Below are 43,567 nucleotides of genomic sequence, written 5' to 3'. Positions count from 1 at the left end.
GGAGGGACAGGGAGGGGGAGCGTAGCGGCTCGATCCGGCTTCCCCCCTCCCAGCCTCCCCCCTCCAGGGGGAGGTGCGCGTTCTCACCGATAAAACACCGTAGCAGGCGGGGGCGGGGGCTAATGAGTGCTACCATCGGGGCAGGGACGACGTGCGGTCGCAGACCCCGCAAGGACGCCGGCATGAAGAACACAAAGCTGTTCCAGTCGCTGTTTCTGATCAACTTCGCCACCAGCCTCGGCTTCGGCATCGCCGACGCCTTCTTTGCCACCTACCTTTTTTCCCTCGGGGGACGCGGCCTTCTGCTGGGGCTGCCTCTGCTGCTTTTCTCCTTGTCCAAGATCGTTTTCAGCCCGGTCATGGGGGGCTGCGTCGACCGGTTCGGGCCGAGGGCGGCCGTAACCTTCAGCCTCGCCCTCTACCTCCTGGTGTCCCTTGGTTACCTTCTCAGTTCCGACCTGATGGTCATTATGTCGCTGCGCCTGGTTCAAGGGGTGGCCTGCGCCATGTTTCGCCCGGTGATGCTCTCCCTGCTCGGAAGGGCGAGCGGCACGGACGGAGAGGGGCGCGCGGCTGGGACCTTCGACATTTCCTTCTACCTTGCCATCGGGATTGGGCCGGTCCTGGGGGGAGTGCTGCATGACCTGTGGGGGTTCTACGGCATCTTCGCGAGCCTTACCCTTTTGTGCCTGCTGGCGCTCGCTGTAGCGCTGCGGTGCATCCCCTCCGCCCTTTGCGGCGGGGCACCGTCCGGAAAAGACAAGGTCTCACTGACGCTTCCCGCCGCTCTCGAGGTGGCGCGCCACGGCGCCATGGGAGGGCTTCTCGTCTTCATTTTCGGAAGGGGGTGCGGTATTTCCCTTCTGGCGGGATTCTTCCCCATCCTCTTGAACGCGCGGCTGGGGCTTACCGGCACCCAGACCGGCCTGGTGCTCGCCTCCAGCACCCTGGTCATCACGACGCTGTTGCGTCCGGTCGGCAGGCTGTCCGATTGCCGTTCGCGAAAATCCCTGGTGCTGCTGGGTGGGATCTCGGTGTCGTTGCTCTATTTCCTGATTCCCGCGGCACAGGGGTTCCACCAGGTGCTCGTGCTGGGTGGGGGGATAGGGCTCTGCAGCGTGCTTTCGCAGCCGGCCAGCACCGCGCTTCTTCTCGAGCAGGGGGAGCGTCACGGGACGGGGCTTGCCGTCGGTATTTTCAATGCGGCGCTGAACCTCGGTTTCCTGGTGGGGCCGCTCTTCGGGGGATGGCTGCAGAGCCGGTTCGGGCTTACCTCAGTCTTTTACGCCGCCGGCTGGATCGGTCTTGCAGCGGCGGTACTTTTCGCCGCGAGCACCCTTGAGAAGGAGGGGACAGGCTCCGCCAGGTGCCTGTCCCCTTAGGGGGGATTTTCCCTGGTTCCCAAGCTCCAGCTTGGGAACCCCATATGGCGCAAAGCTCCAGCTTTGCATCCGAGGGAAGTTGGCGCTTCGAAGAGGCTTTGCGTTCCCAAGGTGGACCTTGGGAACGGGATCAACCAAAAGCAAATCTCCCTAAATCCCCCTTCGCAAAGGGGGACTTTTACCAGCGGAAGCTTGTCACTTATCGGGGTCCTTGATGTTCTTGTCGATCCCCGCGCGGCCGTCGTCACATTCCTCCTCGGGCTCGCTGGGGCGGCTGTAGCGCGGGTCGCTGGTCGCGCTGACGCAGACCGGCGCCGGTTCCTCGGTCGCTCCCGCGGCGGCGGGGACACGGTCGTGCTTTCTCCCCCCCTCCTTAGGTACGTCCCCCTTGGTCGGTTGCCAGTCCGCCATGTCGCGGAACATGCGGAACCGCTCCACCGCCTCCTGCTCCATCTGCTCGCGCAGTTGCCGCGCCACCTCGGGATTCTGCTTTTCCAGCGATTGAAAGCGCACCTCGCCCGAGAGGAACTCGGCCATGCTGCCGTCGGGCTTTTTTGACTCCAGGATGAACGGGTTCTTCCCGTCCCGCTTCAGGAGCGGGTTGTACCGGTACAACGGCCAATAGCCACACTTGACCGCCAACTGACTTTCCTCGATCGATTTCCCCATCCCTTTCCTTAGCCCCTGGTTGATGCAGGTTGAATAGGCGATGATGAGCGACGGACCGGGATAGGCCTCCGCCTCGGTGATCGCCTTGAGGGTCTGGTTCTTGTCGGCGCCGATGGCGATGGAGGCGACGTAGACGTAGCCGTAGGTCATGGCCATGCGTCCCAGGTCCTTCTTGGAGGTCCGCTTGCCGGAGGCGGCGAAACGGGCGATGGCCCCCAATTGGGTGGCCTTGGAACACTGGCCGCCGGTGTTGGAGTAGAGCTCGGTGTCCATAACCAGGAGATTCACGTCCTCGCCGGTGGAGATGACGTGGTCCAGGCCGCCGAAGCCGATGTCGTAGGCCCAGCCGTCGCCGCCGTAGATCCAGATGGATTTTTTGGTGAACAGGTCGGCCGATGCCGCGATCTGCTGCAGCAGCTCGTTGTCACCCGCCTTCCCGAGCAGCTCCTTCAACCGGTCGCCGTGGCGCCGGGACAGTTCCGGGTCCATCATCCCGGCCAGCCACCCTTCCAGTTCACCCCTGAGATCTCCTTCCGGCAGGCTGTGCACCGCGCGGCGCACCTGGTCCGCCAGCAGGTGCCTGCGCTGCGACACCGCCATGTGGTAGCCGAAGCCGAACTCGGCGGCGTCCTCGAAGAGCGAGTTGTTCCAGGCCGGGCCGTGGCCCTCGGCATTGGCGCAGTAGGGGGAGACCGGCGCGGAGGCGCCCCAGATGGAGCTGCAGCCGGTGGCGTTGGCGATCATCATGCGTTCGCCGAAGAGCTGGGTGACGATCCTGGCGTACGGGGTCTCGCCGCAGCCGGAGCAGGCGCCTGAGAACTCGAGGAGCGGCTGCTGGAACTGGCTGCCGATCACCGTGGTCCGTTTCACCAGGTGCCCTTTCGGCGCGAGGGTCTCGGCGAACTTGCGGTTCTCCTCCTGCACCGCGGACTGGGTGTCGATCGGCTTCATCACCAGCGCCGGGACCTTGGCGGGGCAGATGTCGGCGCAGTTGCCGCACCCCATGCAGTCCAGGGTGTAGACCTGGATTCGGAAGCCCATCCCCTTGAGTTCCTTGGCGTTGACCGGGATAGTCTGATAAGTCTCTGGTGCGTTGGCCAGTTCGCTGTCGGTGGCAACGAAGGGGCGGATGGTGGCGTGCGGGCAGATGTAGGCGCACTGGTTGCACTGGATGCAGTTTTCCTTGATCCACTCGGGGACGTTGATGGCGACGCCCCTTTTTTCGTAGCGCGCGGTGGAGAAGGGGAAGACCCCGTCCGGGGTGAAGGAGGAGACCGGCAGGTCGTCGCCCTTCTGGCGCAGGATCGGGAAGACCATGTCGCGCATGTAGTCGGGCATCGGCTGCTTGAGGCGGAAGTCGGTGCCGCGCTCGTCGTCGGCGTCGCGCCAGGAGTCGGGATAGGAGATCTCGACCAGGCTCTGCACGGCGAGATCGACCGCGGCCAGGTTCATCTCGACCACCTGGTCACCTTTCCGGCCGTACTCCTTGCGGATCGAGTCCTTCAAGAGCTCCACGGCCCGCTCGAAGGGGAGCACGCCGGAGAGCTTGAAGAAGGCGGTCTGCATGATCATGTTGATGCGCCCGCCGAGCCCTGCGGACTGGGCGATGCTGATGGCGTCCACGTTGTAGAGGCGCACCTTCTTCTGGGCGATGGCGCGGCGCATGGCGGCCGGCAGGTTCGCCTCCATGGCGTCCACCGTGTTCCAGGGGGAGTTGAGCAGGAAGGTGCCGCCGTCCTTTATCCCTTCCAGCAGGTCGTAGATCTGCACGTAGGGCGCCTTTTGGCAGGAGATGAAATCGGCGGCGTCGACCAGGTAGGTGGACTGGATGGGGCTCTCGCCGAAGCGCAGGTGCGACACGGTGATGCCGCCGGACTTCTTGGAATCGTAGGAGAAGTAGGCCTGCGCGTAGAGGTCGGTGTTGTCGCCGATGATCTTGATGGCGGCCTTGTTGGCCCCGACCGTGCCGTCGGCGCCCATGCCCCAGAAGCGGCACTGGATGGTCCCCTCGGGCGTAGTGGAGAGGGTCCCCTCGACCGGGAGCGACGTGTCGCTCACGTCGTCGGTGATGCCGACCGTGAAGTGGCGCTTGCCGGGGCGGCCCGCCATGTTGTCGAAGATGCTCTTCACGTGTACGGGTCGGAATTCCTTGGAGCCCAGGCCGTAGCGCCCGGCGTAGAGTTCCGGCATCTCGCCGCCCCGCTCCAGAAGTGCCGTGCAGACGTCCTGGTAGAGCGGTTCGCCCAGCGACCCCGGCTCCTTGGTACGGTCGAGCACCGTGATCTTCGCCGCGGTGGGGGGGATGACGGACAGCAGGGCGTCGGCGTCGAAGGGGCGGTACAGGCGCACCTTGACCAGCCCCACCTTCTCGCCCTGCCCGTTCAGGTACTGCACCACCTCTTCGCAGGTCTCGCAGGACGAGCCCATGGTGATGATGACCCGATCCGCCTCGGCGTGTCCGATGTAGTCGAAGAGGCGGTAATGCCGCCCGGTCAGCTGTCCCACCCGCTCCATGGTCTCGGTCACCACCTGCGGCAGCGCCTGGTAGAACGGATTGGCGCGCTCGCGCCCCTGGAAGTAGATGTCGGGATTCTGGGCGGTGCCGCGCAGTTCGGGGTGCTCCGGGTTCATGGCCTTTCTGCGGAAGGCGGCCAGCTTTTCGTGGTTCACCAGCCGGGCCATCTCCTCGTAGTCGATCACCTCGATCTTCTGCACTTCGTGCGAGGTCCGGAAGCCGTCGAAGAAGTGCAGGAAGGGGATGCTGGCCTCCAGGGCGGCCAGGTGGGCCACCAGGGCGAGGTCCATCACCTCCTGGACCGAGGACGCGCAGAGCATGGCGAAGCCGGTGGGGCGTGCCGCCATGACGTCCTGGTGGTCGCCGAAGATGGAGAGAGCGTGGGTGGCGATGGCGCGGGCCGAGACGTGGAACACGCCGGGGAGCTGCTCGCCGGCGATCTTGTACATGTTGGGGAGCATGAGCAACAGCCCCTGCGATGCGGTGAAGGTGGTGGTGAGCGCCCCCGCCACCAGGGAACCGTGCACCGCACCGGCGGCCCCGGCCTCGGATTGCAGCTCCTTGATGTTCAGTACCTGGCCGAAGACGTTCTTGCGTCCCTCCGCCGCCCACTCGTCGGCTACTTCCCCCATAGTCGAGGATGGGGTAATCGGGTAGATGGCCGCGGTCTCGCTGAGCGCGTAGGCGACATGAGCCGCCGCGGTATTGCCGTCCATGGTTTTCCTGGTTCCACTCATGTGAACAGTCCCCCTTGTCCAGAGATGGCTGCACCCGCCCAGTGGGCTTCCCCGCAATAATGGGGACGCAGAGAGGGTGGAGATAATGAAGTTTAATATGCTACCACTAATTTTTGTGAAGGGAAGAAAGGAGCGGGCATGGCGGTGCGGAGTAGGGGGTGAACAGGGCGGAGGGGGTGAGGCAGCCGGCGCGAGGTCAGCGCGGTATCAGTTCGGATGGCGGGGCGAGCGAGAACCTGTGGAAGATCCCCTCGATGAGGTCGAACAGGGTCGGGTCGAGGCTGCGGTTCTTCTCCAGGACCAGGCGCCGCGGCCGGGACGGGGCGAACCCCTCGACGTGGTGGCTGACCAGCGAACCTTCGGCCAGGGAGGAAGCCACCACGCTGCGGGAGATGAAGGTGACCCCTTCTCCGGCCTTGACTGCCTTGATGATGAAGGGGATGTCGTCGAAGTAGACGGTGTTGCGGAACTCGGCGGCGTCGCGGCCGATGGCAAGCATGCTCTTTTCCAAAAAGCGCCGCGCACAGCAGCCGGATTTCTTGCAGTACAGGCGCTGGTCGAGCATGGTCTCGACGCCGACCATCCTGCTGTCGATGAAGCCGGGCCTGCTCACGAAGACCATCTCGTCGTCAGGCAGGGGGTACACCGCGAACTCGTCGAGGTTCAGGTCCTCGCAGAACTCGATCAGGACCAGGTCGTACAGCTTTTCCTTGAGCCCCTTCAGGGCCCCTTCAGGCATGTCGAAGACGAAGCTCAGGTCGCTGTTCTGGGAGTTGCGCGACATGAAACGCGTGAAGATATCGGGGAGGAAGGAGATGCCGAAGGGAGCGGTGCAGCAGAAGGAGATCTTGCGTCTGCGCGCCAATAGTTGAAGGTCGTGGAGAAACTCCTGCTCCATCTGCAGCACCTGCCGCGCCTTCTCTATCAGGAGCTGCCCGGCCGCCGTCGGCTTGAGCGTAATCCCCGAGCGGTCCAAAAGGAGCTGCCCGTAGTGGTCCTCGAGGATCTTTATCCGGCGCGAAACGGCAGACTGCGTCACGCAGAGGATTTCGGCCGCCTTGGAGAAGCTGCCGCATTCGATCGAAACTACGAGGGTTTTTAGGTTGGTGAAATCCATCTATCTGGTCTCGACGCTGCCGGCCATGCGAAACTCGCATAGGTTGTGTGAGAATATGTCGTTTGTGCATATTGCAAAATTCTTATATGAATTGCAACACTGAATGTGGCCAAAAGCTGCCGACTCAGAAAGTAATGTAAGATTTATTTAATTACTATGCGTGTTACGCATGACGGCATGAAAAACTTTCACTTGAGTAGTTCGCCCTATTCTGCGAAGAAGCGACAGTACCTTTGTGAGCCGTCCTTCTTGCGAAGTTCTCGCCAAAAGCAGTAATAAGTCAGTACTTTGCACCAGAGCTGTTGGATCAGTTATTTTGACATGGCGACCTTTGACATTACTTTTGTCGATTTCTCAGCACGTTAACTTGTCTTAGCTATATTCTTGACAGAAAACGAAATTATTTTAACTTTTGCAGGTGTAGTCTTTGACTGTGCTAATAAAGGAGAAAGGAGGACCGGAACTCTAAGATCTGTTGGAAGCCATATTTCACCCAATCCAAAGGAGGTTGTATGTCGGAGAAGATGATGCAAAAGAGCAGATTACTGCTGTTCTCGCTGCTCGGTCTGGTGGCCGTAGCGGCTCTCAGCATCTGGGGGTGCGGTAATACGAGCTACGACAGCCCCGCCAAGGGCATTACCACGACCAAAACTGCAACCGCACTGATCGAACCCGCGGACCTGAACCAGTGGATCACGGAGGGCAAGGTAAACAAGGCCGGTGGCTATGACCGGGTGGTGATCCTCCAAGTCGACGGCACGGCAACCAACTACGATCTCGGGCACATCGCCGGCTCCCAGAGCGTCGGCCTCACCACCGAGCTCGCGCAAACCCGCGTCGAAGGGCCGATGTACACCGGTTCCATGGTTCCCGACGGGACCACCATGGACACCTTGATCCAGCGTACCGGCATCGACGCCAACACCACCATCGTCTTTACCACCTCCGAGGCCGAGAGCGGCTCCCCCTGGAACCTGACCCGCGGCTACACCGTGTTCCGTTACTGGGGCTTCCCCAAGGAAAGGCTCAAGGTGCTCAACGGCGGCAACAAGGCCTGGAAGGCGGCCGGCCTGCCGCTGGTCTTCGACAAGCCCACCGTCGCCAGGTCGAGCTACGTGGCAACCCCCAACGGCATCAATCGTGTCAGGCCTGACCTGAGGGCTTCCCTCTCCGACATGATCGCCGCGGTCACCGCGGGCACCGCCGGCAACGATTTCATCGACGGCAGGAGCACCGACGTGCCCGCCGGCCCCACCTCCGACCTCATCGACACCTCGACCCCGACCAAGTACGTGGTCTTCGAGGGTGCCGTGCACGGTGGCCGCAACAAGGCACACACCCTCCTGCACACCGCCGGCAAGTTCAAATCGATCGACGACGTGAAGACGGCGCTGGCCATTCCGGCCGGTCGCACCTCGGTCTATACCATCTGCCGCGCCGGCAACATCGCCTCCGTTCTCTTCTTCGCCATCGACGGCTATGCCTACTACAACGAGACCAACGCCGGAACCATGAAGGCAATCTGGTACGACGGCTCCTGGGGGCAGTGGGGACTCATGGCCAGCTCCGACAAGGTCGGCACCACCCTCGCCAACGCAGGCGGCAAGCTCGCGGTAGGCTCCATCTGGGATACCACCGCCCTGACCGATTCGCGCACCTACAACATCGACGCCGGGCGCGCCATAGTCACCTACAACACGCGTCTTTTGAGCCCCGAGCCGACCTATGCGACCGGCAACCAGATCGAAGATACGGATGCGGCCTACCATAGCCCGGTCACTACCAGCAGCGGCAGTGGCACCTCCGGCGGCGGAGGCGGCTGCTAAGGTCACAGGCAGCTTTCGGATCATCAATCGACCACATAGGGAGTAGACGACCATGATCAATATCAACAAGACCGTCTGTGCTGCCCTGCTCGGGGTAGCTCTGGCCAGCACAACCGCATTTGCAGGACCCAAAATGACCTTCGGCCCCAATGACGAGGGGGCGCTGCAGCTGGACTACAAGGGCCAGTTCCAGATGACCTTCCGCGACATCGGTTCGGGCGACAACAACGAGGACACCACGGCCAACTTCAACTTCCGCCGCAACCGCCTGGCCCTCATGGGCAAGTACGGCGACATGATGTCCATCTACGTGCAGACCGAGTACACCGACGACCAGAACCTGACCCCGCTCGACGTGGCGTCACAGAACCAGGGCTCGAACTTCCAGCTCCTGGATGCGGTGGTCCGCTTCAAGATCGACAACGCGTTCCGCGTCAACGTCGGCAAGTTCAAGTACAACCTCTCGCGTGAGAACCTGGAGGCGTGCGAGGCCCCGCTGACCCTGGACCGCTCGCTCTTCATCCGCGCACCCTACGTGACCACGCGCGACACCGGCGTGGCGGTATGGGGCAACCTCTTCAAGGACATGTTCCAGTACCGCCTCGACGCCATGGAAGGACGCAAGGCAGTTTCCGGCGACACCGCCCCCGCCTCGAACTTCCGCTACTCGGCGCGCGCCCACGTGACGCTGCTCGACCCGGAAAACGATTACGGCTACAAGGGGACCTACCTGGGCAAGAAGAAGGTCGCCACCTTCGGCGCGGCGTACCAGTTCGAGCCGGACGTCGCCTACGGCGACACGGTTCTGAGAACCGGGAAGAAGGACTACAAGGCCTGGACCTTCGACGGTTTCGTCGAGTATCCCGTCGAGGCCGTAGGCACCTTCACCGTGTCCGGCGCCTACGAAAAGATCGACCTCGACAAGGCCTATCTTGGCGACAACCCCGACCCGAACGTGGTCGGCATCAACGGGGAGAAGAACGGCTACTACGTCAAGGCCGGCTACATGCTTCCCAACATCCCGCTGCAGCTCTTCGTGCGTCACGAGGACTGGAAATTCGCCAACCTGAACGGCATCTACAATCAGCGCGTTTTCTGGACCGGCGGCGGCGTGAACTACTACCTGCGCGACCAGAACCTGAAGCTCACCTTCGAGGCCAACTCCACCGGCTTCCGTAACGGCAGCGGCACCACGGCCGACGGGACCGAGGACTTCATGACCTACGTGACCCAGCTCCAGGTGATCTTCTAACCACAGACAGCCCGCAGGGGACTGGCTCCGCCAGGTGCCAGTCCCCCTCGGGCAAGAGGAGGAAAAGCGATGTTTGCTAAAGCGATGAGGATAGCGGCGACAACCCTGGCCATGCTGAGCCTGGCGGCCACGGCCTTTGCGGCAGGACCGGCCAAAGGGAAGGTAACCAAAGTGGATGGCGAGCAGGTCACGGTGACCCTGGAGGCTGCTCCCCCGGCCTTCGTGAAGAAAGGGGCCACCGTCTCGGCTGCCGGCGGCTCGCCCAAGGTGCTTGCCGTGCAGGGCAACGAGGTGACGCTCAAGTTCGGCAAGGCCAAGGCTGAGAAGATGAAGGTCGACTCCCCGGTGTCGCTCACGGAGTGCGAAGGGGATGAGCTTCAGGGTTGCTAGGGTTGCTGAGGAAAAGGGCGCCCCGCGCAAGCGGGGCGCCCGCACTCGCACATCATCGGTTGAACGGGAGCAGCCATGAACAGAATGATCTTTCAGGGAGGCCTTGCCGCCGCCCTGCTTTTAGGGGCGCTGGCGGCGCCCTCTTTTGCCGGCAAGGCCGGCATCGGCTGGCAGGAAACCATAGCCGCCAAATCGGGGAAGGCGAAGACCCTCGCCGAACTGGCCAAGATGTACGACTCGAGCTCCTGCGTGGAATGCCACCAGGAGCAGCATGACCAGGCCTCCAAATCGATCCACTCGCGCTCGCTCTTCGGCACGGCGCGCACGGCGATGACCATCATGACCACCATCGAGAACGGCCTTATGGAAGAGCCCTACTCAGGGGTGAAGAGCCCGAAGGACGTCAAGGTGGAGCACCTGATGGGATGCGCCAAGTGCCACCTGCCGCAGTTGGCCGACGCCGAGGACTCGGTGGCCCAGGAACTGGTCACCACCCTCTACGGCTGGAAGGAGGCGCGGGCCAAGAAGGACAAGGAGGTGGCCAAGAAGTTCGAGGAGAAGTTGAAGAGCGTCTCCATCAATTGCCTGGTCTGCCACAACCGGAACGCCATAACCCACAAGTGGCAGGACGGCTATCCCAAGGCCGGGGTGGTGTACGGCTCCAAGGACGGCGATCATCCCTCCGACAAGTTCCCCAAGATGGCCAAGAGCCCGATCATGGACCAGGCCATACAGTGCGGCCAGTGCCACGGCCTGGGCCCCAACCTGGAGCTGGACGAGCCGACCCAGTGCTGCACCTCGTACGGCAGTTACCTCTGGGCCTACAAGGCCGAGGTGGGGCAGGAGAACTGCCAGGACTGCCACATGAAAAACTCGAAGCTCGGGCACAACATCCAGTCCTACCGGGATGCGGCTATGAGCGACAAGGCGGTCGAGTTCAAGGCCGAGGCCTTCGGGTACTACTGGCGCGACGGCGCCAAGATCAGGCCCAGGGCCGTGGTCAAGGTCGAGATGCTCAACAAGGCGGGACACTCCATCCCCGACGGCTGACCGACCCCCAACCGACTGGTTCTGTCGGTAATCGGTAAGACCAAGGACGGCAAGGAAGTGTTCAACCAGGAGAAGATCTACATGCCGGTCCCGCAACAGTTGGCCCGTGGCGACCGGATGGGGCGCGGCCCCTACGAGAAGAGCGGCCTGATCGAGGACACCGGGCTGCCGCCGGGCAAAGTTGTGAAGGAGCGCTTCGAAATCTTCTATCCGCTGGAAGAGGTCGAGGTGAACGGCAAAACGGTGGAGAAGCCGGCCGCCTACGACCTGGACGTGGAAGTGAAGCTCACCTATCTTCCCTTCGGCACCCCCAACAGCGATCCCTTTGTCTGGAAGGAGTTCGCCAAGAGGGTGAGTATCAGCCAGAGTGGTAAATAGCAAAAAAGAGAAAGGTTCCTGGTTTGTTATGGCCGGCATCCACCGCGATGCCGGCCTTTTTTTGTCTACCGCTCATGAAAGGTTTTGGAGAATGGCTTTAATTTGACTATAATGCGCGGGAGTTCAGTGCAGAGACAGCGGGCGATATGAAGGTTACAGACCGAGAAACATCCCCAGCTCCTCCCCCCGGAGGGGGGAGGTCGGGAGGGGGGACGCGGGATGCGGGCAAGATGGATTTTCCCCTCCCTGGCCCTCCCCCTCCGGGGGCGGGGACCGTGGCGCCATCAGGCTGGTCCCGGGGTGCCCGCAAAGCCGCTCTGCTGGCTGCCCTTTTCGCTGCCGGGTGCATCGGAAAGGGTACGCCGGCCAACAACTGCCTCACCTGCCATGCCGGCATCGAGCATGCCTCGGCGACGCACCACGACTGCGTCGCCTGCCACGGCGGTGATGCCAGGGCAACCCGAAAGGACATCGCCCACCGCGGCATGCTGGGCAAGGGCAATCCCTCCGCCCCGGAGCACTGGGACAAGAGCTGCGGCGCCTGCCACCTTTATCAGTTGGACCGGATCAAGTCGAACCTGATGTACACCACGACCGGGATGATCCGCAACATCCGGCTCACCTGGGAAGGGCCGGAAGACGGCGACTACGCCAGCCGCGCCGGCGAGGTCTACGATCCCGCCGGCAAGCCGCTGCGGCTCCAGCCGGTGGCGGAGCTCGACCACGTCTCCGGTGAGCTCTACCGCAAGTTCTGCTCCCAGTGCCACGTGGCCCGGGAGAGCGGGGACGTCTACGGGGCGAGCCATGCCTCGGGGTGCGCCGCCTGCCACTTCCCCTACAACGACCGCGCCCTGTACCGGGGTGGCGACGCCACCGTGCGGGGGAGGGGACCCTACGCGGCAAGCCACGCCATGGAGCGGCTGCCGGGCAACGAGGTCTGCTCCCGTTGCCACAACCGCAGCGGGCGCATCGCCTATTCCTACCAAGGGCTTAACGACGGCAGCAATTCCCTGGTGCCGACCCGCTTCGGTCTCCCGGGGCCGGTGCTGGCCAGCGGCAACAGGAACCTCACCCACATCGCACCGGACATCCACTTCGCCGCCGGCATGGATTGCATCGACTGCCACACATCGCGCGACCTGATGGGGGACGGCTACGCCTACCGGAACATGTACCTGCAGACCGAGATCTCCTGCGAGGACTGCCACGGCGGCCTGAAGCCCCCGCGCTACCGCGAGATCGCCAGCGAAAACGACGAGGTGCTGCGGGAGTCCCAGGGATACCGGATGCAGATGCGGCAGGGGATGAAGATGATCCTCACCGCCAAGGGGCGCCCGTACTCCAACGTCTTCTACAGGGACGGCGCGGTCTGGGTGCTGGGGAAGCGCAGCGGCAGGCTGTTCAAAAGCCTTGTCATCACGGGCACTTCGGAACATACCGTGGTCGGCCACGGCCGGATGGAATGCTACTCCTGCCACAGCCGTACCGTGGTCCAGTGCTACGGCTGCCACACCAGCTACGACAAGACGAGGTCCGCCATGGATTACGTCAAGGGGGTGCCGACGCCCGGCCGCTTCAGCGAGAAGGAAGATTACCGGATGCTCTACCCCTTCCCGCTGGCCCTGAACCAGCGCGGCAGGATCTCCACCGTCACGCCCGGGTGCCAGACCTTCGTGAGCGTGGTGGAGCCGGACGGAAGCCTCTCCAAAAACGAGTACGTGGCGCGCTTCAAGGGGCAACAGCAGCTTCGCTTCGCCCCCTTTTACTCGCACAACACCGGGAAGAAGGCCATCGGCTGCGGCGAGTGCCACGGCAACCCCGCGTTCCTCGGTTTCGGGCAGCATGTGGTTTCCGGGAGGAACATCGAGGGTACCATGATCTGCGAGCAGTCGGCGGACAAGCCTCTGGACGGCTTTTTGACCCTCCAGGAGGGGAAGGTGCGGGCCTACTCGGCCATCACCCGGGAACACTCCCGTCCCCTGAACGGCGCCGAGGTACGGCGCGCCCTGGCGGTGAATCTCTGCCTGGTCTGCCACGACAAGGCCGCTGACCCCATCTATCGAAAGGAGCTGGACCATGGTGCGCTCAATGATGCGCTACATCGTCGCCTTGTGTCTGCTCCTTAGCGCGACGGTCGCTTTCGGCAAGGAGAACTGCACCGTCTGCCACAAGAAGGTGGTCAAAGGGGTGCACCGCGGGCTTCCTTGCCTCTCCTGCCACTTGGACGAGACCAGGACCCTGGCCAATCCCGCCTCGAGGGAGAGCCGCGCCGCCGGATGTGTCGGCTGCCACAAGGGGTACGCGGCGCTCTTCGACCAGCCCATGGGGAGCCGCCGGGGAGAACTCGATTTCGTCGCGGCCAGCTACGGGAAAGCCGAACCACGCTTTTTCGCCAGGAACTGTAACGCCTGCCACCTCAAGGGGTGCACCGACTGCCACGCCGGCAAAGGGCACGACATCGGCAAGCCCCGCGACCGCGACTGCTTCACCTGCCATAAAGGCTACTTCGTCGGGACGGACTACTACGGCATGGCGCCGCGTGAGGACAGCATGCGCTACCAGCGCGGCGAGGTGGCCTACGGCGAGGCGTACCTGAAAATGACACCGGACCTGCACGCGGAGGCCGGGCTTTCCTGCGGTGCCTGTCACTCCATGCAGAGCCTCGCCGCCGGGCGCAAGGCAGCCAAGGGGTGTCGGGATTGCCACGAGCCAAAGCAAAGCGTGCCGGAACACCGGATCGCGGCGCACCTGGAGAAGATGGAGTGCTGGGCCTGTCACTCGGCCTGGGCCGCGCAGGAGTACGGCACCTTTTTCCTGCGCTTCAGCAACAGTCCGTCGCAGGAACTCTACGGGCTGCGCCGGGACCAGGGCGCCGAGGAATACCTGAAAAGTGCGTATCTGCGGCGCCAGGACGCGCCACCACTGGGTTTGAACGGGCGGGGCAAGGTAAGCCCGATCAGACCCGAGTTCATCGCCTATTTCACCGATGTGAGGAACGACCGGGCTGTCTGGGATGAGAACCGGCTACTGGCGGCCCGGTGGAAAGCGTTCTTCCCCCACACGGTGCGTCGCGGCACCGTCATGTGCGAGGGGTGCCACGATAACCCGCGTCGCTTCCTGCGGGAACCCAAGGAGGACCGCATCTACCAGCTGCAGGCCGAGGGGATGACGCTCCCCTCGTTCTGGGATGCGACCGGTCAGCAGGTAACCAACGGCTCGTTCTATCCACAGCGGCGTTACCTGGAACTTGCTCGCAAGAGCACGGCCTATCGGAGGGCCTACCTGGAAAAATGGCAGAGCTTGGTCAAACACGTCGAACCTTCCTCGGCACCCTGATCGCCCTGGCAGCGGGTGGGTGGTTCCTGGGGAAATTCCTGACCCCGCGCGGCAAGCGCAAGAAGACGCTTCTCACCGTTGCCAAGGGTGATCTCCCGCGTGACGGAGCGCTGGTGTACCGTGAGGCGCGCATTGCTGTCCTGGACCGGGGCGGGCAGGTCTACGCGCTGAACCTGGTCTGCACCCACCTGGGCTGCACGGTCAACGTCACCCCCGCCGGTCTGGTCTGCCCCTGTCACGGCTCCGAGTTCGACCGCGAGGGGAAGGTGCTGAAGGGCCCCGCCGACCGGGCCTTGGAGCGGTACCAGGTGCAGGTGGTCGGTGACACTTACCAGGTGCAGGCGAAACAGCGGGAGCAACTGATTTGATCGAAGACTTCCTCAAACATCTTTTCCCACGGGCGGTACTGCAAAGGAACCTGACCCTCTCCTATACTCTCTGCCTGGGAGGGCTGGCCTTCAGTTGCCTCATGCTGCTGGCCGCCTCCGGGTTGCTGCTCCTTTTCTACTACCAGCCCACCCCGGCCGCCGCCTACCCCTCTATCCTGCTTCTGGAGTCCTCGGTCTGGGGCGGACGCTACCTGAGAAGCCTGCACCGGCTGGCGAGCCATTTCTTCCTGGTGCTGATCGTCCTGCACACCCTGCGGGTTATCCTGACCGGCGCCTATCAAAAACCGCGGGAACTGAACTGGCTGGTCGGCTGCGCCCTGCTCCTGCTGGCCATCTTCGAGGGGTACACCGGCTACCTCCTCCCCATGGACCAACTCGCCCTCTGGGCCACCCAGACCGGCATGGAACTGCTGCACACCATGCCGGTCGGCGGGGCGCTGCGCGCGGCGCTGGTGCCGGACGGGGTGGGCGAGCCCGCCTCGCTGCTGCGCTTCTACGTGCTGCACATACTGATGATCCCGGGGGCGCTGTTCTTTCTCAGCGGGCTCCACTTCTACCGGATCAGGAAGGACAAGGGGGTGCTCCCCTACCTATGAAACGAGGCTACCTAAAGAGTTCGCCGTACTTCTTCCGGCTCATCAAGATCGCGCTGACGCTCACGGTGCTGACCCTCATGGCCCTGACGGCGCTGATCCCGGCCCCCCTGCAGGAACAGGCCAACCTCGCCCGCGTTCCCAACCCCGTCAAGTCCGCCTGGTTCCTGCTCTGGATCCAGGAACTGGTCAGCTACTCGAAGTACCTGATCTACCTGGTGCTGGCACTGACGGCCGCTTTCATCGCGCTCCCCTGGCTCTCCCGTTCCGCCCCGCCGCAGGGGGCCTGCTGGTTCCCCCGCGAAAGCCGTGTCGTGAACTGCGTGGCGCTCGCCATCTGCGTTGCGGTGCTGGCGCTCACCCTCGTGGCCATGTTCTGCAGAGGTGCCAATTGGCAGTTCGTTTCCCCCTTTTAGCCGCGCTCGCCTTGCTTGCCGCTCCGGTGGCTGCGCAGGCCGGAGCACCCTCCTGCCTCAAGTGTCACTCCGCGCACTTCCGTGCCCTGGGCAGTTGCGTGACCTGTCATGCCGGCGATCCCCGCTCGGAACGGCTGAGTATCGCTCACCACGACCTGGTGCCGGGACGCTTCGCCTGGTTTGCCGTGCCGGGTTCTGTCGTCACGCAGCGGGGGCGCGACCTGATGGAAAACTACGCCTGTCGGCGCTGCCACACCTCGGCAGGGAAGGGGAACCGGCTGGCGGCGGACCTGGATCATTTACCGGCAGGGACCACGGCGCAGGTGATCTCTGATGCCGTCGGCAACCCGGCGCTGTTGATGCCCCAGTTTCACTTCACCGAACGGCAGAAGGCGGAGCTGGTGAATGCGGTGCTGGTGGGGGCGCGGGAGGCTGCGGGGAAGGGGGGGCGCCGGCAGGGGGAGTCGCCCCAGGTGGTCCATTTTCAGGATGGCGATGCCGGCAGGGACAACGTCTTCGAGCGGCGCTGCGGCGCGTGCCACCGGCTGCTCACCCGCACCTGGGGCGGGCTGGGGCGCGGCAGCATCGGCCCCAACCTTTCCGGGTTGTTGACCGAGTTCTACCCCCGGACGGCGCCCAATAGGAGTGCCTGGAACCAGGCGGCCCTGGAAAAGTGGCTGGAAAATCCGAGGAAAAGCCGGGAGCAGACCCAGATGCGCCCGGTAGTCCTGCAAGAAGGGGAGTTGGCAAAGCTCGTGAGCATGCTGGCAGACCGCCAGGAAAGGTAAGGCCACAAAATAAAGCAGCCCCGCCGGATACCGGGTCCGGCGGGGCTTTCCCTCCCCGTCTCAAGGAGGTGAGAGGCGGGGGTGGACCCGTTAGCCGCGCACGATCTCCTCGAGGTTGCTGGCTATGGTGGTCGAGGTAGCGGCCTGCTCCTCCGACGCGGTGGCGATCTGGGCGATGACGTGTTCGATCTGCTCGATTGAGTTGACGATGTTGGCGAGCGAGCTGTCTACCTGGTGCGAGAGCGCTTCACTCACCTCGGCCTCGCTCTTGCCACGCTCGATCGATTCAACGGCGAGGCCGGTTTCCTTCTGGATTTCCTCGACCATGAGCCGGATCTCTTTGGTGGAGGCCACGGTGCGATCCGCCAGGCGGCGCACCTCGTCGGCCACCACCGCAAATCCGCGTCCCTGCTCGCCGGCACGGGCAGCCTCGATGGCGGCGTTCAGCGCCAGCAGGTTGGTCTGGTCGGCGATGTCGTTGATCACGGAAACGAACTCTCCGATCTTCGCCGACTTCTCTCCCAGGTTCCCGACGATCCCCGCGGAATCCCTGACGATTTCCGCCACCTTGCGCATCTCGCTCACGGCCTGGCTCACCACGTTCTGCCCCTCACGGGCGTTGCCGGCCACCTCGGCGGCGGAGTCGGCGGCGTTGACGGTGTTGCGCGCCACCTCGTTCACCGTCATGCTCATCTCCTCCATGGCGGTGGCGATCTGCGTCACCCGTGTCTCCAGGTATTCCTTGCGCTCGATGGCATCGCGCTGGTGCTGCGCCACGGCCTTCTCCGCGGTGATGTCGTTCCAGCAGGCCATGTAACAGAGCACCTTGGAGGGGTCGCGGCTGTCCCAGATGGGGTAGGTCGAGGTGCGCAGGGTGACTTCGCCGATGGGGATCTCGGCGGTATGCGGCATCCGGCCGCGCGGTTCTCCGAAGATGCTGCGGATGCGGGCCGGGTCCTTGTGAAACTGGTGGATGCTGTTCCCTTCGGCGTTAGCGACGTCGGCGCCGCGCAATCCCGCGTTCAACTGGCTGCGGAACTGCTGCATCAGGGCCCGGGCCTGCTTGTTCATGTAGATGATCTTGTTGTCGTGGCTGGTGTCGCAGAGCATGACGATGTTGTCCACGTTATCGAGCATCTGCGCCATTTTCGCGATTTCGACGGCGTGTTCATCGAGGACGGACTTGTTGGAGTTGCCGAACAGTTTCATGGATGCTCCCTTCGCGCCCATTTCGGGCCGGTTCGGTGGGGCTGTCCCCGGCCGGTGAGGCGCACGGGGAAAGCACGGGTCAAGTATCTTCATCGGCAGGAAGCGTTCAGACTTTAATGTGATCATCTATTACGGTTTTTAGATGGAATGCTAGCTTCCCTGTCTAGCGCTGCTTCACTTCACGGCGGCTCATGTTAAAATCCTCTACTGTTGTTTTCAGCCCGGAACACGCCGAGAGCGGTATCATAGCGCACGGCAGCCTGATGCGGCGGCCGTCGACAGGAGGCGGGGATGCACGAAGCCATCATCGTTTTTTCCCACCTGCGCTGGAGCTTCGTCTACCAGCGTCCGCAGCAGTTGCTGGCGCGCATGGCGGAACGACGCCGCGTCGTCTTCTTCGAGGAGCCGGTGCTGGACCGGGAGGTGGATCCTTTCCTGGAGTGCACGAACCCGGCCCCGGGGGTGCTGGTCTGCCGTCCGCACACCCCCGTGGAGCGGCCGGGTTACCACGACCACCAGATCTCCTGCCTGGTGCCGCTGCTCGAACAGCTCCTGGTCGAGCAGCGGCTGGAGCGCTATGTTGCGTGGTTTTACACCCCCATGGCACTGCCGCTTGCGGCCACGCTCAAGCCCCGCCTGGTGGTCTACGACTGCATGGATGAGCTCTCCGGGTTCCTGGATGCGCCCAAGGAGCTGGCGGAGCGGGAGCGCGCCCTGCTGCAGCGGGCCGACCTCGTCTTCACCGGCGGCCCCAGTCTCTACCGCGCCAAGCAGCGCCACCACCCACAGGTTTACTGCTTCCCGAGCAGCGTCGACGCGGCCCACTTCGGCCTGGCCTGCGACCCCTGCATCGAGCATGAAACCCAGCGGTCCCTGCCGCGGCCCCGCCTGGGCTACTTCGGCGTGCTGGACGAGCGGCTCAACCTCCCCCTGCTGGACGCCCTGGCCTACGCTCACCCGGAATGGCAGATCGTCATGGTCGGGCCGGTGCTGAAGATCGCCCCGGAGTCCCTGCCCAAGCACGAAAACATCCGCTACTACGGTCAGCAGGAGTACGCCCAGCTCCCCCGTTTCCTGGCGGGATGGGACGTCTGCCTGATCCCCTTCGCCTTGAACGATGCCACCCGCTTCATCAGCCCCACCAAGATCCTGGAATACATGGCGGCGGAAAAGCCGGTGGTAAGCACGCCCATCACCGACGTGGCCGAGCCGTACGGGGACATCGTCTTCATCGGGGACGGCATCGAGAGCTTCATCGCCGGCTGCGAAGGGGCCCTGGCGCTGTCCGAGGCGAAGCAGCGGGACATGGTGCAGGCGATGCGGGCGGTGGTCGCCGGGACATCCTGGGAGGGGACGGTGCGGGCCATGGAGGAGCTTTTGGCGGCACCGCGGCCGCCAGAGCGGTAGCGGACGACATGGGAAGAAGAAAAAGAAGGGCCCCGTTTCTGGGGCCTTTTTCGTGTCCGCTTTAGTTGTTCCCCGGCTGCTGGAGGCCTGTTGGATGGGTGTCGGCAAGATAGCGGGCCAGAGCGTCGCCCAGGGGGGGGAGAGCGATGCCTCGCTCGCTGGCGAGGACGGAGAAGGGGGGGCGCGGGGCGATAAAACCGAGGGCGGCGGCGGGGCAGGGGATGACGGCGGCGGGGTCGAAACCACCCAGCTCTGCGCAGCGCGCCGCGAGATCGGCCCACGTCACTGCCCCGTCGTTGGTCACGTGCCAGATGCCGCGGGCCGCATCGACCAGGAGATCCAGGCAGGCGTGCACCAAATCGGGGACATAGGTCGGGGAGACCACCAGGTCCGAGGCGGCGCACACCGTCTCACCCTGGGCAAGCCGGCGCAGCGTCTCGGTCACGAAGTTGTACCGGTCCCATGGGCCGAAGAAGGCGCTGGTCCGGATCAGCAGTGCCCCCGGATGCAGCGCGAGCACCCGGCGCTCCGCCTCCGCCTTGCTCCGCCCGTAGACGTTCAAAGGTGCCACGGGATCGCTTTCGTGATAGGGAGCGCCCTTGCTGCCGTCGAAGACCATGTCCGAGGAGAAGGTGACCAGGGCGATCCCCCTGCGGGCGCATTCCCCGGCGAGGATCCCGGGACCAAGGGCGTTCTGCCTGAAGCAGGTGGCGGCGTCCCCTTCCGCCTCGTCGACGCGGACGAAACCGGCCGCGTTGATGACGGCCCAGGGGGCGAAGAGGTCCAGCGCCGCGGCGACCGATTCCGGGGAGGTGATGTCGAGCTCGGCGCGCGAGAGCAGGTGGCAGGGGACGCAGCGGCTGGCGCAGACCAGGGAGAAGGCGTGGCCCAGCGTCCCGGTCTTGCCGACCACCACCACCCCTCCGGTTGCCGGGTGCGGCAGATCCGGGATAATGCGCTTCGGGCGGCAACCGGGGAGGAGCCGCTCGGGGCGGCGCCACCATCCCGGCCGCGCCAGGGTGGGGTGGAAGGCTCTGCCGAAGAGGGCCACCTGCTTCAGCGCGGTAGCGAGGGCCGTGGGGCGGGGCGCGGCACCGCTCACGTCGAACACGCCGGGTTCGTAGCGCCCCTCCATGCTGGTGAGCAGCCCGCACCAATCGTAGGATCCCAAGAGGGCCCAGGAGGTGACCGCCCGCACCGGGACACCTTCCCGGCAAAGTTTCAGCGCGGCCTGCCACGCCTCGTGGAACCAGCGCAGCTGATCCTCCCTGGTGGCGCCAGCGTGGACCTCAGTGAGGGCGACCTCGCGTCGGTAGCGCAGCCAGGCCGAGCGCAGCACCTCTTCGTGGCCCAGTATCCCCTCGGGACAGGCGCGCACTGCTTCCACGTCGGCGTAGCGGTGCCGGTGGTTGCCGCCGTGACTGGTCTCCGGGTAGCGCTCCAGGCGGTGGTCGAGGTACCGGTCGCTGGTGAGGTAGTAGTTGAGCCCGATCAGGTCCGGAGTCATCTCACACCCCAGGAAGTAGTCGAATTCCTCCTCGCTGACTCCGCACTGGGACAGCCACAGGTGCAGGGGGTGGTCCCGGTCCACCCGCCCGGCCAGGAGGTCGAGGCTCAGCCAGCGGCGGCTGTTCTCGTAGTCGGCCTGGTAGGTCAAAATCTTGGTGGCGAAGGTTCTTCCCATGTCCTCGGTCATCACCAGCCGAGCGGCCGGGATCACTTGCCTGATGGCCCGCATCGCCTCAACGATGGCGCGACACTGGGTGATGACGGCCCTGACGAAGCTGCCGTCGTCGCGGCCATGGGGATACCAGTGACCGTAGAGGCAGCTGAAACGGGCGGTGGTGAGGGGTTCGTTGACGGGGGTGAACGAGGTGAGCCAGGGGTAACGGGTGGCGACCATGCCGGCGTAGTGGCCCAAGAGGTCGGGGAAGCCGGGATCGGTGAGGTCGGTGTAGCGCGGGCCGCTGCCGTGGTGCAGGAACCCTACGATCGGTTCGATGCCCAGCCGGCGCAGCAGCGGCAGCCGCTCGTCGCTGAAGCTCCAGTCGGGGCGGTCCAGGGAGTCGGGGGCCACCATTTCCCAGAGGACGGGGTAGCGCAGCGCCGTGATGCCCAGGGTGGCGAAGAGTTCCAGGTCGCCGGGGCGCGCCAGGTGGCCGCTCATCGCGATCTGGCTGTGAAAGCGGTCGCCGACGCGGTGCAGGGTGCACTCGACCCCGCCCCAAAGCTCGGGAAAGAGCCGCCCCCCCTGCGCCCCGGTCACGTCCCCCCCCTACTGCGGGACCAGCAGGGTGCCCTGCTGTCCCTGTTCCCGGTACAGGGCGAGCACCCGCTCGCCCACGGCGCGGGCGGAGCCGGCCCGGACCAGCGCCACGCAGGCACCGCCGAAGCCCGCGCCGGTTAAGCGGGCGCCGAAGACCTCGGTCTGCCGCTGTAGCAGCGAGACCAGGAGGTCCAGCTCGGGGGTGGAGACCTCGAAATCTTCCTTGAGACTCCGGTGCGACTCGTTCATCAGTTCGCCGAACCCGCACGCGTGCGGCGCCACCAGGGCCTGCAGCACCCGCTCGTTCTCCTTGACCACGTGCCGGGCGCGGCGCGCCAGGTCCCGAGGCAGGCGGCTTAGTTCGGTCGGGTCGTCCAGGTCCCGCAGCGACGCGAGGCCCAAAAGCCGGGCCGCCTCCTCGCACTCCTGGCGGCGCAGGTTGTACCTGCTCTCGCCCAGCCGGCGCGGCACGCCGCTGTCCAGCACCAGGAGCTCGGAGTTGCGCGGCAGGGGGACCAGCTTGCGCTCCAGGGAACGGGTGTCCAGAAAGAGCATGTGGGTCGTGTCGGCGAGGCTCGACGCCATCTGGTCCATGATGCCGCAGTTCACCCCGGCGTAGCGCACCTCGGCCTGCTGCGCCATAAGGGCCAGGGAGAGGTCGTCCAGGTCGAGGGCGAACAGCGTGCGCATGGCGCGCAAAAAGGCGACCTCGAGTGCGGCGCTGCTGGAGAGCCCGCTCCCCATGGGGACGCGCGAGGAGACCCGGGCGCAGACCGGGTCGCAGTGGTAGCCGGAGACGCGCAAAAGGGCGAGGCAGCCGTGCAGGTATGCGGCGAAGCCGCTGGGAACGGCGCCACCCGCCTCCGACCAGGCCCGCTCCTTCAGTTCGCTGGCGTAGTAGTGGTTCAGGCCGTCGTGGCTGTGGGCCACCTCCACCCGGGTCTCCAGCGGAATGGCGATGGGAAGGACGAAGCCGTCGTTGTAGTCGGTGTGCTCCCCAAGGAGGTTTACCCGACCGGGCGCGCTCGCCGCTGCCTGCACCGCAAAGCCAAAGGCGTTCTCGAAGCTGGTCTCGTCCATATCGTGCTCCTTCTCTACCCCTGCCAGACCAGCGGCCGCTCCAGGCCTGCCACCGGCGTCGTGGGCCAGACCGGGTCGAGGGTGAGGTTGACCAGGCCGGTCTCGGTGATGAGGAAGGTGTCTTCGATCTTGGCCCCCGGGAGGCTGGGGTTCCAGGCCACCGCCATACCCGCCTGCAGCACCTCCTGGCTTTCCGGCCCAGCGATGGCCTCGCGGGACAGGTACCCGGTGGTTCCCCCCTGGTGATGTTCCCGGATCGCCTCGCCGAAGCCTAAGCCGGCGTAGGCGTAGCTGAGTTCGCGGTAGATCTCGTTCAACTGCTCACCGGGGCGGGAGAGGGCCAGCACCCGCGCCTCGATCTCGCGCACCAGCCGGTGCCGTTCCTTCTCCTCGTCCGCCAGCGGGCCGAAGGCGACGAAGCGGGTCAGGTTGGCGTAGAGGCCGAAGCCCCGGGCGCAGAAGACCAGCATGGCATGGCTGCCGAGGGGGGCGTCGCTGGGGAGGGGATGCCGGTACAGCTGGCAGCGCCGCTCCCCGGCGGCGAGGATGAGCGCCGGGGCAAGGCCGCGCGACAGCAGGGCCCGGGCCCCCGCCCCGGCCAGCTGCCGTTCGCTCCACTGCGGCTGGGCCTGGGTGAGCACCTCGGTCATCGCCTGCGCCGCGAGGAGCCCCACGGAGCGGTAGCGCTGCAGCTCGGCCTCGGTGAGCACCCGCCTGGCGGCCTGCAGGGGGGCCGGGAGCTCGTGCTCCCCCTCGCTGGGACGGTCGGAGCAGACCGGCAGGCCGTGCGCCAGTTCGCGCAACACGACGTCGATCTGCGACGGGTAGGCCCACGGCAGTACCCGGAGCTGGAACCCCTCGGGGAGCTGTTCGTCCGCCAGGCGCTGCGCCTCGATCTCGTTGGTCACCACGAAGGCCCCGTCCGGGGTGATCAGCACCTCGGCGATCCCCGTTTCCGCGGCGAGGAGCACCTCGTTGGAGCCTCCCGCCGTGATCCAGGCGAACCAGTCGATCCCTTTCAGGCGCACCGCCATGTCCGGGCAGAGCGACTCCCGGATCAGCCGCACCTTCTCCGCCGCTTCGTCCCCGCGGGTAACGCCGTTCATAGCATCACCTCCACGTTCATCAATTCCCGCGCCTTCTCCTCGGGGAGCGCGTCGTTGGCGAACATGCCGGCGGCGAGCTCGGTGCCGGCCAGGTACTTGAGCCGGTCGCTGGAACGGTAGGGGGGGTAGAATTCGGCGTGCAGGTGGCTCTCGGGGTGCTCGTTGCCGTCGGTGGGGGCGCCATACCACGCCATCAGGTAGGGGAAGGGGCGCTGCCACAGCCCGTCGTACTTAAGGAGCGTGGTCTTGAGCGCCCGGGCCAGGTCGGCCCGCACCGCCGGGGCCAGCCGGTCGAACCCCGGCACCGCCCGCCGCGGCGCCACCCACACCTCGTAGGGGTAGCGGGCGCAGGGGGGGACGAAGGATATGGCGTGCTCGCCGAGGTAGAGGATGCGCACCCCAGAAGCGACCTCCCCCTCGATCATCTCCTCGAGCAGTGGGCGCCCTGTCTCCCGGTAGTGGACCAGTTCCTCCGCCTGCATGCGCGCCGGGACCGGTGGGACGAAGGGGTAGGCGTAGATCTGGCCGTGCGGGTGGTGCAGGGTGACCCCGACCTCGACCCCCTTGTTCTCGAAGGGGAGCACGTACTTGATGCACCGGTCGCTGCCGAGCACCGCCACCCGGTCTCCCCACACCTCCATGAGGAGCTCGATGTGGTCCAGGGGGAGGGAGGCCAGCGAGGCGGAGGGGTCTTTGGTGAAGACCACCACCTCGCACTTGCCCCGCGCCGGCGCGGTCTTCACCGCCTCGCGGGGCGGGTCGTGGGCGGCCTGGGCCAGCGACGGGAAGCGGTTGTCGAACACCGCCACCTGGTACTCCCCCTGGGGAAGTTCGGTGGGGTTTTCCGGGTCGCGGGTGGGGGCGAGCGGGTTGTATTCCGGCGGCGGCATGAAGGTGCGCCCCTGGCGGTAGCTGGCATAGGCGACCCATTGCCCCCGCAAGGGGTGCCAGCGCAGGTGCGGGTTCGCCAGCAGAGGCTCGCGGTTCGGGCTGGGGGCTCCCCCCGCGACCCGGATCGGGGTGCGGCCGTAGAGGGTGAGGCTGCGTCCGTCCGGCTTCTTCATTTCTTCCCTGTAGAGCATGGCGTCGGTCCCTTTCCCTCGGCGCCGCGGCCTGAGGGTGTTATGTTCGGTGGGGTTATCGCGCTAGGTGCTTTCCCAGTGCAGCGCCCCTTCCTCGACATGGCCCCGCACCGCCTCGGCGATGCGGTCCAGCGGGATCTTCGGGGTGCGGTCCGGGTAGAGGAGGCCGTTGGCTTCCTGGAAGGTGTCGGCGAACTGGGTGTAGCAGAAGCCGCTGAACATGGCGGTGCCCCGGGCGACGTCGATCAGGGCGAGCACCAGCTTCTCGAACTCCTCCAGGGTGTTGTGCCTGAAGTAGCCCCAGGTGCCCCGGTGCGACTCGTCCGCGGGGTTCACGTAGGCCACCCCGCCGAACTCGGTCAGGATGATGGGCTGGCCCCGGTGCGGGTAGCCGTCCAGGGTGAGGATGCGCCCCCCCGGGCGGCGCCGGTCGAAGAGCTCGTCGGGCTTCACCTGCGGGCCGTAGCGCTCCCGGAGGGTGTGCGGATCGTTGTCGTAGTCGTGGATGCCGATGATGTCGGTGGCGGAGCTTTCCCAGCCGTCGTTGCCGATGACCGGGCGTTCCGGGTCGAGCGTTTTGGTGAGGTGGTAGAAGGCGTGCACCGCGTCGCGGTGGGCCTGGGTGGCGGTGAGGTCGGGGACCCCCCACGACTCGTTGAAGGGGACCCAGACGATGACGCAGGGGTGGCTGTAGTCGCGCTCGATGGCCTCGGTCCACTCCCGCATCAGGCGCTTTACGGCGCGGGTGGTGAAGCGGAAGGCGGAGGGCATCTCGGTCCAGACCACGAGGCCGAGCCGGTCCGCCCAGTAGAGGTAGCGCGGGTCCTCGAGCTTTTGGTGCTTTCTCACCCCGTTGAACCCCATCGCCTTGGCGAGTTCCACGTCGCGCCGGGCCGCCTCGGACGAGGGGGGCGTCATCAGGGTATCGGGCCAGTAACCCTGGTCCAGCACCAGCTTAAGGGGGTAGAGCCGGCCGTTCAAAAGGAAGCGGTCGCGGTGCACCTTGGCGGAACGGAGCGCCGTGTAGGAGGTGAGGCTGTCGATCACCTCGCCCCCCTTCAGGAGCTTAACCTCGGCGTCGATCAGGCGCGGGTGCTCGGGGGACCAGAGCAGGTCGTTCCTGAAGTCGTCGATGCCGGGGTCGGAAAGGGCGATCCTTCTGTGCACCTCGCCCCGGATGACCCGGTAGCGGTCCTCGACCAGCAGGTCGCCGTCGCTGGAGAGACGCACCTGCACCTCGAGCTCGTCCGCGATCGGTCCCAGGATGAAGGCCTCGAAGCCGATCTCCCAGCGTTCCAGGTGGGGGGACCAGCGGATGCGGCGCACGTAGGTCTCCGGCACCTGCTCCAGCCAGACCGACTGCCAGATCCCAGTGGTGCGGTAGTACCAGATGGCGTGCGGCTCCGGGCGCCAGTCCTGCTTGCCGCGCGGCTTCTCGAGGTCCTCGGGGTCGTCCTCCACCCGCACCGTGACCCGCTGCTGCCCGTCGGGGGAAAGGAGGTGGCCGATGTCGGCGCTGAAGGGGGTAAAGCCGCCGCGGTGCCGCGCCACCAGCATGTCGTTGACCCAGACGTGGGCGAGGTAATCGACGGCACCGAAGTGCAGCAGCACCTTCTTCCCTGCTTGCGGCTTGAACTCGAAGTCGCGCTGGTACCAGCAGACCGTGTGGAAACCGGTGTCGCCGATGCCGGAGGCGCTGGCTTCCGGGGCGAAGGGGACCTCGATGGTGAGCGGCCAGGTCTCGATGTCGGAAGGGACGCCGTAGCGCGCGTCGTCGTCGAAGGTGAAGCGCCAGGGGCCGTTCAGGGAGAGCCATTCCGGGCGCTGCAGTTGGGGGCGGGGATATTCCATGCGCCAAGCCTCGATGAAGGATTAGAAAAAATTCACCCGCAAAGACTAGCAGGGCAACGGCGATTTACAACCGGGACGCGGCGTCCCCTTCCAGGCTGTGGAACAGGTCGAGGGCGTTTTTGAAGGCCTGGTCCATGTTGAAATACTTGTAGTTGGCCAGGCGCCCGACGAAGTGCACGTTGGAGAGCCGATCCGCCTCCTCCTGGTAGTGCCGGTAGATGGCGTCGTTGTCGGGGTTGGGGACCGGGTAGTAGGGGTCCCCCTCGTCGGTGGTGTACTCGCGGGAGATGGTGGTCTTTTCGTGCTTTTGGCGGGTGAAGTGCTTGTACTCGACGATGCGGGTGAACTCGCCGTCGGCGGGATTGGGGTAGTTGATCACCGAGTTTTCCTGGAAGTACGCCTGGTCCAGGGTGATCCACTCGAAGTGGATGGAGCGCCACTGCAGCTTTCTGTGCCGCGAGTGGCGGTAATCGAAGAAGCGGTCGATGGGGCCGGCGTAGAAGAGCTTGCGGCAGCAGCGCACCTCGGCCGTGTCCCTCACGTCGAAGTAGTCGGTGTTCAGGCGCACCTCGATGTTGGGGTGGTCGAGCATCTTCTCGAAGAGCCTGGTGTAGCCGTGCTCCGGGAGGGCCTGGTAACGGTCGCTGAAGTAGCGGTCGTCGAAGTTGGTCCGGATGGGAATCCGCTGCAGCACCGAGGCGTCCAGCTCGTGCGGGTACTTGTTCCACTGCTTCTTGGTGTAGTGCTTGAACATCTTCTCGTAAAGCACGTGCCCCACCCGCGCGAGCGCGGCCTCCTCGCCGTTTTTCGGCGCGGAATGCTTCACCTGCACCCGGTCCAGGAAACGCAGCATCTCTGCTTCGCATTGCAGGGTGAGCCCGAACACCGAGTTGACCGTGGTGATGTTGACCGGGATCGGCACCAGCTTGCCGTCCACACGGGCCAGCACCCGGTGCTCGTAGGGATACCAGGCCGAGAAGCGGTTCACGTAGCGCCACACGTCCTCGTATTCGGTGTGGAACAGGTGGGCCCCGTAATTGGAGATCAGGATGCCATGATCGTCGAAACTGTCGTAGCAGTTGCCGCCGATATGGTGGCGCTTCTCCAGCACCAGCACCCGCCACCCGCACGAGGCGTAGCGCTCTGCCAGTGTCGACCCCGAAATCCCCGCTCCCACGACCACGATGTCGAATGCACCCATTGGTACCACCTCTCCAAAAAAGATTAGGAAATAATAATGTTTTGCATGCTCCAGTCAATGACGACCTTTTTGCCGGCGGAGAGGCGCCCGCGAAGACTGTCACAATGAGCGTGATTGCAGTCACAAAGAATTCAAAAAACAGTCAAAAGAGCTCCAAGGCAGTCGAAAACGAGTACATTGCAGTAGATTAATTTCAGAAGGAGGTGTAGGTTTTACTCCTAACCGAAACTCTTCTTCGATTCCCCTGACTTTGAAGCTATATTGACTGGATCTGCTTGTCGTTCACGTGCAACAAGTTGCTATCTGGAGAGATACATGGTCACCTCCTGCTATTCCGGTAACGCTGCCGATTATCTCGACAGTTCGCCTGTGCTGCTGCTGGAATCCGCCCTCGTCGGCATGGACCGGCTGGCGGTGCAGCGCATCCACGCCGATTCCGGTCTCTCCCCCTTGAGTTTCTGCGAACAGGTGATCGCACCGACCCTTTCCGTGATCGGCGAGAAGTGGGACCGCGGCGAGCTTTCCCTCTCCCACGTGTACATGAGCGGGCGCCTGTGCGAGGAGTTCATGGAAGAGGTGCTCGGAGGGCGTTCCGCAGCGGCGCAGGAACGCAGGCGGGTGGCGCTGGCGGTGCTCGAGGACTACCACCTGCTGGGCAAACGCCTGGTGGGCTTCGTGCTCAAGGGAGCCGGGATCCCCTATCTCGATTACGGCACCGTAGACGTGCATGAGCTGGTTCGGCGCGTGCAACGGGACGGGGTGCGGATACTGCTCATCTCGGCACTGATGCTCCCCTCCGCCCTCAAGGTGCGCGAGGTGCGCGACGCCCTGGACCAACTCGGCCTGGAGTGCCGCATCGTGGTGGGAGGCGCTCCCTTCCGCCTCGATCCGGCGCTGCACCGGGAGGTGGGGGCGGACCTGAGCTGCGACACCGCCTCGCAGGTGCTGTCCGCCCTGGCGCGGCTGCGGGAGGGCGAGTCATGACCAGCATGGAGCGCATCCTCACCACGGCGTCGCACCGGGAACCGGACCGGGTACCGCTCTTGTTGTTACCCACCCTGCACGGCGCCCGCGAGCTGGGGCTCACCATCGAGCACTATTTCTCCAAGGCGGAGCACGTGGTAAAGGGGCAGCTGCGCATGCTCGAGCGCTACGGCCACGACTGCGTCTGCGGCTATTTCCACGTGGCGCTGGAAGCCGAAGCATGGGGAGGCTGCACCATCTTCAGGGAGGACGGGCCTCCCAACGCAGGCCCCCCGCCCCTTACCGCCGAGGCGATCGCGTCGCTGCAACCGCCCCGCATCGCGGACCAGCCGGGACTCAGGCGGGTGCTGGAGGCGCAAGGGGCCCTGAGGCGTGCCGTGGGCGACGCGGTCCCGGTCCTGGGCGCCGTCATCTCTCCCTTCTCGCTTCCGGTGCTGCAGCTGGGCTTCGAAGGCTACCTGGACCTCATGTTCGACCGCCCCGAGCTGATGCAGCGGCTCATGGAGGTCAACTCCGCCTTCTGCCTCGAATGGGCCAATGCCCAGGTGGCGGCCGGCGCCCACGCCATTTCCTACGTCGATCCTCTGGCCTCCTCGTTGCTGGTCGACCCGGCCCTGTACCGCAGGTTCGGCAACCCGGTCGCCAAAAAGGTGATAGCCGCCATAGCCGCTCCGACCGCCGTCCACCTCGCCTCCGGTCCCTGCCTTGCCCTGCTGGAAGACCTGATCGACACCGGCACGGGTATGGTCGGGGTGGGGGAGGAGGATCTCGCCACGGTCAAGGAGGCCTGCCGCGGACGGATCACGGTAGTCGGCAACCTCAACGGCATCCGGATGCGCTCCTGGGACGAGGCTGCCACCCTGGCTGCGGTCAAGGGGGCCATCGATGCCGCGGCCTCCGGCGGAGGCTTCATCCTCTCGGACCAGCACGGCGAGATCCCCTGGCAGGTTCCCGAAACTACCCTGACCGTCCTCGCCGATGCAGTGCGCGAATACGGCCGCTACCCGCTCACCGGCGGGAGGGGGTGACCATGGCCACTGTGCGCATCTACTGCTGCGAGGCCCTGGGGGAGGACGTGAAAAGCGTTCTGGCCGGGGGGTGTCTGGGGGCTGCCGAATGCACCACCTTCGCCGGGGGCTGCGGCCGGCCGCCGGTTTCCTGGGACGACCTGCGTCGCCTGTGCGGCGGCTCCCCGGCCATCGTCGCCGGCGGCGAATGCCTGGGACACCTGGGTGAGCCCCCCGACGACCTGCGCCGGGTCCAGTTGCTGAAGAGACGCCACTGCGCCGCCCTCATCTGCGGCGACTACACCTTCGAGAGGCTCACCGCTGCCGGCGGCTACCTGGTCACCCCGGGGTGGCTCAGCCGCTGGCGCTCTTTCGTGGACGGATGGGGCTTCGACCAAAGTACCGGGGCCGATTTCTTCGCCGAGAGCTGCGCCAGGATCACCTTGGTCGACACAGGGAGCTCGCCGGAGAGCCGCAGCGCTCTGGAAGAGTTCGGCGCCTTCGTGCAGCGACCGGTGGAGACGGTCCCGGTCGGCCTGGAGCTGCTAACCCTGCAACTGCAAAGGGCCCAGGGCGAACTGGCAGGCAAGGAGGAAGGGGAGGAGGACGCCGCCGCGGCCTCTGACTACGCGCTGTTGCTCGACCTGCTCTCCAGGATTTCCAGCAGCAGCGGTGAGCAGCACGTGGTCGAGGAACTGTTGTCGCTGTTCGCCATGCTGTTCGGGGCGCGGGAGACCGCTTTCATCCCGGGCAACGGCGCGCCGCTGTACCGGCACGGCGAGGCGGTGACCGAGGACCGGGTCCTGCGCCGGCTCACCGCCGAGGTGCAGGGTAAGTTCGAGGTGGCGAGTGACGGCGCCGGTTTCCTGGTGCGCTTAAGCCACAACGGACTGGTGGGGTGGCTGTGGGCGGCTCACTTCGCCCTGCCGCAGTACCTCGAGAGGTACCTGAACCTGGCCGTCAGCGCCGCAAATGTCTGTGCCATGGCCATTGCCTCGGCCCGCACCGTCTACCGCAGCCTCAAAGAGAGCGAAGACAGGTACCGGCTGCTGTTCGAGAACATGGGCAACGGTTTCGCCCTTTTGAAGATGCTGCTGGGGCCGATGGGAACCCCCGCCGACTTCAGCTTCGTCGAGGTCAACCCCGCCTTCGAGGCCTTCACCGGCCGCAGTGAGGAGGACCTGGTGGGGCGCACCATGCTGGAGCTGCTCCCGGATTTCGAATCCTCACAGCTGGAGAGCCTGGGCCAGCTGGCCCGCGAGGGGACGCCGCTGGCCCTTGAACGCTACTTCTTCAACGGCAAGTGGTGCCAGGTCTGGCTGTTCCGCCCCAGGCCGGGTTACTGCGGCATGATCATCAACGACATCACCAAGCAGAAGCTCCTGGAGGACAAGCTCAGGCAGGCCATCAAGATGGAATCGGTGGGGCGCCTGGCGGGAGGGGTGGCGCACGAGTTCAACAACATGCTGTCGGTCATCATCGGCTACGCGGAAATGCTCGGTATGGAGTATCACGGCCACCGGCGCATTGCCGACAACCTGCACGCGATCTGCAAGGCGGCGCAGCGCTCCCGCGACCTCACGGCGCAGCTCTTGTGCTTCTCGCGGCAGCAGCTCATTTCCCCGAAAACGATCGACGTCAACGAGGCGCTGGGGGAACTGGCGCGCAAGGTGTCATCCCTGGCGGGGCGTGGCACCAGGATTTCCCTCAAGCTGTGCCGGGAGTCGTGGCCGGTGCGCATAGACCCGGCCCAGCTGGAAGAGATCATCGGCAACATCGTCAGCAACGCCGGCGCTGCCATGCCCGGCGGCGGGGAGCTGGTCATCGGGACCAACAATGTGACGGCAGGGGAGGAGGTCTGCAGCGCCAACATCGACGCTGTGCCCGGGGAATACCTGGAGATCGCCATCTCCGACACCGGGCATGGCATGGATCCCGAGACCTGCCGGCGCGTCTTCGATCCCTTCTTCACCACGCGGGAGGTGGGGCAGGGGAGCGGGCTCGGCCTTGCCAGCGTGTACGGCATGGTGACCCAGAACGGTGGCTTCGTGACCGTGGAGAGCGAGCGGGGGGTGGGGACCACCTTCAGGGTCTGCCTTCCCCGGTGCCAGGGGCGGGCCCCGGAGGTGAAGGCAATCCCGGCGGGGCTGGCGACGGGTACGGTGCTGGTGGTCGAGGATGACGAGATCGTGGGTAGGATGACCCTCAAGATGCTGGAGCACATGGGGTATCGCGGGCTTTTGGCCGAGAACTCGACCCAGGCTCTCGAGTTGTGCCGGGCGGAACACAGTATCGACCTGGTGCTTTCGGACGTAATGCTGCCGGGGGCGAGCGGCAGGGATGCGGTGGAGACCATCCTCGCCCTGCGACCGGACCTGAAGATCATCTACATGTCCGGTTACGCACCGGAAACCCTGCGGGACAAGGGGGTGGACCACCGCCAAGTCAACTTCATCCAGAAGCCCTTCGACATGGCGGACCTGGGGGAGAAGATCCGATTGGCCCTCACCGGGACCTGCGCCGGGTAACCCCGCCGTTTTCTCCCCCGCCCCCGCGTGCCGGCCGGAAGCAGAGGGCGAGCACCACCGCGACGGCGAGGGTCGCCGCGAGCAGCAGGCCCGAGACCGCCGGATCGCTCAAAAGCGCGGGCCTCACCAGGAGCACCACAGCGAGCCCCAGCATCATCAGCCCCGAAACAAGCTTGAGCACCCGTCCTTGCCATTCACTGAGCTTTTTTCCCCCCAGGGTAACCGTGAAGATCACCACGATCCCCGCCAGCGGCACCACGTAAACCAGGCAATAGAAGGCGAGATAGAAGTAATAGCCTGCGGCGGTGAGCCGGTGCAGCGTGAGCGCGCGTGTGAAGACCATGGGGAAGCCCGCGGTACACAACAGCTCGTAGCTGTTGGCGGCGACGGCGAGCACGCAGGTGCCGGCCAGCAGCGCAGGGAGCGATTCCGCCCTCAAAAGCTGACGCATGCGCGCGAAGAGCCTGGGCTTTTTCCCCTCGGCGATGCCGAGGGTCACTCCCTGCCGGAACAGGAAGAAGTCCTTCACGTTGACGAGGCCGATGAGGAGCGCCAGTACCCCCGCGGCGGTGGTGATGACGGGGAGGGTGCCGACGACCAGGAACAGGTTCAGCCAGGCAGCCAGGAACAGGAAATAGAGCACTCCCGAGGCCAGCACGAAAACAGCACCGATAAGGAGCATGCGGCGCCGGGAACGGGCGTGGATCAACAGGCTCAAAAGGAAGAAGAGCACAAAGAAGGCGCAGGGGTTGAAGCTGTCCAGTGAGGCGATCACCAGCGTGAAGACGGGGAGGGAATGTCGCCGCTGATCGATCTCTCCAACACCGGGGAGCGTGAGCCGGTCGGCGGCCCGTGGGGGAGCTGCTGGGGGCGCCGCCGTGGGGGCGACCGTCTTGGGGGCGATGGTCTCGGGCGCCGCGGGGGGCGCCACCTGCTGCTGCAGCGCCTCCTTTACCGCCCCCTCGAGCTGGGCCGGTGTCTGCTCGGAAAAGCCGCTGAAATAGTGGTTGCCGATGATGAAAACCGGCACACCGGTCGCCTCCCGCCCCCTCTCCTTCGCCATCCGCATCAGGCGCGGTACGTTTTCCCGGTGCTCGAGCACCTCCCACGATTCAACTCTTAGCCCCGGGTGCCGGCGCTGCAGCTCCTCGATGAAGGGCTTTGCCTTCGCGCAGTGCGGGCACCCCTCGCCCCAGAAGTAGTACAGGGTGGCGGCGGGGGGAGCTGCGGCCGTTCCGCAGCGCGGGTCGGGATAGCAAAGGAGGAGGACCAGGAGGAGAACGCGGAGAAGGCGCATCGTCCAAAGCGCTAAAGGTGTGCAGGGGAGTGATCCCGTGAGGGTGAGACGGGGGGGCGTGCCGGCGCGGGGGGCGGAGCGGGAAGCAGACAGGCTCTTTGTGTGCTGGAGGTCGGGCATGCCGGAAATCATACTGCGGCGGTGCCGTTTGGCCAGTGCATGCAGGTCAGACCAGCCGGTAGGCTTTCAGTTCCGCCTTGAGCCAGGCGTAAACCACGGGGGCGGCGACCAGGCCGGCCACTCCGAAGATCGCTTCCATGACCAGCATCGCCGTCAGAAGCTCCCAGACGCTCGCCTTCACCTCACTGCCGACGATGCGGGCGTTGGTGAAGTACTCCAGCTTGTGGATCAGCACCAGGAAACCGAGCGAGGCGACGCCGACCATGGGGGAGACCCCGAGGCTGATCAGCACGATGGTGAAGTTGGAGATGAGGTTCCCCACCACCGGCAGCAGCCCGGCGATGAAGGTGAGCAGGATCAAGAGGGTAGTCATGGGGAGATGCACCCCGCACAGGGGGAGGATCACCGCCAGGTAGAGCGCGGTGAGGGCGGTGTTCAGCAGCGAGATCTTCACCTGGGCGAACACCACCTTGTCGAAGGCGCTGGCCAGGTTCAGGAGCCGGTCGTGCAGGTGCGAGGCGAGCGGCGGAAAATCGGCATCCCTGTTGAAGCGATGCAGGACGGCGAGGCTCCCCACCACCATGCCGAGTACCAGGTGTGCGAAGGTTTTCACTCCGGACATGCCGACCGAGGAGATGTTCTTGCCGTGTTCGCGCAGCATGGTGACCACCTGTTCGCGCAGTTCGTCCACCGTGTCCGGCAGAAGGGCGGTCATTTCCGCGGGGAGGTTCCGCTTCAGGTTGTCCAGGGTCTCCGCAGCGGTCCCGAGCAGGTTGGACATGCCGTGGTGCCCGCGCAAAAAGGACCACAGCCCCAGGCAGACCGCCGACACCAGGCCGATTACGAAGAGGATGATCCCCGCCAGCGCCACTTTCTGGGTCAGCGTCCCCCAGCGCACCGGGAGCTTCAGCGCGAGCTTCGCGGTGAGCGCGTACACCGCCAGGCCGGCGAACACCGCCGGCAGCAGGTGGAAGTGCAGCACCGTGATCACGGCGATGACCGCCAGCGCGTAGCTGATCTGCAAGGTGGTGGGGATGGTGGTTCGGAATTCCATGACCATCCTTTTACTATCAACGGTGCACCCCGTCCAGAAAAATCAGGAAAACGGGGGACATCGCGAGAGCAAAAAAAGGCGCCCGCGGCTTGAGCTGCGGGCGCCTTTGGCGTTGCGGATGGCTCGGGACTAGCCCAGTTCCTTGGCCGCCGCGAGCACGGCGGCGTAGTCCGGCTCCTGGGTCACCTCGGGGACGAAGTGGATGTAGCGGATCACGTTCTTCTGGTCGATGACGAAGATGGCGCGGGCCAGCAGTTTCAGTTCCTCGATCAGCACCCCGTAGGCGAGGGCGAAGGAGCGGTCGCGGTAGTCGGAGAGGGTGACCACCTTGTCGATCCCGGCGGCCCCGCACCACCTCTTCTGGGCGAAGGGGAGGTCGGCGCTGACGGTCAGGACCACTACGTTACCGGGGAGTCCGGCCGCTTCCTGATTGAAACGCCTTGTTTCCGTGTCACAGACCGGTGTGTCCAGTGAAGGAACGGCGCTGATGATCTTCACTTTTCCCTCATAGTTCGCCAGGGTCACCTGGTTGAGAGAGTTGTCCACCACGGCGAAATTGGGAGCGGCGTCTCCCACCTTCAGTTCCGGCCCCACCAGTGTCACCGGGTTTCCCTTGAAAGTAACTTTAGGCATAGTTCCTCCTGCGCAGGTTGAATTCTCGGGAAAGGGTAAGACATTTTCGGCCGATTGCAACTGTTGACTGGTACAGGGCATCGATGGTCGACCATTGGTCGCTAACGCTCCTGCGCGCCCGGGCGGCTTCAGCTTCGGGAGGGTTACTGCCTCCCCCTCCCTTGACGGGAGGGGGGACCAGGAGAGGCAAGGGGACAGGCACCTGCGGAGCCAGTCCCCTTTTAAGGCATGGCGAGCCCCTCGACCAGAAGGCGGGTGATCTCGTCGGGGGGGACCGGGCGGCAGAACAGGTATCCCTGCATGACGGAGCAGCCGCGCTCCAGGAGGAAGTTCATCTGCTCCGCGGTCTCGACCCCCTCGGCGACGATCTCCAGCCTCATGCTGGTGGCCATGGAGATGATGGCGGTGGTGATGGCTGCGCCGTCGGTATCCTTGGTGACGCCGGTGATGAAGGAGCGGTCTATCTTCAGGGTGTCGATGGGGAAGCGCCGCAGATAGCTCAGGGAGGAGTAGCCGGTGCCGAAGTCATCGATGGAGACGGTCACCCCCATGCGCTTCAACTCCGCCAGCGTGGCGGTGGCCTGCTCCACGTCCCGCATGATCACCCCTTCGGTCAGTTCCACCTCGAGGTGGCGCCCCTCCAGGGCGAAGTTCTGCAGGCACTCGGCCACCATCTCCACCAGGCTCTTCTTCAGGAAGTGGCAGCCGGAGAGGTTGACGGCGACCCTGGGGGGAGTAATGCCCTGGGCGAGCCAGGCGGCGACCTGGCGGCACGCGGCATGGACCACCCATTCGTCGATGAGCATGATCTGCCCGCTCTCCTCGGCAAAGGGGATGAAGTTGACGGGGGGGACGAAGCCCAACTCGGGGCTCTGCCAGCGGATCAAGGCCTCCAGCCCGACGATGGCGCCGCTGCCTGCGTCGATCTGCGGCTGGTAGTAGAGCACGAACTCCTCGTTGGCCAGCGCCTTCCTGAGCTGGCGCTCCAGCTGCAGCCGCTCGCAGGCCGCGTCGTTCAGGGCCTGCATGAAGAACTGGGCGTTGTTGCGCCCCTCCCGCTTGGCGTGGTACATGGCGGTGTCGGCGTTGCGCACCAGGGTCATGGCGTCCTCGCCGTCATCGGGGAAGATGCTGATGCCGATGCTGGCGGAAACGCAGATCTCCCCCTCGTCCAGGAGGAAGGGGTCCGAAAGGAGCTGCAGGATGCGCTGCGAGGCCGCGATGACACCGTTGCTGTCCTGGATGTCCTCCATGATGACGGTAAACTCGTCCCCCCCCAGCCGGGCCACCGGGGTCCCTTCCGTGGCCCCCAGCCCCTGCCAGACCGAGTCATAGCCTCGGATGCAGTGCTTGAGGCGCTCGGACACTTCCCTGAGCAGGTCGTCACCGACGGCGTGCCCCAGGGTGTCGTTGATCTCCTTGAACCGGTCCAGGTCCAGGAACAGCACCGCCACCTTTTTACGGTAACGGCGCGCGAAGGTGAGGGCGCGCTCCAGCAGTTCCCCGAACAGGACCCGGTTGGGGAGACCGGTGATGCTGTCGTAGTAGGCAAGGGAGCGCACCTGGTCCTCGATGCGCTTCCTCTCGGTGATGTCCTGGATGGTCCCGGAGATGTACAGCACCCGACCGCTCTCGTCGGTATCTACTTCCCCCTCGGTGTGGCAGTAGCGCTCGTCGCCGCGCGGGAGCACGATCTGGTGGTCCAGGCTGATCGGGCGCTGAAAGGAGCAGGCGTCCTCGAAGGCCTTGTTGCACAGTTCCTTGTCCAGCGGGTGGATGATGTTGAGAAAGGCGGCATAGGAGGAGTCGAACCCGTCCGGGTCAACGGTGAAGATGGTGGCGATCTCCTGGGACCAGTAGAACTTGTCGTTGAGGACGTCCCACTCCCAGCTCCCCATGTGGGCGATGCGGTGCGCCTTGCTCAGGCGCGCCTCGCTCACCCTGAGATCGTGGATGGCCTTGCTGGAGCGGAGCATGTAGCGGACCCGGTGCCGCAGGAGGGCCCAGTGAATGGGCTTGGTGACGAAATCGGTGGCCCCGGCGTCGTAGGCCTCTTCGATGGCCCTGGTGTCATCCAGGCCGGTCATCATGAGGATCGGGACGTCGCGGCCGGCGGCCAGGGCGCGCAGGGACCGGCAGGTGGCAAAGCCATCCATCTCCGGCATCATCACGTCGAGCAGGACGATGTCGGGCTGCAGCTGCCGGAACTGCTCCAGGGCCACCACCCCGTTCTCCGCCTCGGCCACGAAAAACCCAGCCTGCTCCAGGGCAGCCACGGCCAAGTCGCGCATCATCTCGTCGTCATCGACCACCAGTACCAGCTCGGGGCGCAGTTCGTTTTCGTCGTCGGTCAGGATGGCATCCATTTCGCCGTCATCTCCTCCATCGTCATCCTCTCAGCTCCTGCACCGCTGCGAGGTACTCCATTGCCTTAAGGTGCTGCGCCTCGATCTGCTGCAGAAGCGCCTCGGCCCCCTCAAGGGTTCCCTGGACCGCCAGCAGTTCCATCTGTCGGCAGCCTTCGGAGAGCCCCAGGCATCCCAGCGAGGCGCTGCTCGACTTGAGCGTGTGCGCGGCCTGGCGCACCCCCTGCGGGTCCCCGGCGGCAAGTCCCTGCCGCATCGACGCCACCAGCCGCGGGCTCGACTTCATGAACGAGCCGACTACCTTGGCCAGCAGGTCCGGCTTGCCCGGGAGCTGCAGAGCACGGATCTCGTCCAAAAGGGAGGGGTCGATGCCGCCGGTGTCGCTCTCGACCGGCGCCCCGCCGACCGTGGTCGGTTCCCCTGCGCAGTTCAAGGGGGACAGGCACCTGGCGGAGCCAGTCCCCTCGTCTTCCTCGCCGGGGGGCTGCGGCGTGATCCAGCGCTGCAGCAGGGCGACCATCTGCGCCTGCGTGAAGGGCTTGGTCAGGTAGTCGTCCATGCCGGCGGCGAAACACTGCTCACGGTCGCCGCGCATGGCGTGGGCGGTCAGGGCGATTATGGTGTGGTGTTCGCCGTCCGCCGCCTTGTTCTCCCGCTCCCGGATGGCGCGGGTGGCGGCGTAGCCGTCCATGATCGGCATCTGGCAGTCCATGAAGATGAGGTCGAAATCCCGCTGCGCCACGGCTTCCAGCGCCTCGGCGCCGTTGTTGGCGACGCTGACCCGGCAGCCGGAGGCCTCCAGCATGGCGGTTGCCACGTCCTGGTTCACCGGGTTGTCCTCCACCAGGAGCACTGTCGCCGCGAGCGCTACCGCGGCGCCCTGTTCCGCGCCGGCCTGCGGTTGCGCCGCACGGCTCATCCCCACCCCCAAAAGGTCCATGATGGCGTTGTAGAGCCGGGACTGGCGCACCGGCTTGCCGAGGTAGCATCCTATGCCGGCCTTGATCGCTTCACTCTCGTCGCCGTACTGGCCCACCGAGGTCACCATGAGCAGCTTGGTCGGGGCCAGTACCGGGTCCGCTTTGATGGCACGGGCTAGGTCGATCCCGTTCATCACCGGCATCTGCATGTCCAGTATGGCGAAATCGTAGGGGCCCGCTTGATGGGCGGCCCGGCGCATCAGCTCCAGGGCGGTCGCGCCGTTGTCCGCCATGTCGGCGTTGATGCCCCAGGCGTGCAGCTCGTGGTGCATGATGCTGAGGTTGGTCGAGTTGTCGTCGACGATGAAGGCCCGGTAGCCGGCAAGGGAGGTCTGGTCGGGGAGCGCGCTGCGCTGCGACGCGTCACGGCGCAGCTTGAGCGTGAAGTGGAAGGTCGAGCCGATGCCGAGTTCGCTCTCCAGGCCGATCTTCCCGCCCATGAGCTCGACCAGTTGCCGGGCGATGGTGAGCCCCAGGCCGGTCCCGCCGTATTTGCGGGTGGTCGAGTTGTCGGCCTGGGAGAACCCTTCGAAGATGCGCTCCTTTACGTCGGGGGGGATGCCGATGCCGGTGTCGGCCACCTCGAGCCGGACCACGACCTCCTCGCCACGCTCCTCCGCAAGCGTCCCCCGGATCACCACCTCGCCCAGGTCGGTGAACTTCACCGCGTTCCCCACCAGGTTCATCAGGATCTGGTGCACCCGCACCTGGTCACCCACCAGCACCGGCGGGACGTCGTTTTCCACCAGGGCGACGATCTCGAGCCCCTTTCTGTGCGCCGTCTCGGCCAGCAGCTCCACCACGTCGGCCACCGTATCCTGCAGGTTGAAGGCGGTTTCTTCCAGCTCCAGCTTGCCGGCCTCGATCTTGGAGAAGTCCAGGATGTCGTTGATGATGCTGAGCAGTGCCTCGCCGGAGCGACGCACCGAGGAAACGAAGCGGTTTTGCTGCTCGTCCAGCCTGGTGGCCATGAGCAGTTCAGTCATGCCCAGCATCCCGTTCATCGGCGTGCGGATCTCGTGGCTCATGTTGGCCAGGAACTGGCTCTTGGCGCGGCTGGCGGTCTGCGCGGCCTCCATGGCCCGCTGCAGTTCGACCACCGTCAGCTCCAGCTCCTGGGTTCGCTGCGCCACCTTCTGCTCCAACTGGGTGCGGTAGCCGGCAAGCTCACAATCGCGAGCCTGGATCTGCCCCAGCATCTCGTTGAACCCTTCCATGAGGGCCCCCAATTCGTCCTCGCTTCCCTTCTCGACCCGGACCGCGTAGTCCTGGTCCCGGGACACCTCCTCCATGGTCCGGGCCAGTTGCACGATGGGAGCGGAGATGACTCCCTGCAACCTCAGGGAAACCAGGTACGAGCAGAACAGACTTCCCAGCATCGCCAGCAGGGCACCCGAAAGGACCCAGATCAGCTTGGAGTTGACTTCCCGATAGTCGGCGCGGATCACCACGGTCCCCAACTGCTGCCCCTCCAGGAGGATCTTGGAACTGACCACCATGTCGCCGTCCACGTCCCAGAGGTCCCCTGCTGCGGCCTCCAGGGCCAGGGTTTTCCCGGACTTGGCTTGCGGCGCGACCCCCCGGGCCTGGTAAGAGGCGAAAGGCTGCCAGTCCTCGGAGAGGACGTAGGCCTCCAGGATGTACTTCTTGTTCTCCAGGAACTGCAGCGTGCGCTGGGCGTCCTTCTTGTCGCCGAAGGCGAGCGCGGCAGAGCTGTTATGTCCGACGATGGAGGCGAGGGTGGAGAGTTCCTGGTACATCCCGATGCGGGACAGGACGAAGGTGCCCACCACGAAGGTGAGCGAGACGAGCACCAGCGTGAAACCGCTGGCGATCAGCAGGATCAGCATCAATTTTTTGCGTATCGGCAAGCGACCGATCAGTTTCCGCATGGCTTCTACCCGTACCAGTGACCATTCTGGCCACCTCTGTTGCAATCAACACCTTTGCCTTTTCAGACACATCTGCTAGTGGAAGCGTATCGGAGCAGTGCCATGAGAACTTGAACCATTTCCGCCCCGCCTGTTACAGGCCTGCCGTCGGTACTAGCGGCGAGATGGCCGGGGAAGAAGGCGGTGGTTGGGAATGGCTTGGCGTGCGAGGCTTGACGGCGGGATTGTTTTTCGGAACTGACCTGCGAGGGGCATGGATACAGGGGGAGTGGGCGCTTCTTCTCGGGCCGGGGGGAAACGGTTGGCGAGGCAGGTAAAGCAGGAGCGGGGTGGGAGCCGGGGGTCGGCATCCCTTCCCCCGCTTCAGGGGGATGGCGCTGGGGGCGGCGTTAGTCGAGGTCGATGATGACCGGGCTGCCTCCGTGAGCCGTGGCGTAGGCACCCAGATCGCAATCCTTCTGAGAGATATGCTGCACCAGCCAGTCCTTCAGGAAGGTGATGATTTCCAGGGAGATGGCATTGGTGCCGGCCAGGAACTCCTTCTGGATCTCGCCGATTCTCCTGATGAAAAAAGCATGCTCGGCCAGGTGTTCTTCCGTCGCGGGAAATGCGACCTTTTCCATGAGCACTTCTTCCTGTGCGAAGTGGTAGGTGGCGTAATCGATGAGTTCATCCAGCACAGACTCCAGACTCTGCTTCGACTTCTTTTCACAGAATTCGTCGTAGGTCTTGTTGAGCAGTTCCACCAGGTGTTCATGGTGCTGGTCTATCATCTCGTGTCCAACTGCCAGACTTCCGTCCCAAGTCACAATAGGCATGCTTCAACCCTCCCGGTTCAGTGGTAATAAGATCATTATCGGTACCGGGTTCATGAAACTTGAAGAAGTCGGACCTGCTAAAAGTCCTATGAGTTGGCGGCAAAGGAAAAGGCGCCAGCATCACCGATGCAGGCGCCTTTTTAAGTGTGGGTGCCCACCCGCTGGGAAGGCTAAGCCGAGACCAGGCGCTGGCCCAGTTCGAAGGCCTTCTGGCAGTTCTCCGGGAAGAGCACGCTGTGCCGTTCCCGCCGCTGCTGCGGGTCGAAGTAGCTGAAGACGTACTTGTCGTAGTCGTCGAACTGCAGTGTCTCGTTGCAGCAGAGCGTTTCGCACGAGCCGAAGATGCGGGTCAGGAAGGCTTCGTTGCCGCCCATGTGCACCGCGTAGTTGATCTGCTGCATGACAGCCTCGGGCACGTTCATGGTGTAGATGAAGGCGGTTTTGAGCTTCCTCTCGAACAGCGACTCGGGCGGCTGTGCGTAGACGAAGTACTGGAACAGGAGCCTTTCCAGGAAGGAGCACATCTCACCCGTCGCGCGACCGAAGTAGACCGGCGAGCCGAGCACCAGCCCGTCCGCCTGGGCGATCTTCTCGAGTACCGGCGTCAGACCGTCGCGCATGGCGCACGTCCCGTAGCTCTTGCCCCCCTTGAGCTTGCAGGCGAAGCAGCTGGTGCATCCCTTGAAGTCGATGTCGTAGAGGTGGATCAGCTCCGTCTCCGCCCCTTGGGCCGCCGCCCCGTCCAAAGCCTTTTGCAGCACCTGCGCCGTGTTCCATTGCTTCCTGGGGCTGCCGTTGATTCCGATTACTTTCACGTTGCCTCCTGGTCCGTAGAGTTTCTAAGCACCGCGCCGCACAGCGGACGGTGAGCTTTCGGGAGGATAGAACTAACGGGCTCTGGTGACAAGTACGAACCTTTTAGTGCCATAGTACCCTTGGCGATACCTTTGGCTGCGGCGGGTAGCAGGTTACCAGTGCTTGGGCAGGACGATGCGGAATTCGGCGCCGAGGCCGGGGTGGTTGGTGACGTGGATCTTGCCGCCGTGGTTGGTGATGATCCGGTTGGCGATGGGGAGACCCAGACCGGTGCCGCTCGCCTTGGTGGTGAAGAACGGGGTGAAGATGTTGTTCAGCTGCTCGAGCGGGATGCCGCCGCCGGTGTCGACGATCTTGACCGCGATGGCATCCGTGCCGTCCAGCTCAGCGGGATGCACCTGGATCGAGAGCTGCCCCCCCGGCGCCATGGCCTCGAGGGAGTTCTGGATGATGTTGATAAACACCTGCTTCAACTGCTGGCAGTCGCCGAGGAGGACCTGGCGCTGACGCGGAAACTTGGTGCTGATCTCGATCTGCTTCTCTTCGACCGTGGGCGCGGTAATGGTGAGAGTCTCGTTGACGATATCCACGATGTTGCAGCGGGTGTAGCAGATGGTGGTCTTCTTGGAAAAGAGCAGGATCTCGGAAAGGATCCCTTCCAGGCGTATCACTTCGCGCACGATCAGGTCGGCGCTGGCCCACTCGTCACTTTCGGCGGGGAGCTTGCGCGCCAGGCGACCGGCAAAACCACCGATGGACACCAGCGGCCCTTTCAACTCGTGGGCGATACCGGCAGCCATCTCGCCTATGGTCGCAAGACGCTCCTTCTGGAGCAGGTTCTCCTGGGCCTCGCTCAACTGGCGGTGCGCGTCCTCGATCCGGTTGTAGAGCATCGAGTTCTCGATCGCCATGCCGGCCTGGTTGGTGAAAAGCTGCAAAAAGCGCAGGTGCTCCTGGGTGATGGGGGAGAGGGTGAGCGCGTTGTCCACCAGCACCACGCCGACCGTCTGTCCGTGGGCGATCAGGGGGGAG

32 protein-coding genes (1 of these 32 only partly in view) are annotated in these 43,567 nt (G+C 64.8%); 15 read left to right on the top strand and 17 right to left on the bottom strand.

Annotated features, from left to right (window positions below; all coding sequences use genetic code 11):
• The first annotated feature begins 182 nt into the window (after window positions 1-182).
• On the top strand, window positions 183-1,382 hold the full coding sequence (locus JFN91_RS19045) for an MFS transporter (RefSeq protein ID WP_199390728.1): 1,200 nt from the start codon (window positions 183-185) through the stop codon (window positions 1,380-1,382).
• 195 nt (window positions 1,383-1,577) lie between these two features.
• Here the strand turns inward: JFN91_RS19045 and nifJ are convergent, their stop codons facing one another.
• Window positions 1,578-5,303, bottom strand: coding sequence for a pyruvate:ferredoxin (flavodoxin) oxidoreductase (gene nifJ / locus JFN91_RS19040; RefSeq protein WP_199390727.1), 3,726 nt, complete (start codon window positions 5,301-5,303; stop codon window positions 1,578-1,580).
• Between the two features lie 196 nt (window positions 5,304-5,499).
• Window positions 5,500-6,420, bottom strand: a complete 921-nt coding sequence (locus JFN91_RS19035) for a LysR family transcriptional regulator (protein WP_199390726.1) — start codon at window positions 6,418-6,420, stop codon at window positions 5,500-5,502.
• A gap of 512 nt (window positions 6,421-6,932) precedes the next feature.
• Between JFN91_RS19035 and extH the strand changes: the two genes are divergently transcribed.
• The 10 genes from extH (at window position 6,933) to extS (ending at window position 16,838) form a co-directional block, all read left to right on the top strand.
• The gene (extH, locus tag JFN91_RS19030; RefSeq protein WP_199390725.1) at window positions 6,933-8,246 is read left to right on the top strand and encodes a selenite/tellurite reduction operon rhodanese-like protein ExtH; all 1,314 of its coding nucleotides are present in this window, start codon (window positions 6,933-6,935) and stop codon (window positions 8,244-8,246) included.
• Between the two features lie 52 nt (window positions 8,247-8,298).
• On the top strand, window positions 8,299-9,498 hold the full coding sequence (extI, locus tag JFN91_RS19025) for a selenite/tellurite reduction operon porin ExtI (protein WP_199390724.1): 1,200 nt from the start codon (window positions 8,299-8,301) through the stop codon (window positions 9,496-9,498).
• A 69-nt stretch (window positions 9,499-9,567) separates the two neighbouring features.
• Window positions 9,568-9,888, top strand: a complete 321-nt coding sequence (extJ, locus tag JFN91_RS19020) for a selenite/tellurite reduction operon protein ExtJ (RefSeq protein ID WP_199390723.1) — start codon at window positions 9,568-9,570, stop codon at window positions 9,886-9,888.
• Window positions 9,889-9,963: 75 nt separating this feature from the next.
• A complete protein-coding gene (extKL, locus tag JFN91_RS19015; RefSeq protein ID WP_407932192.1) occupies window positions 9,964-11,316 on the top strand; it encodes a multiheme c-type cytochrome (seleno)protein ExtKL in 1,353 nt (450 codons plus the stop codon).
• 275 nt (window positions 11,317-11,591) lie between these two features.
• A complete protein-coding gene (extM, locus tag JFN91_RS19005; protein ID WP_407932191.1) occupies window positions 11,592-13,442 on the top strand; it encodes a selenite/tellurite reduction operon c-type cytochrome ExtM in 1,851 nt (616 codons plus the stop codon).
• A complete protein-coding gene (gene extO / locus JFN91_RS19000; RefSeq protein WP_199390733.1) occupies window positions 13,396-14,652 on the top strand; it encodes a selenite/tellurite reduction operon b-type cytochrome iron-sulfur cluster-binding subunit ExtO in 1,257 nt (418 codons plus the stop codon). The genes extM and extO overlap by 47 nt, the downstream gene beginning before the upstream one ends.
• Entirely contained in the window at window positions 14,607-15,020 is a 414-nt protein-coding gene (locus JFN91_RS18995; RefSeq protein ID WP_199390721.1) for a QcrA and Rieske domain-containing protein, read from the top strand. Before extO ends, JFN91_RS18995 begins: the two co-directional genes overlap by 46 nt.
• Window positions 15,017-15,637: a cytochrome b N-terminal domain-containing protein gene (locus JFN91_RS18990; protein ID WP_199390720.1), complete on the top strand. Its 621-nt coding sequence runs from the start codon at window positions 15,017-15,019 to the stop codon at window positions 15,635-15,637. The genes JFN91_RS18995 and JFN91_RS18990 overlap by 4 nt, the downstream gene beginning before the upstream one ends.
• Window positions 15,634-16,050: a selenite/tellurite reduction operon b-type cytochrome membrane protein ExtQ gene (extQ, locus tag JFN91_RS18985; protein WP_199390719.1), complete on the top strand. Its 417-nt coding sequence runs from the start codon at window positions 15,634-15,636 to the stop codon at window positions 16,048-16,050. The genes JFN91_RS18990 and extQ overlap by 4 nt, the downstream gene beginning before the upstream one ends.
• Complete coding sequence (gene extS / locus JFN91_RS18980) at window positions 16,026-16,838, top strand: selenite/tellurite reduction operon c-type cytochrome lipoprotein ExtS (protein WP_199390718.1); 813 nt, start codon at window positions 16,026-16,028, stop codon at window positions 16,836-16,838. The genes extQ and extS overlap by 25 nt, the downstream gene beginning before the upstream one ends.
• A 90-nt stretch (window positions 16,839-16,928) precedes the next feature.
• Here extS and JFN91_RS18975 read toward each other — a convergent pair whose 3' ends face one another.
• Window positions 16,929-18,047: a methyl-accepting chemotaxis protein gene (locus JFN91_RS18975; protein ID WP_199390717.1), complete on the bottom strand. Its 1,119-nt coding sequence runs from the start codon at window positions 18,045-18,047 to the stop codon at window positions 16,929-16,931.
• Between the two features lie 291 nt (window positions 18,048-18,338).
• On the opposite strand from JFN91_RS18975, the gene JFN91_RS18970 reads away from it, so the two are divergent.
• Window positions 18,339-19,454, top strand: a complete 1,116-nt coding sequence (locus tag JFN91_RS18970) for a glycosyltransferase (RefSeq protein ID WP_199390716.1) — start codon at window positions 18,339-18,341, stop codon at window positions 19,452-19,454.
• Window positions 19,455-19,515: 61 nt separating this feature from the next.
• On the opposite strand, the gene JFN91_RS18965 is transcribed toward JFN91_RS18970, so the two are convergent.
• The 6 genes from JFN91_RS18965 to glf all read right to left on the bottom strand — a co-directional run bounded on the left by JFN91_RS18965 (window position 19,516) and on the right by glf (window position 28,040).
• Window positions 19,516-21,720, bottom strand: coding sequence for a family 1 glycosylhydrolase (locus JFN91_RS18965; RefSeq protein ID WP_328747600.1), 2,205 nt, complete (start codon window positions 21,718-21,720; stop codon window positions 19,516-19,518).
• Between the two features lie 9 nt (window positions 21,721-21,729).
• Window positions 21,730-22,800, bottom strand: a complete 1,071-nt coding sequence (gene galK / locus JFN91_RS18960; protein ID WP_199390715.1) for a galactokinase — start codon at window positions 22,798-22,800, stop codon at window positions 21,730-21,732.
• Window positions 22,801-22,814: 14 nt separating this feature from the next.
• A complete protein-coding gene (locus JFN91_RS18955) occupies window positions 22,815-23,906 on the bottom strand; it encodes a M24 family metallopeptidase (RefSeq protein WP_199390714.1) in 1,092 nt (363 codons plus the stop codon).
• Window positions 23,903-24,988 carry a galactose-1-phosphate uridylyltransferase gene (gene galT, locus JFN91_RS18950; protein ID WP_199390713.1) on the bottom strand — a complete coding sequence of 362 codons (1,086 nt, stop codon included), beginning with the start codon at window positions 24,986-24,988 and terminating at the stop codon, window positions 23,903-23,905. The genes JFN91_RS18955 and galT overlap by 4 nt, the downstream gene beginning before the upstream one ends.
• A gap of 63 nt (window positions 24,989-25,051) precedes the next feature.
• A complete protein-coding gene (locus JFN91_RS18945) occupies window positions 25,052-26,839 on the bottom strand; it encodes a glycoside hydrolase family 2 protein (protein ID WP_199390712.1) in 1,788 nt (595 codons plus the stop codon).
• 64 nt (window positions 26,840-26,903) lie between these two features.
• Window positions 26,904-28,040 carry a UDP-galactopyranose mutase gene (glf, locus tag JFN91_RS18940; RefSeq protein ID WP_199390711.1) on the bottom strand — a complete coding sequence of 379 codons (1,137 nt, stop codon included), beginning with the start codon at window positions 28,038-28,040 and terminating at the stop codon, window positions 26,904-26,906.
• Window positions 28,041-28,355: 315 nt separating this feature from the next.
• On the opposite strand from glf, the gene JFN91_RS18935 reads away from it, so the two are divergent.
• The 3 genes from JFN91_RS18935 to JFN91_RS18925 are packed head-to-tail and all read left to right on the top strand — an operon-like array spanning window position 28,356 to window position 32,559.
• Window positions 28,356-29,024, top strand: coding sequence for a cobalamin B12-binding domain-containing protein (locus tag JFN91_RS18935; RefSeq protein ID WP_199390710.1), 669 nt, complete (start codon window positions 28,356-28,358; stop codon window positions 29,022-29,024).
• Window positions 29,021-30,052 carry a uroporphyrinogen decarboxylase family protein gene (locus JFN91_RS18930; protein WP_199390709.1) on the top strand — a complete coding sequence of 344 codons (1,032 nt, stop codon included), beginning with the start codon at window positions 29,021-29,023 and terminating at the stop codon, window positions 30,050-30,052. Before JFN91_RS18935 ends, JFN91_RS18930 begins: the two co-directional genes overlap by 4 nt.
• Window positions 30,053-30,054: 2 nt before the next feature.
• Window positions 30,055-32,559 (top strand): ATP-binding protein, encoded by a 2,505-nt coding sequence (locus JFN91_RS18925; protein ID WP_199390708.1) that lies wholly within the window; start codon window positions 30,055-30,057, stop codon window positions 32,557-32,559.
• On the opposite strand, the gene JFN91_RS18920 is transcribed toward JFN91_RS18925, so the two are convergent.
• From JFN91_RS18920 to JFN91_RS18885, 8 genes are all read right to left on the bottom strand, one after another.
• Window positions 32,537-33,856 carry a glutaredoxin family protein gene (locus JFN91_RS18920; protein WP_199390707.1) on the bottom strand — a complete coding sequence of 440 codons (1,320 nt, stop codon included), beginning with the start codon at window positions 33,854-33,856 and terminating at the stop codon, window positions 32,537-32,539. The genes JFN91_RS18925 and JFN91_RS18920 overlap by 23 nt on opposite strands.
• A 166-nt stretch (window positions 33,857-34,022) precedes the next feature.
• On the bottom strand, window positions 34,023-35,030 hold the full coding sequence (locus tag JFN91_RS18915) for an AI-2E family transporter (protein WP_199390706.1): 1,008 nt from the start codon (window positions 35,028-35,030) through the stop codon (window positions 34,023-34,025).
• Window positions 35,031-35,159: 129 nt separating this feature from the next.
• A complete protein-coding gene (tpx, locus tag JFN91_RS18910; protein ID WP_199390705.1) occupies window positions 35,160-35,663 on the bottom strand; it encodes a thiol peroxidase in 504 nt (167 codons plus the stop codon).
• A gap of 221 nt (window positions 35,664-35,884) precedes the next feature.
• Window positions 35,885-38,029 carry a putative bifunctional diguanylate cyclase/phosphodiesterase gene (locus JFN91_RS18905; protein WP_199390704.1) on the bottom strand — a complete coding sequence of 715 codons (2,145 nt, stop codon included), beginning with the start codon at window positions 38,027-38,029 and terminating at the stop codon, window positions 35,885-35,887.
• A 22-nt stretch (window positions 38,030-38,051) separates the two neighbouring features.
• Window positions 38,052-40,901, bottom strand: coding sequence for a response regulator (locus tag JFN91_RS18900; RefSeq protein ID WP_199390703.1), 2,850 nt, complete (start codon window positions 40,899-40,901; stop codon window positions 38,052-38,054).
• A gap of 389 nt (window positions 40,902-41,290) precedes the next feature.
• On the bottom strand, window positions 41,291-41,719 hold the full coding sequence (locus JFN91_RS18895; RefSeq protein ID WP_199390702.1) for a bacteriohemerythrin: 429 nt from the start codon (window positions 41,717-41,719) through the stop codon (window positions 41,291-41,293).
• Between the two features lie 170 nt (window positions 41,720-41,889).
• A complete protein-coding gene (locus JFN91_RS18890; RefSeq protein WP_199390701.1) occupies window positions 41,890-42,534 on the bottom strand; it encodes a flavodoxin family protein in 645 nt (214 codons plus the stop codon).
• Between the two features lie 153 nt (window positions 42,535-42,687).
• Window positions 42,688-43,567 carry the end of a two-component system sensor histidine kinase NtrB gene (locus JFN91_RS18885; protein ID WP_328747588.1) on the bottom strand. Its footprint extends 1,238 nt past the window's final position, so only the last 880 of its 2,118 coding nucleotides appear in the window; its start codon lies off the right edge, out of view; its stop codon occupies window positions 42,688-42,690.

This window comes from Geomonas anaerohicana (assembly GCF_016458305.1).
Classification (GTDB): domain Bacteria; phylum Desulfobacterota; class Desulfuromonadia; order Geobacterales; family Geobacteraceae; genus Geomonas; species Geomonas anaerohicana.
This window is presented reverse-complemented; position numbering and strand designations above follow the sequence as displayed.

Coding starts and splice junctions, on each gene's coding strand:
- JFN91_RS19045 (WP_199390728.1), top strand. CDS start 183: ATGAAGAACACAAAGCTGTTCCAGTCGCTGTTTCTGATCAACTTCGCC.
- nifJ (WP_199390727.1), bottom strand. CDS start 5,303: ATGAGTGGAACCAGGAAAACCATGGACGGCAATACCGCGGCGGCTCAT.
- JFN91_RS19035 (WP_199390726.1), bottom strand. CDS start 6,420: ATGGATTTCACCAACCTAAAAACCCTCGTAGTTTCGATCGAATGCGGC.
- extH (WP_199390725.1), top strand. CDS start 6,933: ATGTCGGAGAAGATGATGCAAAAGAGCAGATTACTGCTGTTCTCGCTG.
- extI (WP_199390724.1), top strand. CDS start 8,299: ATGATCAATATCAACAAGACCGTCTGTGCTGCCCTGCTCGGGGTAGCT.
- extJ (WP_199390723.1), top strand. CDS start 9,568: ATGTTTGCTAAAGCGATGAGGATAGCGGCGACAACCCTGGCCATGCTG.
- JFN91_RS18995 (WP_199390721.1), top strand. CDS start 14,607: ATGGCAGAGCTTGGTCAAACACGTCGAACCTTCCTCGGCACCCTGATC.
- extQ (WP_199390719.1), top strand. CDS start 15,634: ATGAAACGAGGCTACCTAAAGAGTTCGCCGTACTTCTTCCGGCTCATC.
- JFN91_RS18975 (WP_199390717.1), bottom strand. CDS start 18,047: ATGAAACTGTTCGGCAACTCCAACAAGTCCGTCCTCGATGAACACGCC.
- JFN91_RS18970 (WP_199390716.1), top strand. CDS start 18,339: ATGCACGAAGCCATCATCGTTTTTTCCCACCTGCGCTGGAGCTTCGTC.
- galK (WP_199390715.1), bottom strand. CDS start 22,800: ATGGACGAGACCAGCTTCGAGAACGCCTTTGGCTTTGCGGTGCAGGCA.
- JFN91_RS18955 (WP_199390714.1), bottom strand. CDS start 23,906: ATGAACGGCGTTACCCGCGGGGACGAAGCGGCGGAGAAGGTGCGGCTG.
- galT (WP_199390713.1), bottom strand. CDS start 24,988: ATGCTCTACAGGGAAGAAATGAAGAAGCCGGACGGACGCAGCCTCACC.
- JFN91_RS18945 (WP_199390712.1), bottom strand. CDS start 26,839: ATGGAATATCCCCGCCCCCAACTGCAGCGCCCGGAATGGCTCTCCCTG.
- glf (WP_199390711.1), bottom strand. CDS start 28,040: ATGGGTGCATTCGACATCGTGGTCGTGGGAGCGGGGATTTCGGGGTCG.
- JFN91_RS18935 (WP_199390710.1), top strand. CDS start 28,356: ATGGTCACCTCCTGCTATTCCGGTAACGCTGCCGATTATCTCGACAGT.
- JFN91_RS18930 (WP_199390709.1), top strand. CDS start 29,021: ATGACCAGCATGGAGCGCATCCTCACCACGGCGTCGCACCGGGAACCG.
- JFN91_RS18925 (WP_199390708.1), top strand. CDS start 30,055: ATGGCCACTGTGCGCATCTACTGCTGCGAGGCCCTGGGGGAGGACGTG.
- JFN91_RS18920 (WP_199390707.1), bottom strand. CDS start 33,856: ATGCGCCTTCTCCGCGTTCTCCTCCTGGTCCTCCTCCTTTGCTATCCC.
- JFN91_RS18915 (WP_199390706.1), bottom strand. CDS start 35,030: ATGGAATTCCGAACCACCATCCCCACCACCTTGCAGATCAGCTACGCG.
- tpx (WP_199390705.1), bottom strand. CDS start 35,663: ATGCCTAAAGTTACTTTCAAGGGAAACCCGGTGACACTGGTGGGGCCG.
- JFN91_RS18905 (WP_199390704.1), bottom strand. CDS start 38,029: ATGGATGCCATCCTGACCGACGACGAAAACGAACTGCGCCCCGAGCTG.
- JFN91_RS18900 (WP_199390703.1), bottom strand. CDS start 40,901: ATGCGGAAACTGATCGGTCGCTTGCCGATACGCAAAAAATTGATGCTG.
- JFN91_RS18895 (WP_199390702.1), bottom strand. CDS start 41,719: ATGCCTATTGTGACTTGGGACGGAAGTCTGGCAGTTGGACACGAGATG.